Here is a 55,718-nt window from a genome sequence, read left to right on the forward strand (position 1 = left end):
AGAAACTATGTCGATCTGGTCGCGGGACAGCCTTTTCTTCCCGGTACAGGCCGCTTGACCCTCGGCGCCTATCGAAGCCGCTTCATCTATTTGCGGGAAAGATACTGAATACCACCACTGCAGGTAAGGGACTGTTTTACAAGCATAAAATTTATTGACATCAACAAGTTATTGACCTAACTTCGGGCAAATACTTACTTCCGTTCGCAAGATGCGTTTCTTTATAAAAAACAAAGAAATTGACGGTTGGATGGCAATCAATTTTCTGCGAGACGGCATTAGCGCGATCCATATAACGCGGTCCCCGTCCGCGCTGCCGGCAGTGCAGTTGATGGCATTCTATCCGGCTGAAAAGGAGGCAGTGCAACCTGCGCTCGAAAAACTCGCCAAGGAATTGCATACCCAGCGCTACCGCTGCACCAGCCTGCTTGGCGCCGGCGAGTATCAGCTGCTGTCGGTGGACGCGCCTGCGGTTCCGCAGGATGAATTGAAAACGGCCATCCGCTGGCGCCTGAAGGACATGCTGGACTTCCATGTCGACGACGCGACCATCGATGTGGTTGACGTGCCGGTCGAGAAAAATGCGCCGGCCCGCAACCATTCCATGTACGCCGTTGCGGCGCGCAACCAGCTGATCGAACAGCGCCAGGGCATGTTCGTCGATGCCAAGATCCCGTTGAAGGCGATCGATATTCCGGAAATGGCCCAACGTAACCTGTCGGCGTTATTGGAGCCGGAAGGCCGCGGCGTGGCAATGCTGTCATTCGACGATGATGGCGGCCTGCTGACGGTGACATTCTCGGGCGAACTGTATCTCGCGCGGCGTCTTGATGTGACGCTGGCGCAGTTGTCGCAGGAGGATGGCGAGCAGAGGCATGCGATCCATGACCGCATCACGCTTGAGTTGCAGCGCTCCCTCGACCATTTCGACCGCCAATACCATTTCATCCCGCTGGCCAAGCTCGTACTCGGCCCATTCCACATGCGTGCGGCCGGTTTGCAGGAGTACCTGGCGTCGAATCTGTATGTGCCAGTCGAGAAAATGGACCTGGAGTCGGTTCTCGACCTGTCGAAAGTGTCGGAACTCAGGTCGGCGGATGCGCAGCAGCGCTATTTCCTGACCTTGGGTGCCGCATTACGGCATGAGGAGAAGATGCTGTGAGCCAGCAGATCAATCTCTTCAACCCGATCTTCCTGAAGCAGAAGAAGTACTTTTCCGCTGTAACCATGGTGCAGGCGCTTGGCCTGATTCTGGTTGGCGCAATCGCGCTGACTTCCTATGTCAGCGTTCAACTGTTCACGCTGCAAGCAGAGGCGGAGAACACGAACAAGCAGTTGCGAACCGCGCAGGCGCAGCTGGCGAAGGTAACGGCGGAATATGCCCCGAAGCAGAAAAGCAAGGCCCTTGAAAGCGAGGTCAAGGAAGCGGAGGCGAAAGTCCTTGTACTGCAGCGTGTATTCGAGGTGCTGAAAAAAGGCGAGTTCGGCAATACCGACGGCTATGCCGAGTATTTTCGCGCGCTCGCGCGGCAGATCGATGAAGGCGTGTGGCTCACCGGCTTTTATGTGCATGGCGCCGGAACCGAACTTGGCCTGAAAGGGCGTGCGTTGCAACCGGACCTGGTGCCTGCCTATATCTCTCGCCTCAAGCGGGAGCCGGTGATGCAGGGGAAGTCGTTTGCGGCACTGGAGATGCAATCGGGGGAAAGTGCGTCTGCCGGCAAGGAAAAGCCGGGCGGCACCGCGGGCTCCGGCTATATCGAATTTAACCTGCGTTCTGCGGGCATCGACAAGGCGGATGCACAGCAAGCTGGAGCGATCAAGAAATGAAGCAGCATTGGCAAAAACTGGTATTGCGCATCGATGCACTGAGCCTGCGCGAGCGAGCCATTATTTTCGCCATGGCCGCGCTGGTCCTCGTCATGCTGGTCAACAGCGCCTTGCTTGACCCGCAGTTCAAAAAGCAGAACCAGCTGTCCCAGCGCATCAAGCAGGAACAATCGCAGATCGCCGGGATTCAAGCCGAGATCCAGCAAAAGGTAAAGTCGCACGAAGTCGATCCGGACATGGCCGATCGGGAAAGGCTGCGGCAATTGCAGGCGCAGGCTGAGCAATTGAACTCGGCGTTGCAAGACATGCAAAAAAGCCTTGTTCCTCCTGATAAAATGGCCGAGTTGCTTGAAAGTATATTAAAACGCAACAGCAATCTGCGTCTCGTATCGCTGAAATCGATGCCGGCAACGAGCATTACCGAAGCCCTTGCTCATCCAGGCATTGCCGCTTCCGACAAATCGGCCGCTGCGGCAGCAGGCAGCAATTCAAAGACGCTCGCCGACGCAATTTACCGGCATGGCATGGAAATAAAGATGCAGGGCGGATACCTGGATATGTTGAACTACATGGCCGCGCTCGAAGCGGTGCCATGGCAACTGTTGTGGGGAAGGGTCGAGTTGAGCGTGGATGAATTCCCGAAAGCAACTTTGACATTGACCTTGTACACCCTGAGCCTGGATAAACAATGGTTAAACCTGTGACTGCGCTGAAGACAGTTCGCATCACGTTGGCAGCATCGGTTGGAATTCTGTCGCTGGCGGCATTTGCGCAAGGTCTGAAGGATCCGACCCGCCCTCCGGTCATCGCTGCGGCACCGGCGCCGGGAGGCACGGCTGTTGACGCGGCGGCGACTGCGCCGGTCCTGCAGTCGGTAGTAATCGCACCTGGACGGGTGGTCGCAATAATCAGTGGGCAAACGGTTAAATTGAACGATCAATTCGGCAGTGCCCGGGTGATTAAAATCAGCGAAACTGAGGTAGTGTTGCGGGACGGCAAAGAATTGCGGACATTGAACCTGTTTCCAAACATCCATAAAAAAGCAAGCAATGACAAACCCGATGGAAAAGCGGGTAATCGCATGCAATAGAAGGCAAACAGTGAAAAAAATCATCTTATTGATCGTGATAACGGCATTGGCGGCGTGTAGCGCGCCGTCAGCCAATCGCGGTACATACGATCTTATTAATGCCGAACTGACAAGATCGGCCGAGCCGAAAGCGGAAGCCACGCCGCCGGAGGCTGTCGCGTCTGCCTTGCTGCCACCGCTTGCAATCGACATGCCCCAGGTCCGTAAGCCGGTCGAGGAAAGGTTCAGCCTCACATTCAACAACGTGCCGGCGAGCCAGTTTTTCAACGCGATCGTCTCCGGCACGCGCTACAACATGCTGGTGCATCCGGAGGTGTCCGGCACCATATCGGCGAATCTGAAGGACGTGACCCTGTTCGAAGCGCTGGACGCGATCCGCGAACTGTACGGCTATGACTACCAGGTCAACGGCAACAGCATCATGATCCGGCCGCTGACCTTGCAGACCAAAGTGTTCCAGGTGAATTACCTGACGGGCAACCGGCGCGGGAATTCAACGACAACCGTTACCTCGGGCAACGATATCAATTCGAATAACAATAATTCGAACAACAACGCAAATAACAACAATACCAATAACAACAATTCGAACGCGAATAACAATTCGTCCACAGGATCGAACAGCGGATCGCGGCAATCCGGGAGCAGCAGCGTCAATACCATTACTGCAACCGATTTCTGGTCCGAGCTTAGAGCTTCGCTGGAAGCGATTGTAGGAACCGGCAAGGAAGGACGCAGTGTCGTCATCAGCCCGCAGTCAGGTGTCGTGGTGATTCGTGCGATGCCGGACGAGTTGCGCAATGTGAGTGCCTATCTGAAGGCAACACAACTTTCGGTCGATCGGCAGGTGATTCTTGAAGCCAAGATCCTCGAAGTGCAGTTGAACGACAGCTATCAGTCGGGGATTAACTGGGCTGGCTTCAGGCTCGGCGGGAATACCCGTGTGTCGGCAGGGCTTCTTGCGCCCGGCACCAGCCTGGCTTCATCCTCCGCGGTGAACGCATTGACCGCGAACGGAGTCGCGTCGGCCGTCGGTTCGACCCTCAGCAACAGTGCTGCCGGGTCCTTGTTCGGTCTCGCGTTCCAGACCAGTAATTTTTCCGCGCTGATTTCCTTCCTCGAAACGCAGGGCACGGTACATGTGCTGTCCAGTCCGCGTATCGCGACCTTGAACAATCAAAAAGCGGTCCTTAAGGTGGGAACCGATGAATTCTTCGTCACCAATGTCAGTACGACGACGACCGCGGGTACGACTACGACGACCACGCCAAGCGTGACGCTGCAGTCGTTCTTCTCCGGTGTGGTGCTCGACGTGACGCCGCAAATCGATGAGCAGGGCAATATCATCCTGCACATACATCCCTCGGTTAGCCAGGTCAGTACCGTCAACAAGTCCATCAACCTTGGCGTCGGCGGTTCGCTGACGCTTCCGCTGGCTGCCAGCAGCACCTCGGAGACGGACAGCGTGGTGCGCGGCCAGGACGGACAGATTGTCGCGATTGGCGGTCTGATGCGGCAAGCAACTGTGGAAGACCGCTCAGGCCTGCCGGGGGCGTCCAACACGCCGATTTTCGGTAATACCAGCCGCACCGTGCAGAAGCGCGAACTTGTCATCCTGCTCAAGCCGACTATCGTCCACGGAAGCAGCAACTGGGCTCAGAACATCATGGAAAGCCAGCAGCGGATTCAGGGACTGGCGCCCAAGGGCACGTGGGAGTAGGGTTCGCGTATGTACAAGTCTCATTTCGGCCTGCGTGAGCTGCCCTTCGGGATCACCCCGGACACGACGTTTTTCTTTGCCTGCGCCAACTACCAGGAGGCGCTGAACACGCTGCTGATCGCGACGAAAAACGGCGAAGGATTCATCAAGATCACCGGCGAGGTCGGCGTCGGAAAGACGCTGTTGTGCCGCAAATTCATGGCCACGCTGGACAAGGGCTTCGTCACGGCCTACATCCCGAACCCCTTCCTGGAACCGCGCACACTGATGCTCGCGCTTGCGGACGAACTGGAAGTCCAGCAAAACAAGGACGTGGATCAGCACACGCTGCTGAAATCGATCACGCACCGGCTGCTGGTACTTGCCCGCGAAGGAAAACGGGTGGTGTTGTGCATCGACGAAGCGCAGGCGATGCCGCTGGAGACGCTGGAAGCGCTGCGCCTGCTGACCAACCTCGAGACCGAAAAGCGCAAGCTTCTGCAAATCGTCATGTTCGGGCAACCCGAGCTTGACCGGAAGCTGCAGCAGGAAGCGGTCCGCCAGCTCAACCAGCGCATCACTTTCCACTATCATCTCGGCCAGCTGACGAAGGATGATATGGAGTATTACCTGCACCATCGATTGACCGTCGCCGGTTACACCGGAAGCCGCATGTTCAACCGAGGCGCGGAAAAGGCATTGTACGCAGCAAGCAGGGGCGTGCCGCGATTGATCAACATCCTCGCGCACAAGGCGCTGATGCTTGCCTACGCCGAAGGCAAGTCGCAAATCACCGCGCGCCACATTCGAGCCGCCGCCCAAGACACCGGCGCCGCGCAGAAGCGGCGCTGGGCATGGGCTTGGGCCGGCGGCGCCGCACTTCTGGTCGCCGGTTCCGGCATGGCCTGGGCATTCCTGCGATGAGTCTGATCAACAAGGTCTTGCGCGAACTTGACGCCCGACGCGCGGATGCGCCGGGCACAGGGTCGTTCGCCCAGCCCGTGAGGGCGGTGCCGGCCCCGAGGCCGAAACGCACTGTCTGGTGGGGCGTCGCCGCAGTCGCGCTGATGGCGGGTGGCGCACTGGCATGGGAGCAGTTCCGGCCTGCGCATGCACCGGCGCCGGCACAGAAAACGGGCCAGCTGCCGCTGCGCATGGACGTGGACTTGAGCATGGAGCAGCCGGGCGCGCCACCGGTTTCGCCCGCGCAGCCGGTGCCGCCGGAGCCGGCCGCAGCCGCAGTGGACAGGCCTGCGGAAACTGCTGCGCCGGTCGTGGCGGTAAGCGCGCCTGCGGCGCCACCGCAGGCACTGGTGCCGCCGCCGGTACCTGCAGTGCCGGCGGATGCGGGTCAGAGCAAGCGCACCCCGAAGGCGGCTGTACCCAAGGAAGCGGTGCCCCCGGCCCCGGCACCGGAGGTGTCCCAAGCAGCACCGCCGGCGAAATCAACGGCACGCATGCCGAAGGCGTCCGTGCCCGCACCTGAAGGCAGGCCGTCCGAATCAAGGTCTTCCGAAGCACAACCTGCCATCACCAAGCAGGTCAGGGAAATGACGCCGCAGCAGCGCGCCGAGAATGAATACCGCAAGGCGGTGCTCGCGGTGCAGCAGGGCAAGGCGGCGGACGCGCTTCCGGCGCTCGAACTGACAATCCAGCTCGATCCGCAGCATGCGGCTGCGCGGCAAGTCCTGATCGGCATCATGCTTGAACAGAACCGGCGCGAGGACGCGCTGCGCATCGCGCGCGACGGCGTGCAGCTCGATCCCGGCCAGCACGGCCTGGCGATGATTCTTGCCCGCCTGGAGCTCGAAAAAGGCGAACTGCACTCGGCAATCCAGACGCTGGACCGCAGCCTGCCGTACGCTTCCGACCGGGCCGACTATCTGGCGTTCCTGGCGGCGGTGCTGCAGCGGGACGGGCAGCACAAGCGGGCGGTGGATCATTACCTGCAGGCGCTGCAAAAAACACCGCAGCAGGGCGCCTGGTGGATGGGCCTGGGAATTTCGCTCCAGGCAGACCGGCGCCTGGCAGAGGCACAGGAAGCGTTCAAGCGCGCCAAGGCCACCAATACCCTCTCACCCGAGCTGCTGTCATTCGTAGACGCACGGCTCAGCCAGCTTCAGCGCTGACCGGTTTTCCGCTTCGTCGGGTTCGCGCCGCCTACACTATCTTTTTGGCCGTCGCCCGGTCCAGCCACTTGTCATGATGTTGCGGTATGAACGTCTTGAGTCGTTCCATCAATTGCTGCGGCTCGCGCTCGTGGATCAGGATTGATGCCTGCTCCGCCTTCAGGAACCGTTCCGCGACGACATGCTGCAGGAACCCGATCAATCCGTCGTAAAAGCCGTTCACGTTGAGAAGCGCGATCGGCTTGTCATGAAACCCCAGCTGCGACCAGGTAAACACCTCGAACAGCTCTTCCAGCGTGCCGATCCCGCCCGGCATCGCGATAAACCCGTCCGACAGGTCGGCCATCATCGCCTTGCGCTCATGCATGTCCTTCACGATGTATTGGCGCGTCAGTCCGAGGTGCCCGACTTCCTTTTCCATCAGCGCTTTCGGGATCACCCCGGTCGCCTCGCCGCCGAGCCGCAGCACCTCATCGGCGATCACCCCCATCAGCCCGACGTTCCCGCCGCCGTACACCAGCGCGATATTGTTATCGACCATCACCTTGGCCAGCCCGCGCGCCGCATCGGCATAGACCGGCGATGCGCCCGGGGATGACCCGCAATACACACAGAGAGACTTCATTTCGACGCCCAACAAAAAAGCCGGATCATGCCCGGCTTGTAATGACAAAAGCTCCACGGCTGGAACCGGATGACGACAGCATACCCGATCCCGCTCCGTTTTTTGCTCAGTCTTCCAGCTCCGCCTTCGCCAGCTCCACGTCCAGGCGCTCGGTTGCGTCCATCGGTTCGCATGCGGCCGCTTCCTCGTAGAGCTTGACGGCTTCGTCCATTTTCTTCTTGCCTTCAAGCATGATCAAGCCGTTCGCATACTCGACGCGGGAAATCGCCGAATCAGGGTTGAGCTTGAGCGCGGCCTTGTACAGCTTCAGCCCTTCATCCTTCTTCGCGCCATAGGTCAGGCCGCCGATCATCGCGCCGACCTTGTCGATGACTTCGGCATGATAGGTTCCCAGGCCGACATGCGCGTCCGCATGCTTCGGCGCGAGCTTGACCGTGGTGTCCAGGCTTTGCTTGACCTTGTTGCCTATTCCCTGCGACAGCGCCTTCACGATGGAAATGCCCTGCGCATAACGGCCCAGCGCGTACGCATGCCAGTAATAGGCATTCGGGTTCTTCGGCTGCTCGCGCTGCTGTGCTTCGCAGCGCTCGGCGACTTCCTGGAACAGCGCCAGCTTTTTCTTTTCGGATTTCTCGAGGTAGGTCGCGTACATCGCGGTGGCCTTGTTCGCCACCGTATAGCCGTCCACCCCCGCCGCCAGGCCCAGCTTGGCCGCCTTTTCGAATTCGCCGGCATGGAATGCGATCCAGGCGTCGACGATGGCGGGATCTTTCGGGAAGGGTTCGGCGTCGCCCGCATGCAGGCGCGGCCAGGCCTTCTTCAGGCTGGTGGCGGTGTAGACGTAAGCGTCATCGGGATAGGGGAATTTGCTCCATGCCATTTTGTATTTTCCTTATTTGAGTTTTTTCAGGTATTCCTCGGCTAGTTTTTCGAACAGCAGATGCGTCTCGCCCCGCAGATAGGGGCCGATCAGCGAAAGTACCTGGTAGCAGCCGCGCGCCAGTGCTTCGGCCATCGCTTCCTGCTCCGTATATTTGCGCGGGTTGCGCACATATTCATAGGAAAGCCAGTAGGTCGCGACGACCACCATGTTGGTCGCCAGCGCGTCGATGTCGAGGTCGTTCGCTTCCAGCGCGCCGTCGCTGCGCAGGCCCTGGCAGAGCTGTTGCGCGACCTTGATCTTGTGCGCCAGGATCTGCTTGAAGTGCAGCTCCAGCTTGCGGTTGCGCGACAGCAGGTCGGACAGGTCACGGTAGAAGAAGCGGTAGCGCCAGACCAGTTCGAACATCAGGTGCAGGTACAGCCACACGTCCTCGATGTTCGGCCGGCGGTCGGCGGGCACCGCGAGCATGCGGCCGATCTCCGCCTCGAACTGGGCAAACAGCGAGTTGACGATGTCGTCCTTGTTGCGGAAGTGGTAGTACAGGTTGCCGGGCGAAATATTCATTTCTTCGGCAATCACCGTGGTGGTGATGTTCGGTTCGCCGAATTCGTTGAACAGTCGCAGCGACAGTTCAAGAATACGCTCCCGGGTACGCCGAGGGGCTTTGTGTTGCATGCTGGCTGCCTCCCATTTGTATTTTGGAATATTTATAGGGGCTACAAATGGCCGTGCGCGGGAAGGGCGTCCGGATCGGGTCGGCATGGAGCAATACACGCTGGCGGCCAGACCTCGTTCACGTACTCGGCTATTTGTGAGCCGGGGTCTAGCATAACACCGATAAATCGATCCAGTAATGCCGTGCATCAACTATCCCCCGGCGATCTTCAGGTGCCGTTCCAGGCTGTCGAGCGTCTCTTCCAGGCGCTGCAGGCCGAACCGGTCTTCCTTCCCGGGTACCGGATGCTTCACCAGCGTCAGGCTGCTGTCGCGCAGCACGGAAAGCTTCAGGCGCAAGCCGTGGCGCTCGAGCACCGGGCCGATTTCCTTGCGCCGCTGCCACAACATCATGCGTGTGTTCTGGTAGGCGTTCTCGCACATGCGGCGCCGGTTGTTGTAGCTGAACAGGTTGGTGAAGAACATGTCTGCGTCTTCGGTGCTCGGTTCGACCAGCAGGATGTCGGTGGAGGGGTAGCTGACCAGGTAGTTGGACATGCCGACCTCCACCCGGGAATGGATGATCGCCCGCAGCGATTGCGACAGGACGGCGAGCAGGCCGCCCTGGGCGAGCTTGCCGGGCGCATGCAGGGACCGCGCGTTGTAGGGCACGATCGGGTTCAGGCAGAGCAGCAGGTCGACTTCCTCATCCAGCGCGATCGATGCATGCAGGGTCTTGCGCAGCGCGCCGTCGACGAAATAGCGGCCGCCGATCTCGACCGGCGGGAACAGGCCGGGCACCGCCGCGCTTGCCTGGGCCGCCCGGGAGATGGGTACGTCGTCGTAACCCGGCAGGCCGAAGCGGACCGCTTCCCCGGAGTCGAGGTCGGTGGCGACGATGACCAGCTTCTGCTTCAGCTTGCGGAAATCGTTGGTCCGGCCCGCCGCGGCAAAGATCCGCTCCATGAACTCATGGATGCCGTCGCCGGAGAGAATACCGGTTGGCAGCACGCCTTTGAGCCGCTCCAGCGAGCCGGCGACGCTGGTCTTGCCGCGCCGCGTCACGTAATGGAACAGGCCCCCGATCAGGAGGATGGGAAAGGCCGCCGCCCGGACGCTGAACTCTTCCCAGGCCGGTCGCAGCAGCATTTCGGGCTTGAACAGGTTTTCCTCGGCCACGCCGGCGTCGCTTTCGACGAACAGCCGGCACATTTCATGCGGCGTGATGCCGTTGGCCAGTCCGGCGGCGAGGATGCCGCCGGCGCTGATGCCGACGTAGATCGCGGCCTCGTTCAGGTCCAGGCCCTCGATCGATTCTTCCAGTGCGGCCAGCGCGCCGATTTCATAGACGGCGCCGAGCGGGCCGCCGCCCGCGAGCGCGAGGCCGATACGCGAGGAGGGCTTCCTGGCGGGACGCCGGGCGGAAGGTCGGTTGGAAGCAGGGTCGGAAGTGCGCTTGGAAGTCATGGGCCTCGCTGGGCGGCGTGTCAGGCGGTCGTCCGGACGCCGGGCAGCGGCAGCTGCCCGGGGCCTCGAACAAAAAAGGGCTTGTGCGCCGCACAAGCCCCTCGGAGTGCGCGATCGGCGCGGCGTGACGCGGAATTACTTCGCGGCGGCCTTACGTGCCGTGGTCTTGACCGAGGTCTTTTTCACGGCCGGCTTCACGGCCGGCTTTGCGGCGGCCTTTTTTGCGGCCGGACGCGATGCGGTGCGCGACGCGGTTTTCTTGCCGGTCAGCGCTTCGACCGACTTGCTCAGCTCTTCGACGCGCTTGGTGAGGGTCTGGATATCCTCCTGGGTCGGCACGCCCAGGCTCTTGAGGGAGCGGGATACGCGGTCTTCGAACACCTGCTCCAGTTTGTCCCAGGAACCGGCGGCCTGCTTGCTCACGCTGTCGGCCATCTTGACGACCGTGCCGGTGACGTCGTTGACCTTGCCGTTGGCCAGGAACTGGGTGCGCTTCTGCAGCTCGGTGCCTTCCTTGACCAGCTTGGCGAATACCTTGCCGCCTTCTTCCTGTGCCTTCGCAAAAGCGCCCAGGCCCGCTTGCCAGATCTGCTGCGCCGACGTACGCACGGCTTCGGCCAGTTGCAGGTCGTCGGACTTGGCCAGTGCTTTCAGTTTTTTGACCATCTTCTTCTCCATTGTTGGTTAACTCGAGACGCCGGACCAGCCGACGCGCTTATTGATGATGGGAGTGTATGCGCCAAAAGTAGAGATGGCATTCTAAAGCCGTAGAGCGGCCGTTCTAAACGGGCTTTCGGCCCGGCCTGGCGCTTGCAAACCGGCACCGGGCCTGCAATGATCTGTGCTGTCGCATCAAGCTCGAATTTCAAAAATAAGGGGAGTCAGCATGCAATATTTCGTCACAGGGGCAACGGGTTTCATCGGGAAGCGCTTGGTCAAGAAGCTTCTGGCGCGCAAAGGCAGTATCGTCTATTTTCTGATCCGCGAAGGGAGCAAGGACAAGATCCCGGGCCTGATCGAGTACTGGGGCGCGCCCAAGTCGCGCGTCATTCCCGTCTACGGCGACCTGGCTGCCTCCCGGCTGGGCGTATCGAAGGAAGAAATCAAGGGGCTTTCCAAGAACATCGACCACTTCTTCCACCTCGCCGCGATCTATGACCTGAAGGCGGATCCGCAATCCCAGATGGAAGTGAACATCGAAGGCACGCGCAACGCGGTTGCCTTCGCCAATGCGGTCGGCGCCCGCTGCTTCCATCACGTCAGCTCCATCGCGGCGGCAGGCCTGTTCGAGGGCATCTTCCGCGAGGACATGTTCGAAGAGGCGGAGAACCTCGATCATCCGTACTTCGCGTCGAAGCACGAGTCGGAAAAGGTGGTGCGCAAGGAATGCAAGGGCGCATTCCGCGTCTACCGTCCCGGCATGGTGGTCGGCGATTCGAAGACCGGCGAAATGGACAAGATCGACGGCCCGTATTACTTCTTCAAGCTGATCCAGCGCATCCGCCAGATCCTGCCGCCGTGGATGCCCACCATCGGCATCGAAGGCGGACGCGTGAACATCGTCCCGGTCGATTACGTGGTCGATGCGATGGACTACATTGCGCATCAGCCCAAGCTGGACGGCAAATGCTTCCACCTGACCGACCCCGAGCCGATGCGCGTGGGCGACGTGCTCAATACCTTCTGCCGCGCGGCGCACGCGCCGACCATGAGCCTGCGCATCAATGCGGCGCTGCTGGGCTTCATTCCCAGGTCGATCACCAAGGGCATGATGGCGCTTACGCCGGTGCGCCGCGTGCGCTCGGCGGTCATGAAGGATCTCGGCCTGCCGGATGACCTGATGCAGTTCATCAACTATCCGACCCGCTTCGACAACCGCGAGACGGCGGCGGCGCTCAAGGGCAGCGGCATCGCCTGTCCGCGCTTGGAAGATTATGCGTTCCGGATCTGGGATTACTGGGAGCGCAACCTCGATCCCGACCTGTTCATCGACCGTACGCTGCGCGGCCAGGTGGCGGGCAAGGTGGTGCTGGTGACCGGCGGCTCCTCGGGCATCGGGCTCGCCGTCGCGCACAAGCTGGCCGAAGCCGGCGCGGTCACCATCATCTGCGGCCGCGACGAAGGGAAGCTGGCGGAAGCGAAGAAGGAAATCAACGACCGCGGCTTCGACGTCATTACCTATTCGGTGGACGTGTCCGACATGATGGATTGCGACCGCTTCGTACAGCTGCTGAACGAAAATCACGGCGGCGTCGACATCCTCGTCAACAATGCCGGCCGCTCGATCCGGCGCGGCATTGAATCCAGCTATGACCGCTTCCACGACTTCGAGCGCACGATGCAGCTGAACTATTTCGGCGCGTTGCGGCTGACCATGGGCCTGCTGCCGAAGATGGTCGAGAAGCGGAGCGGCCATGTGATCAACATTTCCTCGATCGGCGTGCTGACCAATGCGCCGCGTTTCTCGGCCTATGTCGCATCCAAGGCGGCGCTCGATGCATGGACCCGTTGCGCCGCATCCGAATTCGCGGATGTCAACGTCAAGTTCACTACCATCAACATGCCGCTGGTGCGCACCCCGATGATCGCGCCGACCCGCATCTACCAGAACGTGCCGACGCTGTCGCCGGACGATGCCGCCGAACTGATCGCGGAAGCGATCGTGCACAAGCCGGTGCGGATCGCGACCCGCCTGGGCATACTCGGCGAGGTCATGCACGCGCTGCTGCCGCGCGTCGCACAGGTGATCATGAACACCAGCTTCCGCATGTTCCCGGATTCCGACGCTGCCAAGGGCGGCGACCAGAAGAAGGGCACGCAGATGACCGCCGACCAGATCGCGCTGCAGCAGCTGCTGCGCGGCGTCCACTTCTGATCTGCGCTGTTGCAGGGTGCATGAACACCGCCCCGGTCCGCCGGGGCGTTTGCATTGGCGCTTACCTTTGCGGCAGCACCACCGTGTCGATTTCGTGAATCACGCCGTTGTCCGCCATCATGTCGCTCTGGACCACATTGGCATTGTCGACCGTGACCTTGCCGTTGTCGGATTTCAGGACCAGCTCGTCCCCCTGTATGGTTTTCACTTTGCCCGGCTTCACATCGGCGACCATCACCTTGCCGGGGATCACATGATGTGACAGTATTTCAGCGAGCCGGGCTTTGTCCTTCATCAGGCTATCCACCGTGCCGGGAGGTAACTGGTTGAACGCATAATCGCTTGGCGCGAACACGGTGTAAGGACCGGAATTTTTCAGCGTCTCGGCAATGCCGGCCGCTTTGGCGGCGGCAAGGAAGGTCTTGAAGGATCCAGAGGTAGAGGCAGTTTCGACCAGGTCGGCGGACCAGGCATTGGAAACCAGGAACGATAGTGCGACGGTCGATGCGAGGGTGGCACAGGATCGTTTCATGTAGGCTCCTTTTTCTGGCAATAGTGTCTGCAAGGAATGCGCGGGCGGCGCCGCGCTTTAAATAAGTTGACCTTGCTTCTGAAAAGTTCAAACCGTTTCTGGTGGCCGTACCATCTGGCAAATGCATCCAACATACAGATTCGATACAGGAAGGACCAGGGGCACATGGCAAATTTCCACAGCGAACTCGATCACCTCGTGCTCGTCGCCGCCACGCTGGAGAGCGGCGTGGCATTCTGCGAAAAAGCGCTTGGCGTGCGGATGACGAAAGGGGGCGAACACGCCCGCATGGGGACGCATAATTTCCTGCTCAATCTCGGCGACGCCATCTACCTGGAGGTGATCGCGATCAATCCGTCCGGCGCCGCGCCGGAAGGGGCGCGATGGTTCGGCATGGATCATCCCGAAGAGCGCTCCCGCGCCGCCGTTTCTCCGTATCTGGCGACTTTCGTGGCCAGGACCAGCGACATCGACGCTGCCTGCACGGCACTGCCTTCGCTCGGGGCGGCGCGTGAAATGCAGCGCGACAGCCTGCGGTGGCGGATCACGATTCCGGAGGAGAGCGCGCTGCTGGAGGGCGGGGCGCTGCCCACCGTGATTCAATGGCCGCAGGGAGTGCATCCGACGCAGGCGATGCCGGACTCGGGATGCAGGCTGGAGCAGCTCGAGGTCTGGCATCCGCGGCCCGAATCGGTCGGCGCGATGTGGGAACGGATCGGACTGCACGGCGGCGACCGCCTCGTCCTTCGCCGCGCCGGCGCCGATGCGGGCCCTTGCCTGCGCGCACGCATCGTGACGCCGGAAGGAACGCGGATAATAGGTTGAAAAGCGGCAGCATATCCGCTGCCGATTCCCGGTATTCTTGCTGGTATGGCCGCCGCCGCGGTCGGCCGCTTGCGCCTTGTTTCGGAGAACCACATGCTGATCAATTGCGTCGCCTACCAGGAGGGAAAGCGGCTCGCGGACGTCCCGGTTGAAAACATCGTCGACTTCCTCCATCTGCCGGAATGTTTTGTCTGGGTGGCGCTCAAGGACGCGGTGCCGGAAGAACTCAAGCAGATGCAGTCGGTATTCCAGCTGCATGAGCTCGCCGTCGAAGACGCGCTGCACGGCCACCAGCGCCCGAAGATCGAGGAATACGGCGATTCCCTGTTTGCGGTGGTGCATACCGTCGAACTGGCGGACGGCGAGCTGCTTTGGGGCGAGCTGCACATATTCGTCGAGGAAGACTATGTGCTGTCCGTACGAAACCGCAGCGAGCGCAGCCTGCTCGGCGTGCGCGCCCGCTGCGAGCGTGAGCCGCACTTGCTGCGGCATGGCTCGGCATTCGTGTTCTATGCATTGATGGACGCGGTGGTCGACCGTTACTTCCCGGTGCTGGAACAGCTCGAAACGGAACTGGAAACCGTCGAGGAACAGATTTTCACCAAGGGATCGGAGCGCGCCAACATCGAGCGGCTGTATCAGCTCAAGCGCAAGGTCACGCAGCTCAAGCATGCGGTCGCGCCGCTGATGGAAGCGGTAACCAAACTGTATGGCGGCAGGGTGCCGCGCATCTGCCAGAACACCGAGGAATATTTCCGCGACGTGTCCGACCACCTGTATCGCATCAATACTTCGATCGACAACATCCGCGACACCATCGCCACCGCAATCCAGGTGAACCTGTCGATGGTGACGATCGAAGAAAGCGAGGTCAACAAGCGTCTTGCCGCCTGGGCGGCGATCTTTGCGGTGGCCACCGCTTTCTTCGGCATCTGGGGCATGAACTTTGAATTCATGCCCGAGCTGAAATGGAAGTACGGCTATCCTGTTTCCATCGCGGTGGTCGCCGCGGTGTGCTCCTATCTCTACCGGCGGTTCAGGAAATCAGGCTGGCTTTAGCGCCGGCAGTGGCCGGCGTGGGTGTATCCATGCGGGCGGCGGAGGCCGCGCGGATCTCTCGAATCACGAGCGCCTGCACGGTCGGGTCGAATCCGAGCGCAACATGGCCGACGGCATTCAGCTCGATATTCCTGGCACCTTCGAGATGCGACGAAATCTGCGGCGAGATGATGTTGTCGTGATGCGAGTAAATGGAAACGAAGAGGCGGTAGAGCGCAGGATCCTCGCCCGCTTTCAGCTCGCGCAGCCAGTCGCTTGCAATGCCTTCCTGTTCCGTCGCCGTCCAGCGCATCTGGTGCGTATTCAGGCCGACCCCGAAATGCGCGAGCGCGGTGCCGTGGTGCGGCGTGCCGAGCGTGATCGCCTTCGCCAGCCGCGCCGGGCCGCGGGCGCGCAGGTAAGCGCGGGTCGCCAGTCCGCCCATGCTGTGCGCGACAATGACGATCTTGTCGTAGCCGGTTTCGCGGCACAGCCTTTCCACGGCTGCATCGATCATCGGCACATAGTCGTCGATGCCGCCGATCACCGGCTCCAGGTCGACCGCATGATGGATGATGTTTGCCTTCTGCAGCGCCTTGCTGAGGGGATGCCAGTAGCCGCTGTTGCAGCCGTAGCCGTGGATCAGCAGCACCGGCAATCCCTCCGGCCGCGCCGCGCCGCGCCGCGAAAAGAGGCGGAACGGCATGGTCCATGACGATGCCGTCATCGTCGCGCGGAACTCGCCGAAGAACAGCGTGGCCGCCTGCCACGCGCTGATGCGATGGTGCGCAGGAATGGCGCTGCGATAGCGCCAGGCAAGAAAAAAATTGTTGCAGGTAATCAGCAGCCGGAACAGGACGACGAACCCGATGCCGGTCAAGGCGGCAAGCAGCGTGTTGTCGATATCGAAAACACGCGCAGCGGCTACGGATGCCGCGAAGGCAATCAGCAGCTGAAACAGCAGCAGCAGTCTGGTGATCCGTGCGACCATGCATCAAAGGACATTCAGGGACGGCGCGGGCTTGCCGGTGAGATCCGCCGCCAGCCCACTTGCCAGCTTAGCCGTGATTCCATAGATCGACAACTGCGGATTGGCGCCGATGGAGGTCGGGAACAGTGAACCATCATGCACCGACAGGTTCCCAATGCCGTGATAGCGGCCGTGCGATCCCACCATGCCCAGCCGCGTATCGTCGGACATGGTGCAGCCGCCCATCACATGCGCGGATACGACCCGCGTCAGCAGGGGCTTGTAGGGGAGCTCCTGGATGGCTTTCCTTGCTTCTGCCCAACTGCTGTAACCGCCCGCCAACTCATGCACGGGGTGCACGGTTTTCGCGCCCGCCGCGAACTGGATCTCGGCCATGCTCAGCATCGCGCGCCGCACGCCGTCCCACACGAAGTCCGAGATCGGGTAATCGAGCAGCGGCGACCCGTCGTCGCGCAACTGGACGCTGCCGCCGGCGGATTGCTCGTGGAAGCCGTCGCGCAGCAGCGAGAGCAGCACATGCGAATTGGCGAATTTCTTCATCATCTCCGAATGCTGCGCGCCGAAGCCATTCATCGTGGACGCAAACAGCAGCGGATGCAGCGGCGGCGCTTCGAGCTTGTAGCCGATCGGGCCGTCGATGGGATCGGTCTCGAGGAAGTGGTCGGAATAGATCGTCTGCGGGGCGCCGGCGAACCCGTCCACCTTGTGGTCGAAGATCGATGCCGAGATCACGGTGGGATGCAGGAAGGTGCGCTTGCCGAGCAATCCGTGCGGGTCCGGCGCCTTGGAGCGCATCAGCAATGCCGGGGAATTGATCGCCCCGGCCGCCACCACATAGTGTTTCGCCCGCACCGCGATGGTCTTTCCCGACGGGGACAGTCCGGTCGCATCGAGCGCGACGCAGGAAAGGCCTTCGACCTTGTCGCCCTTGAACAGCAGCTTGTCGGCGCGGGTGCGCGTCAGCAGCGTCGCGCCGCGCGACAGCGCCGCCGGGATGGTCGTCACCAGCATCGACTGCTTCGCGTTTGTCGGGCAGCCCATGCCGCAATAGCCGAGGTTCCAGCAGTCCCTTACGTTGCGCAGGATCGCCGCCGCCGGGATGCCGAGCTTGGCCGCGCCGCGCTTGAGCAGGTCATTGTTCTCATTGGGCGGCGTCGTCCACACGCCGACGTTGAGCCGCCGTTCCATCATCGCGAACCAGGGCGCCAGCGCATCCGGCGCATAGTCCTTCAGGCCATATGCCTTCTGCCAGTAGGCCAGGGTGTTGTCGGGCGTGCGGAAGCTCGAGGTCCAGTTGACCGTGGTCGAGCCGCCGACCGCGCGGCCCTGCAGGATGTTGATCGCCTTGTCTTTCGTCTTGCGCGCGGCGGACTCCTGGTAGAGCGTCGGGTAGGCGTCCGCCTCGCGCATCTTGAAGTCTTTCGAGGACTTCAGCGGTCCTTCCTCGATAAGGACGACACGCAAGCCGGCCAGCGAGAGGATTTCGGCGGTGACCCCGCCGCCGGCGCCGGTGCCGATGATCGCGACGTCCGCGTCGAAATGGCGGTTCTCCTGCAGCGTCGACGCGTCGACGACTTTCCAGCCGGCGGCCAGGCCTGCCTGGATGGGATCGGGGATCGGGCTAGTGGATGCGTTTGTCATGGCAACTTTCAACTCAATTCCTTGATCGGGCCGGGATAGCCGATGGATGCCCAGGCCGATTCATCGGCATACCAGGGACCGGCGATCAGGTCATGCAGCCCCTGATAGGCAGCCTGGAAGAGGGCGACCCGGCTCACGCGCCAGCTCTGCAGGAAGGCGGCGACATCTTCCTGTTTCGCCTGCGGCCAGTCGTCGGGGACGCCGGCAAGGAAGCGCCGCGTCGGCGCCAGCGCGAGCAGGCCGAACAGGTCGCTGACCTCCTTCTGCGCCTGCAGCGTAAGTCCGGCGATCGCATCCTGCACGCGGATGATGGCCGCGCCGATATGGGCCGGGTCCGGAGTGATGCCGTCCTTGAGCATGACCGGGATGATCGCGGCCAGGATCGACCGGGCGGTATCGTCGAGGACGAAACGGCCTGGCGTTTGCGCAGTCATCCTGTACAGGCCGCCGCCCGCGGCAAGCACGACGGCACCGATCAGGCCGGCCTTCAGGAAGCCGCGTCTGGAAAGGGTAGTTGCCATGTCTCCACGTCTTGTATAGTTGTGTGTTTGTCCAGTGTACTCGATGGTCCGCGGCGGCGCAGGTGGCAAAGTAGAGTTCTAGTTCTAGATTGTTTTTAACCGCCCCGCTTTATCCGCGCTCGGGCAGAATTCTCGTATGGACGCATTGCGATTGAACGGACAGGGCCACAGCATGGACAAGCAGGAGATCGTCGCCGTGATCCGGCGCGAACTCGGATCGGTCATTACGCAGCGGCAGGCGGCAAAGAAAGATGCCGCGCTGAACGCGGCGCGCGTTGCGCTACGCACTTTCCAGTCGGAACGCATGGCCGAAACGCATGCCGACCTGTTGCGCGATCCGGGGACTCGTGCCGCGGCGCAGTTCTTCCTTACCGACCTGTACGGCGCGGACGACCTGTCGCAGCGGGACGCGAATCTGGAGCGTGTGATCCCGGCAATGGAGAGGATGCTGCCGGCGCCCGCGCTGGCGACGGTTGCCGGGGCGGTCTCCCTCGACGCACTCTCTGAAAGGCTGGATGCGGCGATGGCAAGGCGCCTGGGCGAAGATTTCACGGAAGCGGATTACATTGCCGCCTATCGCAAGGCGGGTTCGCGCGCCGAGCGTGAGCGGCAGATCGACCAGGTGGCGTCGCTCGGCATGTCGCTGTGCGAACTGGTGCGCGTGCCGCTGATCGGGGCTACCCTGTCGATGATGCGCGGCCCGGCCAGGCTCGCCAATCTCGGCGACCTCCAGAATTTCCTTGAGCGCGGATTCAAGGCGTTCAAGTCGATGAAACAGCCCGAGGACTTCGTCGCGACCGTGGTAAGCAGGGAGCGGGAGATCCTGCGGCGCCTGTATGCGGGCGCGGAAAATCCTTTCCTCTTGCGCGAAGATTCGCACTGAGCGATACCGGCGGCGGCCGGCTTCGTCGTGAGGTCAGTCGGCGGCCACCACGCGGGTGCCGGCGATACGGTCATGCAGGAACTGGCGTTCCGGGTCGAGGAATGCGGTCAGCGCCCACGCCAGGATATTGAGGCCGGGAATCAGCAGCAGTCCCCAGGTTTTCGCGCCAAGCAGGGAAGCGGCAACCAGGCCGGGCAGGAGCCATAGCCAGGCGAGCGCAAAACGCGTGATCGCGCGAGGCGTCCCGAGCGGCTTGCCGTCGCGCGTCACCAGTCTGACCCGCCATGTCTTCATTGCCAGGGTCTGTCCGCCATGCGTCCAGAACCAGACGAAGTACAAACCGAGCACTGCCAGCAGCCATGCCTGCCCGGCGTGGCGCAGCTGCAGCGCATGCCGCTGCTGGAGCAGCGTGGAAAAGAACCAGTCGGCGATGAAAAGGACGGCAAAGAGCAGCATGGCTTCATACACCATGGCGGCGAGGCGGCGCCTCAGGGATGGGGTCGCGAGGGGGTTCAAAATATCTTATTTCGTGTTCGGGGGCGGGACGACAGGCTGCAGCGCGGACTGATTGACCGCCTTCGGCGTGACCGATTGTTCGATCACGGGCTTGGGCGCGGCCTTGATCGGCGGTACCGTGGTTTTCGCCTGTTTCTTCTGCTCGGACGGCGGCGGCAGCGCGGTGACCTTCTTTTTCGCGGCGGCTTCCGCAGCCAGCTTCTCGGCCAGTTTCTTCTTTTCTTCTTCCGGCAGCTGCTGATACTGCTCCCACTGTGCGGATTTCTGGTCCGGGTTCAGCTTGCGCGCGCGGATGTAATTCTCGCGCGCCTGGCGCCGCTGCTCGGGCGTGAGCTTGACCCAGTCGCGCATGCGCTCCTGCACGCGCTGCTGTTCCTCCGGCTTCATCGTCGCGTAGCGGTTGCCGATCGCCAGCCACTTGTTCTTCCGGAACGCGTCGAGCGAGTCCCATTCTGCAGCCAGGGGCGCGAGCGCCTGCTGCTGCTCCGGGGTGAGGTCCGACCAGGCGGGCTTGACGACGGCAGCACTGCCGGCCGCCTGCGGCGCCGCATTCCCGGTATCGGCCTGCATGGCGCCCGCGGTCAACGAGAGCGCCAGAAAGAAGACCGCCCGCAAGGCGCGGGCGGTCCGTGATGTGCGCGAAGGCGTCATGTTCATTCGTCTCGTGATGCCAGGTAGGCATTGAACCCGTGGTCGAGGTAGGCCGACAGCGGCAGTTCATCTGCCAGCACCGCCGCATCCGTTTCGGCGGTGTCGTCGATGCGGCGCTGCTGCTCGAACTGGTAGATGCTGGTCAGGCCGACAATCAGGACGATAAGCGGGACCAGCAGCCCCATGCGCGCCAGCCAGGAGAACGGTTCGTTGAAGAAGCTTCCCGCTTCTCCGGCGACTGCATGGCGTGCCGCGAACACCCGCAGCCGGGATTCCTTTTTCCGGCGCGACAAGGCAAGTTTGCGTGCCGAAGCCAGCTTTTCCGTGGTGGACGCCGGCAACTTGTCGAGATTTTCGTTGAGTGCGTGCCTTACCTTGTACGCGAAATTCAATTCTCTGGTGCTCATAATGTGATTCCTCTGAGCCGCAGTGCCTGGGCCAATGCATGCGTTGCACGGGAACAGTGCGTTTTCACGCTGCCCTCTGAACAACCCATCGCCGCAGCCGTCTCGGCTACATCCATATCCTGCCAATAACGCATGAGGAAAGCCTCCCGTTGACGCGCCGGGAGCTTCTGGATCTCCTCTTCGATGACAGCCAGAACCTGGCTGCGTTCCACCTTGTCGGCGCTCGATTCGGCCGCCTGGCTGCCTTCTTCCGCCTCATAGGTTTCCAGCAGGTCGAAGCCGTCTGCATCCTCGACATCGTTTCCCATTCCGGAAAACAGCGTAACCCAGGTGCCGCGCACCTTCTCACGGCGGAAGTAGTCGTGGATCGTGTTCTGCAGGATGCGCTGGAACAGCATCGGCAGCTCTGACGCCGGCTTGTCGCCGTACTTTTCGGCCAGCTTGATCATTGCATCCTGGACAATATCCAGTGCGGCTTCGTCCTTGCGGACTGCGTAGACTGCCTGTTTGAAGGCGCGGCGCTCCACGTTTTCCAGGAATTCGGAAAGTTCTTTTTCAGTCGCCATGCAATGCTGCTATCGTCTTTTTTTGCTTTGGAAGAGAGTATGTGCGGCGAAAGCGGCGCTTTCCGGTACCGTTTTCAAACTGTGCGCATGCTAGCAAAAAAGGCCCCCGCTGTCCGCAAATTTTGCCGAAACCGCTTGATTCCTAAGGCTTTTGGCGCGAATTTGCTTGACCAAAATGGTGCGACGCATTAACTTATGAGTCCCTTCGCATCCCCGAAGGATTGTCTTTTCATGCGCGGCGCATAATGCCGCCTTCCGATCAGACGCGCTTCAATCTGAAAGCTGTTTGCTCTAACCCGCGCCACAAGCGCGAGAAATCCGTACCGGCACTTCAGGTACCCCGGCTGAACGAGTCGCGTTTAGCGTCGCTTTGAATCGCATCTACGGGTGCGCAACGAACCGGCGTGACCGCACAAAGAAGGGAAGCCCAGGCACTGTCGTTCCGAGCGGTTTCGAGAGGGGAGAGCATCCGATCAATTTCCAATGGACCTTGAAAGGAACCAAGCAATGAGCTTAGAACTTACAGGCGCGGAAATAGCCGTGCGCTGCCTGGCTGAAGAGGGTGTCGAGCATGTGTTCGGTTATCCCGGCGGCGCAGTGCTCTATATCTACGACGCGATCTTCAATCAAGACAAATTCCAGCATATCCTGGTGCGCCATGAACAGGCCGCCATCCACGCAGCCGACGCGTATTCGCGCAGCTCCAACAAGGTCGGCGTCGCCATCGTCACCTCTGGCCCCGGCGTCACCAATGCGGTGACCGGCCTGGCCACCGCCTACATGGACTCGATTCCGATGGTGGTGATCTCCGGCCAGGTGCCCACCCATGCAATCGGCCAGGATGCGTTCCAGGAATGCGACACGGTCGGCATTACCCGTCCGTGCGTCAAGCACAACTTCCTCGTCAAGGACGTCAAGGACGTCGCCGCGACGATGAAGAAGGCGTTCTACATCGCCACTACCGGCCGCCCGGGCCCGGTGCTGGTCGACATCCCGAAGGATGTGAGCGTCCAGAAATGCGTGTACGAGTATCCGAAGGAAATCGAGATGCGCTCGTACCGCCCGGTCGACAAGGGCCACGCCGGCCAGATCCGCAAGGCGGTGCAGCTCCTGCTGGCGGCGGAACGCCCGATGATATATACCGGCGGCGGCGTGATCCTCGCCAACGCCTCGCAGGAACTGAACAAGCTGGTCGACAAGCTCGGCTATCCCTGCACCAATACCCTGATGGGCCTTGGCGGCTACAGGTCATCGAGCGACAAGTTCGTCGGCATGCCGGGCATGCACGGCACCTACGAAGCCAACATGGCCATGCAGCACTGCGACGTGCTGATCGCCATCGGCGCGCGCTTCGATGACCGCGTGATCGGCAACCCGAAGCACTTTGCCAGCCATCCGCGCAAGATCATCCATATCGACATCGATCCGTCGTCGATCTCCAAGCGGGTCAAGGTCGACATTCCGATCGTCGGCAACGTCAAGGACGTGCTGGTTGAACTGCTGTCGCAGCTCGACGCCGCCGAAGCGAAGCCGAACACCCAGGCGCTGGCCGCCTGGTGGCGCCAGATCAATGAGTGGCGCGGCCGCGAGTGCCTCAAGTTCGCGACTTCCTCCGAGGTGATCAAGCCGCAGGAAGTGGTGCGCAAGCTGTGGGAAGTGACCAGGGGCGACGCCTTCATCACCTCCGACGTCGGACAGCACCAGATGTGGGCAGCGCAGTACTACAACTTCGACAAGCCGCGCCGCTGGATCAACTCCGGCGGCCTGGGCACGATGGGCGTCGGCCTGCCGTATGCGATGGGCGTGCAGATGGCCAACCCGGGCGCAACGGTGGCCTGCATCACCGGCGAAGCGTCGATCCAGATGAACATCCAGGAACTGGCGACTTGCAAGCAGTATCACCTGACCCCGAAGATCGTCCTGCTGAACAACCGCTTCCTCGGCATGGTGCGGCAGTGGCAGCAGCTCGACTACGGGTCGCGCTATTCCGAGTCCTACATGGATTCGCTCCCCGACTTCAACATGCTGGTCGAATCCTACGGCCACGTCGGCATGAAGATCGAGAAGCCGGGCGATGTGGAGGGCGCGCTGAAGGAAGCGTTCGGCATGAAGGACAGGCTGGTCTTCATGAACTTCATTACGGATCAAACCGAGAACGTCTGGCCGATGGTGAAAGCCGGCAAGGGCTTGACTGAAATGCTTCTGGGTTCGGAGGATCTGTAATGCGACACATCATCTCTGTTTTGCTTGAAAACGAAGCAGGCGCGCTGTCGCGTGTGGTCGGCCTGTTCTCGGCGCGCGGCTACAACATCGAAACCCTGACCGTGGCGCCTACCGAAGACCCGACGCTGTCGCGCATGACGATCGTGACCACCGGCTCGGACGACGTGATCGAACAGATCACCAAGCACCTGAACCGCCTGATCGAAGTCGTGAAGGTGGTCGACCTGACCGAAGGCTCGCACATCGAGCGCGAGCTGATGCTCATCAAGGTGCGCGCGGTCGGCAAGGAGCGCGAGGAAATGAAGCGCACCGCGGACATCTTCCGTGGCCGCGTGATCGACGTGACGGAAAAGACCTACACGATCGAACTGACCGGCAACAAGTCCAAGCTCGACGCCTTCATCGAATCGATCGACCGTACCGCGATCCTCGAAACCGTCCGTACCGGCGGCTCGGGCATCGGCCGCGGCGAGCGCATTCTCAAAGTTTAATACCAGTACCCACAACATCATAAGTTAGGAAGATCCATGAAAGTTTTCTACGACAAAGACTGTGACCTGTCCCTCATCAAAGGCAAGAACGTCACCATCATCGGCTACGGTTCCCAGGGCCACGCTCACGCCCAGAACCTGAACGATTCCGGCGTGAAGGTCACCGTTGGTCTGCGCAAGGGCGGTGCTTCGTGGGAGAAGGCAAAGAACGCCGGCCTGAATGTCGCGGAAGTCAATGAAGCGGTCAAGGCTGCCGACGTGATCATGATCCTGCTGCCGGACGAGAACATCGCGCAGGTCTACAACGAAAACGTCGCTCCGAACGCGAAGCAGGGTGCGGTACTGGCATTCGCCCACGGCTTCAACGTCCACTACGGCCAGGTCGTGCCGCGCGCCGACCTCGACGTGATCATGGTTGCGCCGAAGGCCCCGGGCCACACCGTGCGTGGCACCTACACCCAGGGCGGCGGCGTGCCGCATCTGGTTGCGGTGTACCAGGACAAGTCGGGCAGCGCCCGCGACATCGCGCTGTCGTACGCGATGGCCAACGGCGGCGGCCGTGCCGGCATTATCGAGACCAACTTCCGCGAAGAGACCGAGACCGACCTGTTCGGCGAGCAGGCCGTGCTGTGCGGCGGTACCGTCGAGCTGATCAAGGCCGGTTTCGAAACCCTGGTCGAAGCCGGCTATGCGCCGGAAATGGCTTACTTCGAGTGCCTGCACGAACTGAAGCTGATCGTCGACCTGATCTATGAAGGCGGCATCGCCAACATGAACTACTCGATCTCCAACAATGCGGAGTACGGCGAGTACGTCACCGGCCCGCGCGTTGTCACCGAAGACACCAAGAACGCGATGCGCCAGTGCCTGAAGGACATCCAGACCGGCGAATACGCCAAGAGCTTCATCCTGGAAAACAAGGCCGGCGCTCCGACGCTGCAATCGCGCCGCCGCCTGACGGCGGAGCACGAGATTGAACAGGTCGGCGAGAAGCTGCGCGCGATGATGCCTTGGATCAAAAAGAACAAGCTGGTCGACCAGTCCAAGAACTAAGCTTGGATCACCGGATGGCATCATGCGGGAAAGGCTTGCAAGCCTTCCCCGCGTTCGGTCGAAAAGCCGTGCGCAGGCACGGCTTTTTTTTCGACCTCGCGTGCCTTGGATCAAAAAGAACAAGCTGGTCGACCAGTCCAAGAACTAAGCTTGGATCACCGGATGGCATCATGCGGGAAAGGCTTGCAAGCCTTCCCCGCGTTCGGTCGAAAAGCCGGGCGCAGGCACGGCTTTTTCCTGGCTTTGGGACAGACAAGCAGACCTGTCGACCAGAGCAAGTGTCAGGAAGAAATACTTGGGTAATCGTTAAGCTTGCTTGAAGTGAGTAAAATGAACGGGGCGCTCCTTTCGCGGGCGTCCCGTTTTCTTTTGGAGAATTCATGTCGCGATTTCTGATTCGCCTGTTGCCTCTCGCCCTGTCTGCCTGGGTCGCGTGCCTGCATGCGCAAGTACCGGTGCAGACCGCCGGTGCCCTCGTCGTCGTGCCGGCCTATGGCGAAGTCAGGCAGCCCAACGACGAGGCGCGCGCGACCTTGATGATCGAGGAGCAGGACAAGGACAAGACCGCAGCCGCCTCGCGCGTGAATCAGAAGATGAGGCAGGGAACCGAAATTGTCAGAAAGGAGGATCCGCAGGCCGTCCTGAAAACGCGCGGCTATTACACCTATCCGGTGTATTCGGATGAACCGCAGCCACGCCAGGGCAGCCGTCCCCCGCAAATTATTGCGTGGCGCGTCGGCCAGTATCTTGATGTGGTCACGCCCAATCTTGAAGCCCTGCCGAGAACCGTGGCGTCGGCACAGCGCGTGCTGGCGCTCAACAGCCTGCGCTTCGGCTTGACTGAAGCCACGACGAGAAAGATCGACGAGCAGCGCATCGCAGTGGCGTACAGGAACCTGACCGACCGCATCGCCGCGATCGCCAAGGCGATGGGCCGCAGTCCGGCCGATGCCGTGATGGATACGGTGGACTTCGAGGCCTCAGGCGCGTATGCGCAGGAAGCCCATGCGTCGAAGGCGATGCGCGCCGCGCCGATGGCGATGCAGGAGTCGGTGGAGGTCCAGGAGCCGAGTTTCGAGCCGGGCGAAACGACGCTGGGCCTGCGCGTGGTCGCCAAGGTCCGTTTCAAGTAGTGGCGCCGCACTACGCTGGGCGACGGGGCAGTAAATGGCGCGCAGATACCTGGCGCTTGCAGGAAAAGCATGCTGAAGCGTTACATTTGCGGGCTGCTCGTCTAGAATAGCCACGCTTTTTGCTTTTCACCATCGAACGGAGCAAAGTTGAACAATTATCCACATCCCGTCATTGCCCGCGAAGGCTGGCCTGTTCTCGGGATTGCCGTTGTCTTCGCGCTGGCCGTCAGCGCGGTCGCCGGCGCGTGGTCGCTCCTGTTCTGGCTGATCGCTCTCGCCGTTCTTCAGGCTTTTCGTGATCCTGCGCGCCAGGCGCCGCAGAAGCCGAACACGGTGCTGTCGCCGGCCGACGGCCGCGTCGTCGTAGTGGAAAAGGCGCGCGATCCCTATGCCGGGCGCGACGCGCTCAAGATCAGCGTGTTCATGAGCATCTTCAACGTGCATTCCAACCGCGCCCCGGTGGACGGGCGCGTTCAGGCACTCCAGTATTTCCCCGGCAAGGCTGCCGAGACATCGTCCGAGAATGAGCGCAATGCGCTGGTGATCGCGGCCGACAATGGTCAGACGGTCACCTGCGTGCAGGTGGCGGGCATGCTCGCGCGCCGCATCCTCTGCTCGGTGAAGGCGGGCGACGTGCTAGAGCGCGGCCAGCGTTACGGCTTCGTACGCTTCGGGTCGCGCGTCGATGTCTACTTGCCGCTGCTCGCGATGCCAAAGGTCAGCGTGGGCGACAAAGTCTCCGCAACCGAAACAATTCTGGCCGAGTTGTGATCTTATCTGCATACCATTGAAACGGATTCGGAATGGCAACTTTCAACCGTCGCAAAGCGAAGACCAACGCCGGCGCATTCCCCAAGGCGGCACGCGCAAACAAGCGCACGCTGCATCATCCCCAGATCGAAGGGGAGGGACCGGTCGCGCCGCCGACGCTGCGGCGACGCGGGATCTACCTGCTTCCGAACGCCTTTACCACCGCGAACCTGTTCTGCGGCTTTTTCGCCATTGTGATGGCGATGAACCTGAAGTTCGACTACGCCGCAGTCGCGATCTTCGCCGCGATGCTGCTCGACAGCGTCGACGGGCGCGTCGCGCGCCTGACCAACACGCAGAGCGAGTTCGGCGCGCAGTATGACAGCCTGTCCGACATGCTGTCCTTCGGCGCCGCGCCGGCGCTCGTGGTCTACGAATGGTCGCTGCGCGGCATGGGGAAGCTGGGATGGCTTGCCGCCTTCGTCTATTGCGCCGGGGCGGCACTGCGGCTGGCGCGCTTCAATACGAATATCGGCGTGGTCGACAAGCGCTACTTCCAGGGCTTGCCCAGCCCGGCCGCGGCCGCGCTGGTGACGGGTTTCGTGTGGCTGATGCACGATCTCGGTTTCGCCGGACCGGACCTGAGCTGGTTTGCATGGACGATCACGCTCTATGCTGGTCTGACGATGGTCACCAATGTGCCGTTCTACAGCTTCAAGGAAATCAACTTCCGCAAGTCGGTGCCGTTCATTGCGATCTTTGTCATCGTTCTCATCTTCGTGCTGGTATCGAGCGACCCGCCGAAGGTCTTGTTCGGCATGTTCGTGCTGTACGGCCTCTCCGGCTACGCCGTGTTCTTCTGGCGCTTGTCGAAGGGCAAGCCCGTCAGCATCGTGCAGACCTCCGAGTCCGAGATGCACGAAGCGAAAGACTGAAATGCAGTCCCGGCGCTTGCCGAAAATGCGGCGCCGCGCCGCAATTGTGTGAGCGGGAGGTGGAAAAAAACGCCGGAATTCCGGTTTTTGCCTGCAGGTTGCACTTTTCCGGGATTCCGCTTATAGTTTTCCACATGTTCCGCGAAATCCACATTTCCGCATCCGTACTCTCCAGCAGCCTCCTGCAAGGCCTGCTGCTGCCGCTGTTCCTACTAGTGCGTTAACGCGCGCTAAATCCCATACCCCCACAATTTGTGCAGTGCCTGGCTCATGTCATCTCGACAAGGGCAGGCGAAGAACCATCAAGAACAAACCGAATTCGAATTTTCCTAAAGGAGAGCAGCATGGCAGACAAACTGATCATTTTCGATACCACCTTGCGTGACGGCGAACAGTCGCCCGGCGCGTCGATGACCAAGGATGAAAAAATCCGCATCGCCCGGCAACTGGAACGCCTGCGGGTTGACGTGATCGAAGCCGGTTTCGCTGCCGCCTCCCCCGGGGATTTCGAAGCGATCAGGGCGATCGCCGGTGTCATCAAGGATTCCACGGTCTGTTCGCTGTCGCGCGCCAACGATCGCGACATTTCCCGTGCCGCCGAGGCACTCGCGCCCGCCGCGCGCAAACGCATCCACACCTTCATCGCAACCTCGCCGCTGCACATGGAAAAGAAGCTGCGCATGACGCCTGACCAGGTGCTGGAGCAGGCCAGGCAGGCGGTGCGCTTCGCCCGCAATTTCACCGACGATGTCGAGTTCAGCCCGGAGGACGGCAGCCGTTCCGACATGGATTTCCTTTGCCGCGTGCTGGAAACCGTGATCGACGAAGGCGCCACCACCATCAACTTCGCCGACACCGTCGGCTATGGCGTGCCCGAGTTGTACGGCAACATGATCAAGACACTGCGCGAGCGCATTCCGAATGCTGACAAGGCGGTCTGGTCGGTGCACTGCCATAACGACCTCGGCATGGCGGTGGCGAACTCGCTGGCGGGGATCATGATCGGCGGCGCGCGGCAGGTCGAGTGCACCATCAACGGCCTGGGCGAGCGTGCCGGCAACACCTCTCTGGAAGAAGTCGTGATGGCGGTGAGGACTCGCAAGGATTACTTCAAGCTCGACGTCGGCGTCGACACTACCCAGATCGTGCCGGCATCGAAGCTGGTCTCCCAGATCACCGGCTTCGCCGTGCAGCCGAACAAGGCGGTGGTCGGCGCCAATGCGTTCGCCCATGCGTCGGGCATCCACCAGGATGGCGTGCTCAAGGCGCGCGATACCTACGAGATCATGCGGGCCGAAGAAGTCGGCTGGACCGCGAACAAGATCGTGCTTGGCAAGCTGTCCGGACGCAACGCGTTCAAGCAGCGTCTCGAGGAACTGGGCATCGAACTGGAGTCGGAGACGGAAGTGAATGCGGCGTTCGCGCGCTTCAAGGAGCTCGCCGACCGCAAGGCGGAAATCTTCGATGAAGACATCATCGCGCTGGTGTCGGACGAGCAGCACTCGCACGACAACGAGCACTACCGTTTTGTATCGCTGCGCCAGCATTCCGAGACCGGTGAAAAGCCGGCCGCGAAAGTGGTGTTTACGATGGGCGGCAAGGAACTTGCCTGCGAAGGGAAAGGCAATGGTCCGGTCGATGCCACGGTGAACGCGATCGAATCGGAAGCCAGGAGCGGTGCCGAGCTGCTGCTGTTTTCCGTCAACGCGATCACGACCGGCACGGAGTCGCAGGGCGAGGTCACGATGCGCCTGTCGAAATCCGGCCGCATCGTCAACGGTGTCGGCGCCGATCCGGATATCGTGGTGGCGTCTGCCAAGGCTTACCTGTCGGCATTGAACAAGCTGCACTCCAAGGTCGACAAGCTCAATCCGCAACTCTGACCCCGGTCGCTCCCGAAGAAAAAGCGCCTGCATCGCAGGCGCTTTTTCATTTGCGCTATCGGGGCGCCAGGCTGAACGGGAAACGCAGGTCAGGATCGAAACGCGGGTCGGGGCCGTTCATCATCTGGCGCACCACGCCGGACCGGTCGAAATGGACGTGCATGATCGAGTTCCAGACATCGGCTTCCTTGTACGGATAGGACCATACCTCGAGGTCGCGCAGCGGCAGGTAGGAGGTGTCGCTCGGGCTTCCAATGCTGCGCAGTACCGTTTCTTTCGTTGCTTCTCCAACCTTGATGGTGCCGAACTTCCGCGTAGTTAAGACTTGCTCAAACGAAACGACTTTCCCGTCCGGGCCGATGCGCGCCATATAGGTTCTCTGCCCCCAGGGACCGAGTGCATATTCCAGCAGCTGATCCTTGCCGTCCTGGTAACGGCGCGTCGGCTGCCCGCGCTTGGCGATCACGTCGGATTCCGCGTCCCCCACGTTCACCGGGGCCGGGAACAAGGTGGCGCAACCGGCAAGCGTGGCAAGCATTAATGAAATGGCAATCGCTGAGCGGGGTTTCATGGCAGGTTCTCCGGCATCGCGGGCAATAACGGCGGCTACCGAAGTCGGCGGCGTAAGTGTTTGAATAGCCGGGCCATTTCCGCTATACTGCGCGTCTTGGTCGATTTGACCAAGGTTTTTTGTCAATTGTTCACGGTGCTTGGGGTTGCGACTCCGTACACCGCATGTGAAAGGTATTCCATGTCCATCGAAAACATCAACAAGGCCGCAATCATTGCGGATAACGCCCGCGGTACGAACGATACCGGCTCCCCGGAAGTGCAGGTTGCACTGCTGACCGCCCGTATCAACGAACTCAACAATCACTTCAAGGCCCACGCCAAGGATCACCACTCCCGCCGCGGCCTGATCATGATGGTTAACCGCCGTAAGCGTCTGCTGTCCTACCTGAAGGGCAAGGACGCCACCCGTTACCGCGCCCTGATTGAAAAACTCGGCCTGCGCAAGTAATTCATTGCGCCTCGCCCGGTTATAGAAAAAATGCCTGCGTCAGTCTCTGATGCAGGCATTTTGCCATTTTGTGGTTTGTAATTCGAAGCGATTCCGCAGCAAGCAGTATAGACGGCATGCCATGCGTGGCGGCCGTTCGTGGTGAGGTGAACGACAGCGCCTGAAAATCTGTCGGCAAAAATAGAAAGGAAACACCGTGTTCAATAAAGTTACCAAGACCTTCCAGTACGGCCAGCATACCGTCACGCTGGAGACCGGCGAAATCGCCCGTCAGGCATCCGGTGCCGTGGTTGTCTCGATCGAAGACACCGTCGTGCTGGCAACCGTCGTTGCGAAGAAGGATGTCAAGCCGGGCCAGGACTTTTTCCCGCTGACCGTCGACTATGTCGAGAAGAGCTACGCGGCCGGCCGCATTCCCGGGGGCTTCTTCAAGCGCGAAGGCCGTCCGTCGGAAAAGGAGACGCTGACCTCGCGCCTGATCGACCGTCCGATCCGCCCGCTGTTCCCGGAAGGCTACATGAATGAAGTGCAGGTCATCATCCATGTCCTGTCCGTCAATCCCGAGATCGATCCGGACATCGCCTCCATGATCGGCGCTTCCGCCGCCATCTGCGTTGCCGGCATTCCCTTCAGCGGTCCGCTGGGCGCTGCCCGCGTCGGCTATGTCGACGGCCAGTACGTGCTGAACCCGACCAGTACCCAGATGGCCAGCTCGCAGCTCGACCTGGTGGTCGCCGGCACCGAGCAAGCCGTGCTGATGGTGGAATCCGAAGCCAACCAGCTCTCCGAAGAAGTGATGCTGGGCGCCGTGGTCTACGGCCACGAGCAGATGAAGGTCGTGATCGACGCGATCCACGAGCTGGTGCGCGACGGCGGCAAGCCGGAAGTCGAATGGGCGCCGGCGGCGAAGAACGAAGCGCTGATCGCGCGCGTGACGCAGCTGGCCGAAGCCAAGCTGCGCGAAGCCTACCAGACCAAGGACAAGCAGGCGCGTACCGCCAAGCTCAATACCGTGTCGGCCGAAGTGAACGCCGCGTTGGCGGCGGAAGCCGCAGCGGCCGGCGCCGCAGCTCCCGATTCCGTCGAAGTCGGCAACATCCTGTTCGACATGGAAGCGAAGATCGTTCGTTCCCAGATCCTCGAAGGCGAGCCGCGCATCGACGGTCGCGATACCCGTACCGTGCGCCCGATCACGATCCGCACCTCGGTGCTGCCGCGTACCCACGGTTCGGCGCTGTTTACCCGCGGCGAAACCCAGGCGCTGGTGGTTGCCACCCTCGGTACCGCACGCGACGAGCAAAAGATCGACGCGCTGATGGGCGAGTATTCCGATCGCTTCATGCTCCACTACAACATGCCGCCGTTCGCCACCGGCGAGACCGGCCGCGTCGGTTCGCCGAAGCGCCGCGAGATCGGCCACGGCCGCCTTGCCAAGCGCGCGCTGCAGGCGGCGCTGCCCGCACCGGAAGAGTTCAGCTATTCCGTGCGCCTGGTGTCCGAGATCACCGAGTCCAACGGCTCGTCCTCGATGGCGTCCGTCTGCGGCGGCTGCCTGGCGCTGATGGATGCCGGCGTGCCGATGAAGGCACATGTTGCCGGTATCGCAATGGGCCTGATCAAGGACGGCAACAAGTTCGCGGTGCTGACCGACATCCTCGGTGACGAGGACCATCTCGGCGACATGGACTTCAAGGTGGCGGGTACCGCCAACGGCGTGACGGCCCTGCAGATGGACATCAAGATCCAGGGCATCACCAAGGAGATCATGCAGGTCGCGCTGGCCCAGGCCAAGGAAGGCCGCATGCATATCCTGGCGAAGATGCAGGAAGCGATGCCGGTCGGCAAGACCGAGCTGTCCAACTTCGCGCCGCGCCTGATCACCATCCGCATCAACCCGGAGAAGATCCGCGACGTGATCGGCAAGGGCGGTGCGGTGATCCGTGCGCTGACCGAAGAAACCGGCACGCAGATCGACATCACCGACGAAGGCGTGGTAACCATCGCCTCGGTGGATGCGGCAGCCGGCCAGGAAGCCAAGCGCCGCATCGAAGAGCTGACGGCATCGGTCGAAGTGGGCAAGACCTACGACGGCACCGTGCTCAAGCTGCTCGACTTCGGTGCGATCGTCCAGGTCATGCCGGGCAAGGATGGCCTGCTGCACATCAGCCAGATCGCCAACGAGCGTGTGAATGCGGTGGCCGATTACCTGAAGGAAGGCCAGCAGGTTCGCGTCAAGGTTCTCGAGACCGATGACCGCGGCCGCCTGAAGCTGTCGATGAAGGCCGCAGCCGCGGAAGAAGGCGCCGCCGCGCAGCAGCAGCAATAAGCGCACCGTCGCAAGAAGCAACGAGCCGCCCCTGTGCAAGCAGGGGCGGCTTTTTTTGTTGCCAGCGTCGGTTCAGGAGAGGCGGCAGGTATTCGCGTGCGCCGGTGACGGCGCCGGCCGCGGTTTCAGCGGCGAGAAGGACTGGAACGCGTTCTTTCCCATGTCCTTCGCGCGGTACATCGCCTTGTCGGCATTCTTCAGCAGCATCTGCCCGTCGCTGCCGTCGTCCGGATAGATCGCGATGCCGATGCTTGCGCTCAGGCTGTGCTCCCGTCCGCCGATACAAACCGGCCTGGCGGCAGCTTCGACCAGTTTTTGCGCGACGTCCGCCGCGTAGCGGCCGTCGTCCAGTTCCTCGATCAGCACGTAGAACTCATCGCCGCCCATGCGCGCGATCTTGTCGGTATGCCGCAGGCAGTCGCGCAGGCGCCTCGCCATTTCACGCAGCACGAGATCGCCGGCATCATGGCCCAGCGTGTCGTTGATTTCCTTGAAGCGGTCGAGGTCGAGGAACAGCACCGCAAACTTGTTTGCGTGGCGGCGCGCGTTGCGCAGCGCCAGGTCCAGGTACTCCTTGAACAGGAAGCGGTTCGGCAGCGACGTGAGGCCGTCGTAGTGCGCGAGATAGCGGATTCTCTCTTCCGACACCCGGCTTTCGATCGCGATGCCGGCAAGATTGGTGCAGATGCCGAACAGCTGCAGGTCGGTCTTCGCCGGGGCTGCGCTTTCCTTGAAGTAGAGCGCGAAGGTGCCGAGCACTTTCCTGTTCTTCCCGATGATCGGCCAGGAGGTGCAGGCTTTCAGGCCGTGTTCGATCGCAAGTTCCCGCCACGAGGCCCAGAGCGGGTCGCTTGCGATGTCGGTGACAATGACCGGCTCCCCGCGAAACGCGGCCGTCCCGCAGGAGCATTGGCATGGGCCGATGCGCATGTCACGCGCCTGCTCGCGGAAGGACGCCGGCAGGCTCGGCGCTACCCGGTCGACCAGCGCGGTTCCGTCGCCATTGCAAAGCAGGATGGAACACAGGCCCCGGCCGGATTGCTTTTCGACGAACAGTGCGATTGCATGCAGGATTTCCGGCAGCGACGCGCCGGTTGCGACCATGTTAAGGATCTGGTTCTGCCCGAGCTGCAGCGCTTCCGCGCGCTTGCGTTCCGTGATGTCGCGCACCACCACCTGCACCGATGGCTTGCCGTTGTAGATCAGGTTGGTGGCCCCGATCTCTGCATCGAACGCAGTTCCGTCCGCGCGCAGCCATACCTGCTCCAGGAATGGCGTGGGCTGCGCTTCCTGCGGTGTCAGGCGCGCCCGCTCGTGATACAGCGGATGGTGGTCCGGATGGATGAAGTCGAACATGCTGCGGCCCATCAGGCCCGCAGGGTCGCGCACACCGAGCAGGCGGCTGGCGGCCTGGTTGAAGAGGGCGATTTTCCCGTTGCGGTACACAAAGGTTGCTTCCGGCGAAAGTTCGACGAGCTGGCGATAGCGCACCGCGCTGTCTTTCAGCATCGCCTGGCTGCGCTTGGAATGGGAAATGTCGCGGATGAAAGCGGTGAACATCCGCTCGCCCTGTACCTGCAGGGCAACCACTGCCAGTTCGACAGGAAAGCTGCTGCCGTCGGCGCGCATTGCGGTCAGCTCGATGCGCCGGTTCAGCAGCGTGCTTTCCCCGGTTGCCAGCACGCGCTCGACACCCTGGCGGTGCTGCTGTCGCCACTCGGGCGGGATGATGATGTCGGCCAGGTCGCAACCGAGAACGTCTTCGCTGCGGTATCCGAAGGTCTGTTCAGCTGCCTGGTTGAAGCTGATGATTTTCCCGCATCCATCGATTGAAACGATGCAATCGGGAGCGGCGGTCAGGATCGCGCTCTTGAACTGCTCGCTGCCGAGCAGCTGCGCATTCTTGTGTTCCGCCTGTTTCCTGTGTTCGATGTCGGAGAAAGTGCCCACCATGCGTCGCGCGCGGCCCGCGTCATCCCGTTCCACGATGCGGCCTGCGACATTGACCCAGCGCCAGCTGCAAAGCGCATCCTTCATGCGCAGCTCGACCTGGTAATACGCTTCGCTTCGGCTGTCCTGTCCCTTCAGCGCCTGGTGGAGCCGTCCGCGGAAAAGTGCGCGGTCTTCAGGGTGGATAACGGCCGGCAGGTCGCGCGACGTCCAGACCCGGGAGGTATCGAGCATCAACGCTTTCAGGTCGTCAGAAAACACGCCGCTGAAATGCAGGCGGTCTTCCGCGATGAACCAGTCGAATGCAACCTGGCGCGAGGCTTCGAGAGCGAGGCAAAGACGCTCGTTCAGCGCGGACAGGAGCGCTTCCGCTTCTCCGGCTGGCTTGTCAATCTGCGCGTCAATTCGGGATGGCATTTTGGCTTGCCTAAAGGTAACGGTGATTGCCTGTTGGAAATTATCGATACGGTTTGGTTCCCGCTTTTTTGTAACTTGGCAAGTAGTCCTGTAACAACTTCAAGCGGTAATCGATTACCGATTCTTCGTCCAAACCCTCTCCCTCATGTTGCGCTCCGTCAACATTATGCTTTCTGTGATTGCCGGGCCGGGCGGGGCAAGCGGCGCAGGCGGCTGACGTACAATGTCGATCTGTCCATACCGAGAAGCGCATCATGAAAGCGATCGAAATTACGAGACCCGGCCCTCCAGACGTGCTGCGTGTGTGCGAAAGGCCGCTGCCCGAAATCAAAGACGGCGAAGTGCTGATCAAGGTGCGCGCCGCCGGCGTGAATCGGCCGGATGTGCTGCAGCGGCTCGGGCACTACCCGGTGCCGCCGGGCGCATCGGATCTGCCCGGCCTGGAAGTCGCGGGTGAAATCGTCGGCGGTAACCTGGCGGGGAGCGACTTCAAGAACGGCGATCTGGTATGCGCGCTGGTCCAGGGCGGCGGCTATGCGGAATACTGCATCGCGCCGCTCAAGCAATGCCTGCCGGCGCCGGCGGGATTAAGCGCGGTCGAAGCGGCATCGCTGCCCGAAACCTTTTTCACGGTGTGGAGCAATGTATTCGACCGCGCCCGTCTTTCGGGCGACGAGACCTTTCTCGTGCAGGGGGGCAGTTCGGGAATCGGTGTGACCGCGATCCAGATGGCTGCGGCATTCGGTCATCGCGTGTTTGCGACCGCAGGCAGCGACGAGAAATGCCGCGCGTGCGAAGCGCTCGGCGCGGCGCGTGCGATCAATTACCGGACTGAGGACTTTGTCGAAGTGGTCAAGGCGGAAACCGGCGGCAAGGGCGTGGATGTGATCCTCGATATGGTGGCCGGCGCGTACGCGGCGCGCGAGATCGATTGCCTCGCCGATGACGGCCGGATCGCGGTGATCGCGCTGCTGGGCGGGGCCAAGGCGACGGTGGACCTGGGGCAGGTCCTGAGGCGGAGGTTGACCATTACCGGCTCCACTTTGCGGCCCCGGACGGTGGAGTTCAAGCACGCGATTGCGGAAAAGCTGAAGGCGCATGTCTGGCCTCTGCTCGAATCGGGGCGGATCAAGCCGGTGGTCTACCGCGTTTTTCCACTTGAAGAAGCGGTGCAGGCGCATATGTTGATGGAGTCCAGCGGGCACATTGGCAAAATCGTGCTGCAGGTCGGCTGACCTGTCGAAGCGCTGCAAAATCCGGAGAATTCGGGGAACCTCGCCGCATCTCTCCGGTCGTAGCAGGTCGCTCGGTTTGACCTGCCTTGTTGCGTCGCGCTAAAATCTAGGGTTATTGCAAATTCGGACCCTCTATGCGTCGCAAACTAATCGCCGGTAACTGGAAGATGAATGGCAGCCAGGCTGCCAATGCTGTTCTTTTGCAAGGTATCAAGGACGGCCTTGGCAACGCGGCATGCGCCGTGGCGGTGTGTGTTCCCGCGCCTTACTTCGCGCAATGCCAGTCGGCGCTTGCCGGCAGTGCGGTCGGGTGGGGCGCGCAGGACCTGTCGGTGCACGAGGCGGGCGCGTATACCGGCGAGGTATCGGCTGCGATGCTTCTGGACTTCGGTTGCGCCTATGCGATCGTCGGCCATTCGGAGCGCCGTACCTACCATGGCGAGAGCAATGAGCTGGTGGCGCAGAAGACGGTGAGGGCGCTCAAGTCGGGACTGACTCCGATCGTTTGCGTGGGCGAATCGCTGGCGGAGCGCGAATCGGGCAACACGGCGGCAGTGGTGGGCGCGCAAGTCGATGCGGTCCTTGCGGCGCTGTCCGGCGACGAGCTCGGCAACATCGTGATCGCGTACGAGCCGGTGTGGGCAATCGGCACCGGCAAGACCGCCACGCCGGAGATGGCGCAGGAAGTGCACGCAATGCTGCGCGCGCGGCTTGCGGCGAAGAACCCGGCAGCGGCGGAGCGTGTCCAAATCCTGTACGGCGGCAGCATGAAACCGGATAACGCAAAAGAGCTGCTCGCAATGCCGGACATCGACGGCGGCCTGATCGGCGGCGCCTCCCTCAAGGCGGCCGATTTTCTCGCCATTGTCGCGGCCGCGTAAGCCGCGATACGGGCAGTCGCACAGAATTCATTTTAGATTGGAAAGCATGCAATGAACGCAATGTTCACACTCATCGTCGTGGTTCAGGTGGTGTCCGCCCTGGCGATCATCGGGCTGGTCCTTCTCCAGCACGGCAAGGGCGCCGACATGGGCGCTGCCTTTGGTTCCGGCGCCTCTGGCAGCCTGTTCGGTGCCACCGGTTCGTCGAACTTCCTGTCGAAGTCGACCGCGGTCGCGGCCGCGATTTTCTTCAGTGCGACGCTGGCACTCGCATTTGTCGGCAACAAGCGCGCGCCGGTAAGCGGCGGCGTGATGGAAAACCTTCCTGCGGCACCTGCAGCTCCCGCGGCTCCGGCGGCAAATGCGCCGGCTCCGGCACAGGGTGGTGCGGCACCGGCGACGGGTGCGCCCGCGAATAACGCAGGGCAGGCGAACCAGATACCAAAATAATTGGAATTCGTCTTGATTTGGAGCAATTGTGCGTTGAACAAAAGCTCTAAAGCAGGGTAAAATACTAGTCTTTAAGCCGACGTGGTGAAATTGGTAGACACGCTATCTTGAGGGGGTAGTGGCGAAAGCTGTGCGAGTTCGAGTCTCGCCGTCGGCACCAATAAAATAAGGCCAGCGAGGGAGTTTCCTGAGCTGGCTTTTTATCGAGGAATCTTGGTTTGATTTGCAAATCATTCAACTAGGCCCCCCATCGTGAACCTCGAAAATTACTTCCCCGTACTCCTGTTTATTCTTGTCGGCATCGGCGTCGGCATCGTTCCGCAAGTCCTGGGTCGCGTGATGGCACCCCACAAGCCGGACGCTGAGAAACTCTCTCCGTACGAATGCGGCTTCGAGGCGTTTGAAGACGCGCGTATGAAGTTCGACGTGCGCTACTACCTTGTCGCCATCCTGTTTATCTTGTTCGATCTGGAAACCGCATTTTTCTTCCCGTGGGGTGTCGCGATGCGAGACCTCGGATGGCCGGGCTTCCTCACGATGATGGTGTTTATCGCCGAATTCGTCGTCGGGTTCTGGTACATCTGGAAGAAGGGCGCTCTGGATTGGGAGTAAGTCATGTCTATTGAAGGTGTGTTGAACGAGGGCTTCGTCACCACGACGGCCGACAAGCTGATCAATTGGACCCGCACCGGGTCGCTGTGGCCGATGACCTTCGGCCTGGCCTGCTGCGCGGTCGAGATGATGCATGCGGGCGCGTCGCGCTACGACCTCGACCGTTTCGGTGTTGTGTTCCGTCCGTCGCCGCGTCAGTCCGACGTGATGATCGTGGCCGGTACGCTGTGCAACAAGATGGCGCCGGCGCTGCGCAAGGTGTACGACCAGATGGCCGAGCCGCGCTGGGTGATCTCCATGGGCACCTGCGCCAACGGTGGCGGCTACTACCACTATTCCTACTCCGTGGTGCGCGGCTGCGACCGCATCGTGCCCGTGGATGTCTATGTTCCGGGCTGCCCGCCGACCGCTGAAGCGCTGCTGTACGGCATCATGCAGCTGCAAAACAAGATCAAGCGCACCAATACGATCGCACGCTAAGAGGGCGCTTAAGAAGATATGACGACGAAAATTGAAACCCTCGAAGCCGCCCTGCGCAACGCGCTGGGCGACCAGATCAAGAGCCTGAAGGTGGCGTTGGGTGAAGTGACGATCGTGGTCGGCGCTTCCGAGTATCTGTCGGCGATGCGTACGCTGCGCGACCACGCCGACCTGCGTTTCGAAGAATTGATCGACTTGTGCGGCGTGGACTATTCCACCTATGGCGACGGCGCCTGGGACGGCCCGCGTTTCGCGGCGGTTTCCCATCTGCTGTCGGTGACGCACAACTGGCGCGTACGCGTGCGCGTTTTTGCGCCCGATGATGAACTGCCGGTCATTCCGTCGGTCACAGACATCTGGTCTTCCGTCAATTGGTACGAGCGCGAAGCCTTCGACCTGTTCGGCATCCTCTTCGAAGGTCACAACGACCTGCGCCGCATCCTCACCGACTATGGCTTCATCGGCCATCCGTTCCGCAAGGACTTCCCGGTATCGGGCTACGTCGAAATGCGCTACGACCCCGAGCAGAAGCGCGTGATTTACCAACCCGTGACGATTGAGCCGCGCGAAATCACGCCGCGCGTCATTCGCGAAGAAAAGTACGGGATCAAATAATGGCTGACATCAAGAATTACACCCTGAACTTCGGTCCGCAGCACCCGGCTGCGCACGGCGTGCTGCGCCTGGTGCTGGAGCTGGATGGTGAAGTGATTCAGCGCGCCGACCCGCATATCGGCCTGCTGCACCGTGCAACCGAGAAGCTGGCGGAGCAGAAAACCTTCATTCAGTCGGTCCCGTACATGGATCGCCTCGACTACGTGTCGATGATGTGCAACGAGCACGGCTATGTGCTGGCGATCGAGAAGCTGCTCGGCCTCGAGGTGCCGCTGCGCGCCCAGTACATCCGCGTGATGTTCGACGAGATCACCCGCCTGCTGAACCACCTGCTGTGGATCGGCGCGCACGGCTTGGACGTCGGCGCGATGGCAGTGTTCCTGTACGCCTTCCGCGAGCGCGAAGACCTGATGGACATGTACGAAGCCGTGTCCGGCGCGCGCATGCACGCGGCCTATTACCGTCCGGGCGGCGTCTACCGCGACCTGCCGGACAGCATGCCGCAGTACAAGGCATCCGTGGTCCGCAACGAAAAGGCGATCAGGCAGCTCAATGAAAACCGCCAGGGTTCGCTGCTGGATTTCATCGAAGATTTCACCAACCGCTTCCCCGGTTATGTGGACGAGTACGAAACCCTGCTCACCGACAACCGCATCTGGAAGCAGCGCCTGGTCGGCATCGGCGTGGTGTCGCCGGAGCGCGCGAAGGCGATGGGCTTTACCGGCCCGATGCTGCGCGGTTCCGGCGTCGAGTGGGATCTGCGCAAGAACCAGCCGTACGAAGTGTACGACCTGCTCGACTTCGACATCCCGGTCGGCGTCAACGGCGACAGCTACGACCGTTACCTGTGCCGCATCGAGGAAATGCGCCAGTCCAACCGGATCATCAAGCAATGCGTCGAATGGCTGCGCAATAACCCGGGCCCGGTGATGACCGACAACCACAAGGTTGCGCCGCCGTCGCGCGTGAACATGAAATCCAACATGGAAGAGCTGATTCACCACTTCAAGCTCTTTTCCGAAGGCTTCCATGTGCCGGAAGGCGAAGCGTATGTCGGCATCGAGCATCCGAAGGGCGAGTTCGGCGTCTATCTGATCTCGGACGGCGCCAACAAGCCGTACCGCATGAAGATCCGCGCGCCCGGCTTTGCGCACCTGCAGGGACTGGATGAGATGGCAAAGGGCCACATGATTGCGGACGCCGTGACGATCATCGGCACGCAAGACATTGTGTTTGGTGAGATTGACCGATAACCCGCGCGACCCCACGTCGTGCACGAATGGCTGACGATATGCTGTTAAGTCAAGAAGCGTACAAGAAAATCGATCGCGAACTCGCGAAATTCCCCGCAGACCAGAGGCAGTCCGCCGTGATGGCGGCACTCGCCATTGCGCAGGATGAAACGGGCTGGCTGTCGCCGGAAGTGATGAAGGATGTGGCCGACTATATCGGCATGGCGCCGGTCGCCGTGCAGGAAGTGGCGACCTTCTACAACATGTACAACACCAAGCCGGTCGGCAAGCACAAGATTTCGGTGTGCACCAACCTGCCTTGCGCCTTGTCGGGCGGCGAGCGCGCCGCGCACTACCTGAAAGAAAAACTCGGCGTGGATTACAAGGAAACCACCGCGGACGGTCAGTTCACGCTGATCGAGGGCGAATGCATGGGCGCTTGCGGCGATGCACCGGTCATGCTGGTCAACAACAAGCGCATGTGCAGCCACATGTCGAAGGAAAAGATCGACGCGCTGGTGGAGGAACTGAAGAAATGACCTGCCTGCACGATCGTCACATCAACCCGCTGATTCTCGCTGGCCTCGACGGCAACAACTGGCACCTCGCGGACTACGTGAAGCGTGGCGGCTATGAAGCGTTGAAGCGCATCCTGTCCGAGAAGATCACGCCGGAGCAGGTGATCGCCGAACTGAAGACCTCTTCGCTGCGCGGCCGCGGCGGCGCGGGTTTCCCGACCGGACTGAAGTGGAGCTTCATGCCGCGCCAGTTCCCCGGCCAGAAATACCTCGTCTGCAATACCGACGAAGGCGAGCCGGGCACGTTCAAGGACCGCGACATCATCCGCTACAACCCGCATGCGCTGATCGAAGGCATGGCTATCGGCGCGTATGCGATGGGCATCACCGTCGGCTACAACTACATCCACGGCGAAATCTTCGCCGACTACGAACGCTTCGAGCAGGCGCTGGAAGAAGCGCGCGCCGCCGGTTACCTCGGCAACAATATCATGGGCAGCGAATTCAGCTTCCAGCTGCATGCTTTCCATGGTTACGGCGCCTACATCTGCGGCGAGGAAACCGCGCTGCTCGAATCGCTGGAAGGCAAGAAGGGCCAGCCGCGCTTCAAGCCGCCGTTCCCGGCAAGCTTTGGCCTGTACGGCAAGCCGACCACCATCAACAACACCGAAACCTTCGCCGCAGTGCCCTTCATCATGCGCATGGGCGGCGAGGCGTATGCGGCATTGGGCAAGCCGAACAACGGCGGCACCAAGATCTTCTCGATCTCGGGCGATGTCGCGCGTCCGGGCAACTACGAGGTGCCGCTGGGCACGCCGTTCGCCAAGCTGCTCGAGCTGGCCGGCGGCATGCGTGACGGCAAGAAGATCAAGGCTGTCATTCCCGGCGGCTCGTCGATGCCGGTGCTGACCGGCGAAGTGATGATGAATACCGACATGGACTATGACTCCATCGCGAAGGCGGGTTCGATGCTCGGTTCCGGCGCGGTCATCGTGATGGACGAGACCCGCTGCATGGTCAAGTCGCTGCTGCGCCTGTCCTACTTCTATTACGAAGAATCCTGCGGCCAGTGCACGCCGTGCCGCGAGGGCACCGGCTGGCTGTACCGCATGGTGCATCGTATCGAACACGGCAAGGGCCGCGCGGACGATCTCGACATGCTGAACTCGATCGCCGACAACATCCAGGGCCGCACCATTTGCGCGCTCGGCGATGCAGCGGCGATGCCGGTACGCGCCTTCGTGAAGAATTTCCGCGACGAGTTCGCATACCACATCGAAAACAAGCGCTGCCTCGTTCCCGCATACGTTTGACGGGGCGCCGCGGCGTCCGACAAGTTGACATGACAGGGCGCGACTTGCGCCCAATAAATACTTAGGCAAAAAAAGCCATGGTTGAAATCGAAATTGACGGCAAAAAGGTCGAAGTGCAGGAAGGCAGCATGGTGATGGACGCTGCCAACAAGCTCGGCACGTACATCCCGCATTTTTGCTATCACAAGAAACTGTCCATCGCGGCCAACTGCCGCATGTGCCTGGTCGACGTCGAGAAGGCGCCGAAGCCGCTGCCTGCGTGCGCGACTCCGGTGACCAACGGCATGATCGTGCGCACCGCCAGCGACAAGGCGATCAAGGCGCAAAAGAGCGTGATGGAATTCCTGCTCATCAATCATCCGCTCGACTGCCCGATCTGCGACCAGGCCGGCGAATGCCAGCTGCAGGATCTTGCTGTCGGTTACGGCCCGTCTGCTTCCCGCTATGAGGAAGAAAAGCGCGTCGTCGATCCGAAGGATGTCGGCCCGCTGATTTCGACGCGCGAGATGGCGCGCTGCATCCATTGCACCCGCTGCGTGCGCTTCGGCCAGGAAATCGCAGGCGTGATGGAGTTCGGCATGCTCAATCGCGGCGAACACTCCGAGATCACGACTTTCGTCGGCAAGACCGTCGAATCCGAACTGTCCGGCAACATGATCGACCTGTGCCCGGTCGGCGCGCTCACTTCCAAGCCGTTCCGCTACACCGCCCGCACCTGGGAACTGTCGCGCCGCCGCTCGGTGAGCCCGCATGACGGCCTCGGCGCCAACCTGATCGTCCAGGTCAAGGGCGGCAAGGTGATGCGCGTGCTGCCGCTGGAAAACGAGGAAGTCAACGAATGCTGGCTGTCCGACCGCGACCGCTTCTCCTATGAAGGCCTGAATAATCCGGAACGCCTGACCGTCCCGATGATCAAGCAGGACGGCAAGTGGATCGAGACCGACTGGCAGACCGCGCTGGAATACGTCGGCCACGGCCTGAACGACATCCGCAAGGATCACGGACCGGACGCGCTGGCTGCGCTGGCGGCACCGTACTCCACGCTGGAAGAGTTGTCGCTGCTGCAGAAGCTGATGCGTGGCCTGGGTTCCGACAATGTCGACTTCCGTCCGCGCCAGTCCGACTTCGCACTCGATGGCAAGGTAACCCCGTGGCTCGGCACCACGATCACCGAATTCGGCAACGCCGACCGCGTGTTCGTGATCGGCTCCTTCCTGCGCAAGGATCATCCGCTGCTGGCCGCACGCCTGCGTCAATCGGCCAAGCACGGCGCGAAGATCAGCGTCCTGCACGGCACCGACGACGACCTGCTGATGCCGCTCGTCGCCCGCATGATCAAGGCGCCGTCCGACTGGCTCGCGGCCCTGAGCGAAGTGGTGGTTGCGATCGCTGCCGGCAAGGGCATTGCCGCCCCGGCAGGATTTGATGGTATCGAAGCCGGTGAAGTCGCCAAGGGCATTGCCGCCAGCCTGCTGTCCGGCGAGAAGAAGGCGGTTGTCCTCGGCAACGCCGCGGCACAGCATCCTCAGGCGGCACTGCTGCACGTCGCCGCCCAGTGGATCGCACAGAACACCGGCGCCACCTTCGGCTACCTGACCGAGGCCGCGAATACCGTCGGCGGCTACATTGCCGACGCGCTGCCGGGCAAGGGCGCCAACGCGCAGCAGATGTTCGCGCAGCCGCGCAAGGGCTACGTGCTGCTGCACGTCGAGCCGGAGCTCGACTGCTACGATCCGCAAGCCGCGCGCGCCGCGCTCGAAAAGGCGGACATGGTCGTGGTGATGTCGCCGTACAAGCACGCGGCCGAATACGCGGACGTGCTGCTGCCGGTTTCGCCGTTCGCGGAAACGGCCGGCACCTTCGTCAACTGCGAAGGCCGCGCCCAAGGCTTCAATGGCAGCGTCAAGCCGCTCGGGGAAACCCGCCCGGCATGGAAGGTGCTGCGCGTGCTCGGCAACATGCTCGACCTGCAAGGCTTCAATTACGAAACATCGGAAGAGATCCGCGCTGAACTGCTGGGCACGGTCAAGGCCGAGGAAGCGGATCTGACGGCGCGCCTGAACAACTTCGTGAACGTTGCGCCGCTGGCGGAAAAGCCGGCTGCTTCCGGGCAGCTCGAGCGCATCGCCGACGTGCCGATCTACTCCAGCGACGCCATCGTGCGCCGCGCGGATTCGCTGCAGCGGACCCCGAACGCGAAGGCGCCGCAGGCTTCCATTTCGGCCATCCTGGCGGAACAGCTCGGCGTGGCCGATGGCGGCCAGATCAAGGTGACGCAAGGGCAGGGTAGCGCGGTCGTGACCGTCGCGGTCGATGCGAAGCTGCCGCAGAACGTCGTGCGTGTTTCCGCAGCGCATCCGTCTACCGCCGCGCTCGGCGGCATGTTCGGCGCAATCAGCGTGGAGAAAGTGCAATGATCGAGACCATCAACGCAACCGGGCAGAACCTGTTGGGCGGCGTCTGGCCGCTGGTCTGGACCCTGGTCAAGATCGTCGTGGTGGTGCTGCCGCTGATGGGCTGCGTCGCCTACCTCACGCTATGGGAACGCAAGATGATCGGCTGGATGCACATCCGCCTCGGCCCGAACCGCGTCGGCCCGGCCGGCCTGCTGCAGCCGATCGCCGATGCATTGAAGCTCCTGCTCAAGGAAATCGTCGTTCCGGCGAACGCCAACAAGGCGCTGTTCGTGATCGCACCGATCATGACCATCATGCCGGCGCTGGCTGCCTGGTCGGTGATTCCGTTCGGCCCGGAAACGGTGCTGGCGAACGTGAACGCCGGCCTGCTGTTCGTGATGGCGATCACCTCGATGGAAGTCTACGGCGTGATCATCGCCGGCTGGGCGTCCAACTCGAAGTATGCGTTCCTCGGCGCGATGCGCGCATCCGCGCAGATGGTGTCGTACGAAATCGCGATGGGCTTTGCGCTGGTGATCGTGCTGATGGTGTCGGGCAGCCTGAACTTCATCGATATCGTGAATGCGCAGAACAAGGGCTTCTTCGCCGACAAGGGCATCCCGTTCCTGTCCTGGAACTGGCTGCCGCTGCTGCCGATCTTCGTGATCTACGTGATCTCCGGCATCGCCGAAACCAACCGCCATCCGTTCGACGTGGTGGAAGGCGAATCGGAGATCGTGGCCGGCCACATGGTCGAGTACTCCGGCATGTCGTTCGCGATGTTCTTCCTTGCCGAATACGCGAACATGATCCTGATCTCGATCCTGGCGTCGCTGATGTTCCTCGGCGGCTGGGCCGCGCCGTTCGGGTTCCTCGACTTCATCCCGGGCTGGATCTGGCTGGGCATCAAGACCTTCTTCGTGGTTTCGCTGTTTATCTGGGCGCGCGCTTCGTTCCCGCGCTACCGCTATGACCAGATCATGCGTCTGGGCTGGAAGGTATTCATCCCGCTGACGCTGGCCTACCTGGTGATCGTGGCCGCCTGGATGCAGACCCCCTGGAATATTTGGAAGTAAGAATAGAGGCGCAACAACATGGAAGCCATTAAAGATTTCTTCGGCAGCCTGATGCTCCGAGAGCTGCTCAAGGGCCTGGCCCTGACCGGCCGCTATATGTTCGCCCGCAAGATCACGGTGCAGTTCCCGGAAGAGAAGACGCCGCTGTCGCCGCGTTTCCGCGGACTGCACGCGCTGCGCCGCTACCCGAACGGGGAAGAGCGCTGCATCGCATGCAAACTGTGCGAAGCGGTGTGCCCGGCAATGGCGATCACGATCGAATCGACGGAGCGCGAGGACGGCACGCGCCGCACCACGCGTTACGACATCGACCTGACCAAGTGCATCTTCTGCGGATTCTGCGAAGAGTCGTGCCCGGTCGACTCGATCGTCGAAACCAACATCCTGGAATACCACGGCGAAAAGCGCGGCGACCTCTACTACACGAAGGAGATGCTGCTCGCGATTGGCGACCGTTATGAAAAGGACATCGCCGCCGCTCGTGCCGCCGATGCCGCCTATCGTTGATTGATCTGGTCCGTGTACAGCTGACTCTCTTGGTCCATTATGGAATTTAAAACTGCATTGTTCTACGCATTCTCGGCGATCCTGGTGTTCGCCGCGACCCGCGTCATCACGGACCGGAACCCGGTGCAAGCCGCACTGTTCCTGGTGTTGTCCTTCTTTTCCGCGGGCGGCCTCTGGCTGCTTCTCAAAGCCGAGTTCCTGGCCATCGTGCTGGTGCTGGTGTATGTCGGCGCGGTCATGGTGCTCTTCCTGTTCGTCGTGATGATGCTCGACATCAACCTGGACAAGCTGCGGGAAGGGTTCTGGGGCTACTTCCCGCTGGCTGCGACCGTCGGCGTGGTGATCGTGCTGGAGATGGCAGCTGTCCTGCTGCAGGGCTTCTGGGCGTCGGATGCGCAGGTGCCGGCGGCCTCGGCCAACATCGGCAACACCAAGGAGCTCGGCAAGCTGATCTACACCGAATACATCTACGCCTTCGAAATCGCGGCCGTGGTGCTGCTGGTGGCGATCGTCGCGGCCGTCGCGCTGACGCTGCGCCGCCGCAAGGACACCAAGTACTTCGATCCGTCCGCCGCGGTCAAGGTCAAGGCCAGCGACCGCATGCGCATCGTCAGCATGAAGGCGGAATCGGCGCGCGCCAACGGCGGCGCACAGCCGGCGGCGCCGGCAGCGGAAAAACAATAAGGGGAAAGCAACGTGGCACTCTCGCTCGCACACTATCTGATCCTGGGCGCAATCCTGTTTGCGATCTCCGTGGTCGGCATTTTCCTGAACCGCAAGAACATCATCGTGCTGCTGATGGCAATCGAACTGATGCTGCTCGCGGTGAACATGAACTTCGTCGCCTTCTCGTATTACCTGGGCGACGCAGCCGGGCAGATTTTCGTTTTCTTCATCCTGACTGTGGCTGCCGCGGAGTCCGCGATCGGTCTTGCGATTCTGGTGGTGCTGTTCCGTAACCTGGACACCATCAATGTCGAAGATCTCGACGCTCTCAAAGGCTAACCACAAAAATAACGACAAGGTCCATCATGGCGGGGCAACTCAACCCTAACCTTCTCTTGGCTGTGCCGCTGGCACCACTCGCGGGCTCTTTGATCGCGGGTCTGTTCGGAACCAAGTTTTTCGGCAACAAGATCGGCCGCGCGGCGTCCCACACGGTGACGATCCTCGGCGTGCTGATCGCATTCCTCATTTCCGTCCAGACGCTGCTGGCGGTGATGGACGGCGCCACCTACAACGGCACCGTCTACAACTGGATGACGGTCATGGGCCTGAAGCTGGAAATCGGCTTCATGGTCGACAGCCTGACGGCGATGATGATGTGCGTGGTGACCTTCGTGTCGCTGATGGTGCACATCTACACGATCGGCTACATGGCGGAGGATGAGGGTTACAACCGCTTCTTCGCGTACATCTCGCTGTTCACCTTCTCGATGCTCATGCTGGTCATGAGCAACAACTTCCTGCAGCTGTTCTTCGGCTGGGAAGCGGTGGGCCTGGTGTCCTATCTGCTGATCGGTTTCTGGTACACCCGGCCGACCGCGATCTACGCGAACATGAAGGCTTTCCTGGTCAACCGTGTGGGCGACTTCGGCTTCATCCTCGGCATCGGCCTGCTGCTGGCCTACGCCGGTTCCATGAACTACACCGAAGTGTTCGCCAAGCGCGAGGAACTGGCGACGCTGACGCTGCCCGGCACCGGCTGGATGCTGCTGACCGTGGCCTGCATCTGCCTGTTCATCGGCGCGATGGGCAAGTCGGCACAGTTCCCGCTGCACGTCTGGCTGCCGGACTCGATGGAAGGCCCGACTCCGATTTCCGCGCTGATCCACGCCGCAACCATGGTGACCGCCGGCATCTTCATGGTGGCGCGCATGTCGCCGCTGTTCGAGCTGTCCGACACCGCGCTGTCCTTCGTGCTGGTGATCGGTGCGATCACGGCGCTGTTCATGGGCTTCCTCGGCATCATCCAGAACGACATCAAGCGCGTGGTCGCGTATTCGACGCTGTCGCAGCTCGGCTACATGACCGTCGCGCTGGGTGCATCCGCCTACTCCGTCGCGGTGTTCCACCTGATGACCCACGCCTTCTTCAAGGCGCTGCTGTTCCTTGGCGCCGGCGCGGTCATCATCGGCATGCACCACGACCAGGATATCCGCAACATGGGCGGCCTGCGCAAGTACATGCCGATCACCTGGATCACCTCGCTGCTCGGCTCGCTGGCGCTGATCGGCACGCCGTTCTTCTCCGGCTTCTACTCGAAGGACAGCATCATCGAAGCGGTGCACGCGTCCAATATCGCTGGCTCCGGCTTTGCCAACTTCGCGGTGCTGGCCGGCGTGTTCGTCACCGCCTTCTACTCCTTCCGCATGTACTTCCTGGTGTTCCACGGGGAAGAGCGTTTCGGCAAGGCGCATGACCACCACCACGGCCACGACGACCATCACGATGACCACCACCACGGTCTTGCCCCCGGCCAGAAGCCGCACGAGGCGCCCCTGGTGGTGACGCTGCCGCTGATTCTGCTGGCGATTCCTTCCGTGGTGATCGGTTTCATCGCAATCGGTCCGATGCTGCACGGCGACTTCTTCAAGAACGTGATCTTCGTCGGCGAGAACCACCAAGCGATGAAGGTACTGGGCGAGTCCTTCCACGGCGCCTGGGCGATGACCGTGCACGGATTCACCTCGCTGCCGTTCTGGCTCGCGTTGTGGGGTGTCGTTTCCGCGTACTACTGCTACATGATCGACCGTCGCGTGCCGGCCTGGTTCTACAACAAGTTCCGCGCCATCCACTCCATCCTCGAGAACAAGTACTTCATGGACAAGTTCAACGAAGTGGTGTTCGGCAAGGGCTCTGTGCTGCTCGGCCGCGGCCTGTCCGCCGGCGGCGACCGCGCGCTGATCGACGGCCTGATCGTCAACGGCAGCGCCAGGTTGGTGGGCTGGTTCTCGGGATTGATCCGCCATTTCCAGACCGGCTACATCTACCACTATGCGTTTGTAATGATCATTGGCGTGCTGGCTTTCCTGATTTATTTCATGCCGTTCCCGTCATTTGCCAAATAAGTTGGCGAAGTAGAGCAAACAACAATCATGATGCAGTCAACTTTTCCTCTTCTCAGCCTCGCGATCTGGTGTCCGATCGCCTTCGGCCTGTTCGTCCTGGCATTCGGCCGCGACGAAAATCCCGGACTTGTGCGATCGGTGTCGCTGATCGGCTCGATCGTCAGCTTCCTGGTGACGCTGCCACTGGTGCTGCAATTCGACAAGGCGGCGCATGGCATGCAATTCGTCGAGAAGGCTTCCTGGATCGAACGCTTCAACGTCAACTACTTCCTCGGCATTGACGGCATCTCGGTCTGGTTCGTGCTGCTGACCGCCTTCATCACGGTGATCGTGGTGATCGCCGGCTGGGAAGTGATCGAGAAGCGCGTCGCCCAGTACATGGGAGCCTTCCTGATTTTGTCCGGCCTGATGATCGGCGTGTTCTGCGCGATCGACGGCCTGCTGTTCTATGTCTTCTTCGAAGCGACGCTGATCCCGATGTTCATCATCATTGGCGTATGGGGCGGCCCGAACCGCGTGTATGCGGCGATCAAGTTCTTCCTGTACACGCTGCTCGGTTCGCTGCTGACCCTGGTTGCGATCATCTACCTGTACTTCAAGTCGGGCGGCAGCTTCGAAATCCTGGCATGGCACAAGCTGCCGCTGCCGCTGGATGTGCAGGTGCTGATCTTCCTCGCGTTCCTGATGGCGTTCGCGGTGAAAGTGCCGATGTGGCCGGTGCACACCTGGCTGCCGGACGCGCACGTGGAAGCGCCGACCGGCGGTTCCGTGGTGCTGGCCGCGATCATGCTGAAGCTCGGCGCCTACGGCTTCCTGCGGTTCTCGCTGCCGATCGCGCCCGACGCCAGCCACACGCTGTCCGGCTTCATCATCACGCTGTCGCTGATCGCCGTGATCTACATCGGCCTGGTGGCGCTGGTGCAGGCGGACATGAAGAAACTGGTCGCCTATTCATCGATTGCGCACATGGGCTTCGTCACCCTCGGCTTCTTCATGTTCAACGACATGGGGACCCAGGGCGGCATCGTGCAGATGATCTCCCACGGCTTCGTGTCGGGCGCAATGTTCCTCTGCATCGGCGTGCTGTATGACCGCATGCACTCGCGCCAGATCGCCGACTACGGCGGCGTGATCAATACCATGCCGAAGTTCGCCGCCTTCTTCGTGCTGTTCTCGCTGGCCAACTGCGGCCTGCCCGCGACCTCCGGTTTCGTCGGCGAATTCATGGTGATCCTCGGTTCGGTCCAGTACAACTTCTGGATCGGCATGCTGGCAGCCACCGCGCTGATCTTCGGCGCAGCGTACTCGCTGTGGCTGGTCAAGCGCGTGGTGTTTGGCAATGTCGGCAACGAGCATGTGGCGCAGCTGCAGGATCTGAATGGCCGCGAGTTCCTGATGCTCGGCATCCTGGCGATCGCCGTGATCGCGATGGGCGTATATCCGGCGCCGGTCACCGACCTGATGCAGACCTCGGTGGATGACCTGCTCAAGCACGTTGCGGTTTCGAAATTGAACTAAAAATCGATGCGCCCCGCAGCCATGCGGCGGGGCGCATGAATGCGCTTTGCGGGACTGGTGACACCATGCAGAGTGCGGCCCGTAAGGCTTAAGAGTGACGACAACATGAACCAGATTAATTTCGTACCGGTGTACCCGGAAATCTTCCTGCTGATCGCGACATCCGCGATCCTGCTGATCGACATGTTCCTCTCGGAGGCGAAGCGTGGCATTACGTTTGCGCTGACCATCGGGACGCTGCTGGTCTGCACCGCGCTCAGCGCAGCGGCCTTCAACGATCCGGTTGCCTACACGTTCAACAACATGTTCGTGTCGGATCCGATGTCGAACCTGCTGAAGATCTTCTCGTATGTCGCCGTGATCTTCACCCTGTTCTATTCGCGCCAGTACGCGACCGACCGCGGCATGCTCGGCGGCGTGGTCGGCGGCGAGTTCTATGTGCTCGCGCTGTTCTCGCTGCTCGGCCAAATGGTCATGATCTCCGGCAACAACTTCCTGATCATCTATCTCGGCCTGGAGCTGATGTCCCTGTCGCTCTATGCGCTGGTCGCGCTGCGCCGCGGCCATCCGGTCTCCACCGAGGCCGCGATGAAGTACTTCATCCTCGGCGCGCTCTCTTCCGGCTTCCTGCTGTATGGTATCTCGATGCTGTACGGCGCGACCGGCTCGCTGGACCTGACCGAAGTCGCCAAGGCTACCGCTTCCGGCACTGTGAACAAGCCGATCCTGGTGTTCGGCGTCGTGTTCGTCGTTGCCGGCCTGGCGTTCAAGCTCGGCGCCGCACCGTTCCACATGTGGGTTCCCGACGTGTACCAGGGGGCGCCGACCGCTGTCACGCTGCTCCTGGGCGGCGCGCCCAAGCTGGCGGCATTCGCGATTACCGTCCGCCTGCTGGTGGAAGGCCTGTTCCCGCTGGCGTTCGACTGGCAGCAGATGATCACGGTACTGGCGGTGCTGTCGATGGCGATCGGTAATATCACCGCGATCGTCCAGACCAACCTGAAACGCATGCTGGCCTATTCCACCATCGGCCAGATGGGCTTCATGCTGCTCGGCATGCTGTCCGGCGTGGTGGATGGCAATGTCGCGTCCGCGGGCAATGCGTACAGCTCGGCGATGTTCTACTCGATCGCTTACGTGGTGACCACGCTCGGTACGTTCGGCACCATCATGCTGCTGGCCCGTTCCGGTTTCGAGGCGGAAAACGTCGACGACTTCAAGGGCCTGAACCAGCGCAGCCCGTGGTTCGCTTTCGTGATGCTGATCCTGATGTTCTCGCTCACCGGCATTCCGCCGACCGTCGGCTTCTACGCCAAGCTCTCCGTGCTGCAGGCCGTACTCGGCACCGGCCAGGTCTGGCTGGCAGTGGTCGCCGTGCTGCTGTCGCTGATCGGCGCGTTCTACTACCTGCGCGTGGTCAAGGTCATGTACTTCGACGAGCCGGTCGACAACAGCGCGATCGCCGCCTCCGGCGATACCCGTGCAATGCTGGGCCTGAATGGCGTCGCCGTCCTCGCCCTCGGCATCCTGCCCGGTCCGCTGATGACGCTCTGCGCGACCGCGATGGTCAAGACGCTCGCAGCCTGATCGCCGCGGACGCAGCCTGGCAGTGGATGTTTCTCTCGCGAGCTGGTTCGTGATCCTGTTGGCGGCGGCTGCCGCCAACTTGCCGTTCCTGAACGAGCGTCTGTTTGGCGTCCTGTCCCTCGCCAGGCCCGCGAAATCGCCCTGGCTGCGCCTGCTGGAACTCGCCGTACTCTACTTCATCGTGCGCGGTGTGGCCTGGCTGATGGAAGCGCGCATCGGCAACGTCTTTCCGCAGCGCTGGGAGTTCTACGCAATCACCGCCTGCCTGTTCCTCGTCCTTGCCTTTCCCGGCTTCGTCTTCCGTTATCTGCGCAAACATCACGGTTGATGCGCCCGAAAGCGCATTTGCCTGCGCGCAGTAAAATAGCCGTTCCCCTTGTATTGGAGACGGTGCGTGGATCTACATCTGAAAGAAATCCAGGTCGACAGCGAGCTTGCCTATGAAGGACACTTCCTGAAAGTCCACCGCGACAAGGTGCGGCTGCCGGACGGGAAGGAGTCGTCGCGCGAGTACATCAAGCACCCGGGCGCGGTGGTCGTCCTGCCGGTATTCGACGACGGCACGGTGCTGCTGGAGCGGCAGTTCCGGTATCCGCTGCACGACGTGTTCATCGAGTTCCCGGCAGGGAAAATCGACCCGGGCGAAGACCCGCTCGAATGCGCCAAGCGCGAGCTGGAAGAGGAGACCGGATATACCGCGAAGGAGTGGCAGTTCGTCTGCACCATCCATAACGCCATCGCGTACTCGGACGAGCATCTCGACATCTTCCTCGCGCGCGGCCTGACGGCGGGCGCCAGCAAGCTGGATGAAGGCGAATTCCTCGAAACCTTTAGCGCGACGGTCCCGGAAATGCTGGAATGGGTTCGCGCCGGCAAGATCACCGACGTGAAGACCGTGATCGGGAGCTTCTGGCTGGAGAAGATCGCGGCGTCGCACTGGAAACTGTAAGTTCTCCGGTCAACAAAAAAGCCGCAGAGCGGCTTTTTTGTTCTTACATGCCCGAGTAGTTCGGGCCGCCCCCGCCTTCCGGCGTCACCCAGACGATGTTCTGGGTCGGGTCCTTGATGTCGCAGGTCTTGCAGTGCACGCAGTTCTGCGCATTGATCTGCAGGCGTTCCGTGCCGTCATCGTTCTTCACGAACTCGTACACGCCGGCCGGGCAGTAGCGGCTCTCGGGGCCGCCGAACGTCGTCAGGTTGGTCTTCACCGGTATCGACGTGTCTTTCAGCGTGAGGTGTGCCGGCTGGTTCTCTTCATGGTTGGTATTGCTGACGAAGACGCTGGAGAGGCGGTCGAAGGTCAGCTTGCCGTCCGGCTTCGGATAGGTGATCGGCTGGAACTCGCTCGCGGGGCGCAGGTATTCATGGTCGCGCTTGGTCGCGTGCAGGGTCCACGGCGGGGTCGATACGCCCAGCTTCGGCAGCAGCCATTGTTCCACGCCCGTCATCAGCTGGCCGACGGTCTTTCCCTTCTTGAACCAGAGCTTGAAGTTGCGCGACTGGTCGAGTTCTTCCTTGAGCCAGCTCTTCTCGAACGCTTCCGGGAACGCGGTCAGTTCGTCGCCCGCGCGTCCGCCAGCCAGTGCGCCGGCGATCGCGTCAGCGCACATCATGCCGGTCTTGATCGCGGCATGGCTGCCCTTGATGCGCGCGGCATTCAGGAAGCCTGCATCGCAGCCTATCAGCGCACCGCCCGGGAACACCAGCTTGGGCAGTGCCTGCGGCGTGCCGTTGTTGATTGCGCGCGCGCCGTAGCTCAGGCGCTTGCCGCCTTCGAGATGGGCGCGAATCGAAGGATGGGTCTTCCAGCGCTGCATCTCCTCGAACGGGCTCAGGTAGGGGTTCTGGTAGTCCAGGCCCATCACGAAGCCCAGCGTCACCTTGTTGTCCTCGAGGTGGTACAGGAAGCCGCCGCCGAAGGTATTGCCTTCCATCGGCCAGCCGGCGGTATGCACCACCAGGCCCGGCCTGGCCTTGGCCGGATCGATCTCCCACAATTCCTTGACGCCGATAGCGAAGCTTTGCGGATCGCGGCCGTCGGTAAGCTTGTACTTCGCGATCAGCTGCTTGCCCAGGTGGCCGCGCGCGCCCTCGGCGAAAATCGTGTACTTACCAAGCAGTTCCATCCCGAGCTGGAAGTTTTCAGTCGGCTGTCCGTCCTTGCCGACACCCATGTTGCCGGTCGCCACGCCCTTCACGCGCCCCTGCTCGTCGTACAGCAC

General features: G+C 61.5%; 55 protein-coding genes and 1 tRNA gene (1 of these 56 running past the window's edge). 40 read left to right on the forward strand and 16 right to left on the reverse strand.

The window, feature by feature from the left end; translation table 11 throughout:
* Positions 1–331 precede the first annotated feature (331 nt).
* The 7 genes from pilM to VEC01_RS12100 are packed head-to-tail and all read left to right on the forward strand — an operon-like array spanning position 332 to position 6,748.
* Positions 332–1,162: an agglutinin biogenesis protein MshI gene (gene pilM, locus VEC01_RS12070; RefSeq protein WP_324901096.1), complete on the forward strand. Its 831-nt coding sequence runs from the start codon at positions 332–334 to the stop codon at positions 1,160–1,162.
* Positions 1,159–1,830 (forward strand): PilN domain-containing protein, encoded by a 672-nt coding sequence (locus VEC01_RS12075; RefSeq protein WP_324901098.1) that lies wholly within the window; start codon positions 1,159–1,161, stop codon positions 1,828–1,830. The genes pilM and VEC01_RS12075 overlap by 4 nt, the downstream gene beginning before the upstream one ends.
* Positions 1,827–2,534, forward strand: coding sequence for an MSHA biogenesis protein MshJ (locus tag VEC01_RS12080; protein WP_324901100.1), 708 nt, complete (start codon positions 1,827–1,829; stop codon positions 2,532–2,534). The genes VEC01_RS12075 and VEC01_RS12080 overlap by 4 nt, the downstream gene beginning before the upstream one ends.
* Positions 2,519–2,920, forward strand: a complete 402-nt coding sequence (locus VEC01_RS12085) for an MSHA biogenesis protein MshK (protein WP_324901102.1) — start codon at positions 2,519–2,521, stop codon at positions 2,918–2,920. Before VEC01_RS12080 ends, VEC01_RS12085 begins: the two co-directional genes overlap by 16 nt.
* A gap of 10 nt (positions 2,921–2,930) precedes the next feature.
* On the forward strand, positions 2,931–4,640 hold the full coding sequence (locus VEC01_RS12090) for a secretin N-terminal domain-containing protein (protein ID WP_324901103.1): 1,710 nt from the start codon (positions 2,931–2,933) through the stop codon (positions 4,638–4,640).
* A gap of 9 nt (positions 4,641–4,649) precedes the next feature.
* Complete coding sequence (locus VEC01_RS12095; RefSeq protein ID WP_324901104.1) at positions 4,650–5,543, forward strand: ExeA family protein; 894 nt, start codon at positions 4,650–4,652, stop codon at positions 5,541–5,543.
* Positions 5,540–6,748, forward strand: a complete 1,209-nt coding sequence (locus VEC01_RS12100; RefSeq protein WP_324901105.1) for a tetratricopeptide repeat protein — start codon at positions 5,540–5,542, stop codon at positions 6,746–6,748. Before VEC01_RS12095 ends, VEC01_RS12100 begins: the two co-directional genes overlap by 4 nt.
* A gap of 31 nt (positions 6,749–6,779) precedes the next feature.
* Here VEC01_RS12100 and VEC01_RS12105 read toward each other — a convergent pair whose 3' ends face one another.
* From VEC01_RS12105 to VEC01_RS12125, 5 genes are all read right to left on the reverse strand, one after another.
* Positions 6,780–7,373 carry a TIGR00730 family Rossman fold protein gene (locus VEC01_RS12105; RefSeq protein ID WP_324901106.1) on the reverse strand — a complete coding sequence of 198 codons (594 nt, stop codon included), beginning with the start codon at positions 7,371–7,373 and terminating at the stop codon, positions 6,780–6,782.
* Positions 7,374–7,479: 106 nt separating this feature from the next.
* Positions 7,480–8,253 (reverse strand): hypothetical protein, encoded by a 774-nt coding sequence (locus VEC01_RS12110; protein ID WP_324901108.1) that lies wholly within the window; start codon positions 8,251–8,253, stop codon positions 7,480–7,482.
* Positions 8,254–8,265: 12 nt separating this feature from the next.
* Positions 8,266–8,931, reverse strand: a complete 666-nt coding sequence (locus VEC01_RS12115) for a TetR/AcrR family transcriptional regulator (protein WP_324901109.1) — start codon at positions 8,929–8,931, stop codon at positions 8,266–8,268.
* Between the two features lie 192 nt (positions 8,932–9,123).
* Positions 9,124–10,377, reverse strand: coding sequence for a patatin-like phospholipase family protein (locus VEC01_RS12120; RefSeq protein WP_324901110.1), 1,254 nt, complete (start codon positions 10,375–10,377; stop codon positions 9,124–9,126).
* 135 nt (positions 10,378–10,512) lie between these two features.
* On the reverse strand, positions 10,513–11,043 hold the full coding sequence (locus tag VEC01_RS12125) for a phasin family protein (protein ID WP_324901111.1): 531 nt from the start codon (positions 11,041–11,043) through the stop codon (positions 10,513–10,515).
* 220 nt (positions 11,044–11,263) lie between these two features.
* Here VEC01_RS12125 and VEC01_RS12130 point away from each other — a divergent pair, with 220 nt between their 5' ends.
* Positions 11,264–13,252 carry an SDR family oxidoreductase gene (locus tag VEC01_RS12130; protein WP_324901112.1) on the forward strand — a complete coding sequence of 663 codons (1,989 nt, stop codon included), beginning with the start codon at positions 11,264–11,266 and terminating at the stop codon, positions 13,250–13,252.
* 61 nt (positions 13,253–13,313) lie between these two features.
* On the opposite strand, the gene VEC01_RS12135 is transcribed toward VEC01_RS12130, so the two are convergent.
* Positions 13,314–13,784 carry a fasciclin domain-containing protein gene (locus VEC01_RS12135; RefSeq protein ID WP_324901113.1) on the reverse strand — a complete coding sequence of 157 codons (471 nt, stop codon included), beginning with the start codon at positions 13,782–13,784 and terminating at the stop codon, positions 13,314–13,316.
* Between the two features lie 165 nt (positions 13,785–13,949).
* On the opposite strand from VEC01_RS12135, the gene VEC01_RS12140 reads away from it, so the two are divergent.
* Both VEC01_RS12140 and VEC01_RS12145 read left to right on the forward strand, forming a co-directional pair.
* On the forward strand, positions 13,950–14,609 hold the full coding sequence (locus VEC01_RS12140) for a VOC family protein (RefSeq protein WP_324901115.1): 660 nt from the start codon (positions 13,950–13,952) through the stop codon (positions 14,607–14,609).
* Positions 14,610–14,702: 93 nt separating this feature from the next.
* Positions 14,703–15,668, forward strand: coding sequence for a magnesium and cobalt transport protein CorA (locus tag VEC01_RS12145; protein WP_324901117.1), 966 nt, complete (start codon positions 14,703–14,705; stop codon positions 15,666–15,668).
* On the opposite strand, the gene VEC01_RS12150 is transcribed toward VEC01_RS12145, so the two are convergent.
* From VEC01_RS12150 to VEC01_RS12160, 3 genes are read right to left on the reverse strand one after another with little or no spacing between them, the layout of a single operon-like run.
* Complete coding sequence (locus VEC01_RS12150) at positions 15,646–16,638, reverse strand: esterase/lipase family protein (RefSeq protein WP_324901118.1); 993 nt, start codon at positions 16,636–16,638, stop codon at positions 15,646–15,648. The two genes, VEC01_RS12145 and VEC01_RS12150, sit on opposite strands and share 23 nt — an antisense overlap.
* 3 nt (positions 16,639–16,641) lie before the next feature.
* A complete protein-coding gene (locus VEC01_RS12155; protein WP_324901119.1) occupies positions 16,642–18,279 on the reverse strand; it encodes a GMC family oxidoreductase in 1,638 nt (545 codons plus the stop codon).
* Positions 18,280–18,287: 8 nt separating this feature from the next.
* A complete protein-coding gene (locus VEC01_RS12160; RefSeq protein ID WP_324901120.1) occupies positions 18,288–18,800 on the reverse strand; it encodes a twin-arginine translocation signal domain-containing protein in 513 nt (170 codons plus the stop codon).
* A gap of 136 nt (positions 18,801–18,936) precedes the next feature.
* On the opposite strand from VEC01_RS12160, the gene VEC01_RS12165 reads away from it, so the two are divergent.
* Complete coding sequence (locus tag VEC01_RS12165) at positions 18,937–19,683, forward strand: FFLEELY motif protein (protein ID WP_324901122.1); 747 nt, start codon at positions 18,937–18,939, stop codon at positions 19,681–19,683.
* A 33-nt stretch (positions 19,684–19,716) separates the two neighbouring features.
* Here the strand turns inward: VEC01_RS12165 and VEC01_RS12170 are convergent, their stop codons facing one another.
* From VEC01_RS12170 to VEC01_RS12185, 4 genes are read right to left on the reverse strand one after another with little or no spacing between them, the layout of a single operon-like run.
* Entirely contained in the window at positions 19,717–20,199 is a 483-nt protein-coding gene (locus tag VEC01_RS12170; protein WP_324901123.1) for an RDD family protein, read from the reverse strand.
* 6 nt (positions 20,200–20,205) lie between these two features.
* The gene (locus VEC01_RS12175; RefSeq protein WP_324901125.1) at positions 20,206–20,856 is read right to left on the reverse strand and encodes a DUF3106 domain-containing protein; all 651 of its coding nucleotides are present in this window, start codon (positions 20,854–20,856) and stop codon (positions 20,206–20,208) included.
* Positions 20,853–21,257: a DUF3619 family protein gene (locus VEC01_RS12180; protein WP_324901126.1), complete on the reverse strand. Its 405-nt coding sequence runs from the start codon at positions 21,255–21,257 to the stop codon at positions 20,853–20,855. The genes VEC01_RS12175 and VEC01_RS12180 overlap by 4 nt, the downstream gene beginning before the upstream one ends.
* The gene (locus VEC01_RS12185; RefSeq protein ID WP_324901127.1) at positions 21,254–21,823 is read right to left on the reverse strand and encodes an RNA polymerase sigma factor; all 570 of its coding nucleotides are present in this window, start codon (positions 21,821–21,823) and stop codon (positions 21,254–21,256) included. The genes VEC01_RS12180 and VEC01_RS12185 overlap by 4 nt, the downstream gene beginning before the upstream one ends.
* Before the next feature lie 507 nt (positions 21,824–22,330).
* Between VEC01_RS12185 and VEC01_RS12190 the strand changes: the two genes are divergently transcribed.
* The 7 genes from VEC01_RS12190 to VEC01_RS12220 all read left to right on the forward strand — a co-directional run bounded on the left by VEC01_RS12190 (position 22,331) and on the right by VEC01_RS12220 (position 30,291).
* Complete coding sequence (locus VEC01_RS12190; RefSeq protein WP_324901129.1) at positions 22,331–24,046, forward strand: acetolactate synthase 3 catalytic subunit; 1,716 nt, start codon at positions 22,331–22,333, stop codon at positions 24,044–24,046.
* Entirely contained in the window at positions 24,046–24,537 is a 492-nt protein-coding gene (ilvN, locus tag VEC01_RS12195; RefSeq protein ID WP_324901130.1) for an acetolactate synthase small subunit, read from the forward strand. The genes VEC01_RS12190 and ilvN overlap by 1 nt, the downstream gene beginning before the upstream one ends.
* Positions 24,538–24,573: 36 nt before the next feature.
* Entirely contained in the window at positions 24,574–25,590 is a 1,017-nt protein-coding gene (gene ilvC, locus VEC01_RS12200; RefSeq protein WP_324901132.1) for a ketol-acid reductoisomerase, read from the forward strand.
* 380 nt (positions 25,591–25,970) lie between these two features.
* On the forward strand, positions 25,971–26,723 hold the full coding sequence (locus VEC01_RS12205) for an SIMPL domain-containing protein (RefSeq protein WP_324901134.1): 753 nt from the start codon (positions 25,971–25,973) through the stop codon (positions 26,721–26,723).
* A 147-nt stretch (positions 26,724–26,870) separates the two neighbouring features.
* On the forward strand, positions 26,871–27,494 hold the full coding sequence (locus VEC01_RS12210; RefSeq protein WP_324901135.1) for a phosphatidylserine decarboxylase: 624 nt from the start codon (positions 26,871–26,873) through the stop codon (positions 27,492–27,494).
* 32 nt (positions 27,495–27,526) lie between these two features.
* Positions 27,527–28,408 (forward strand): CDP-diacylglycerol--serine O-phosphatidyltransferase, encoded by an 882-nt coding sequence (gene pssA / locus VEC01_RS12215; RefSeq protein WP_324901136.1) that lies wholly within the window; start codon positions 27,527–27,529, stop codon positions 28,406–28,408.
* A 344-nt stretch (positions 28,409–28,752) separates the two neighbouring features.
* Positions 28,753–30,291: a 2-isopropylmalate synthase gene (locus tag VEC01_RS12220; protein ID WP_324901137.1), complete on the forward strand. Its 1,539-nt coding sequence runs from the start codon at positions 28,753–28,755 to the stop codon at positions 30,289–30,291.
* A 55-nt stretch (positions 30,292–30,346) separates the two neighbouring features.
* Here the strand turns inward: VEC01_RS12220 and VEC01_RS12225 are convergent, their stop codons facing one another.
* A complete protein-coding gene (locus VEC01_RS12225) occupies positions 30,347–30,862 on the reverse strand; it encodes a hypothetical protein (RefSeq protein WP_324901139.1) in 516 nt (171 codons plus the stop codon).
* Between the two features lie 180 nt (positions 30,863–31,042).
* Here VEC01_RS12225 and rpsO point away from each other — a divergent pair, with 180 nt between their 5' ends.
* The gene (gene rpsO, locus VEC01_RS12230; protein ID WP_324901140.1) at positions 31,043–31,312 is read left to right on the forward strand and encodes a 30S ribosomal protein S15; all 270 of its coding nucleotides are present in this window, start codon (positions 31,043–31,045) and stop codon (positions 31,310–31,312) included.
* A 196-nt stretch (positions 31,313–31,508) separates the two neighbouring features.
* A complete protein-coding gene (gene pnp / locus VEC01_RS12235; protein WP_324901142.1) occupies positions 31,509–33,638 on the forward strand; it encodes a polyribonucleotide nucleotidyltransferase in 2,130 nt (709 codons plus the stop codon).
* A 72-nt stretch (positions 33,639–33,710) separates the two neighbouring features.
* Here pnp and VEC01_RS12240 read toward each other — a convergent pair whose 3' ends face one another.
* Positions 33,711–36,005: a diguanylate cyclase domain-containing protein gene (locus VEC01_RS12240; protein WP_324901143.1), complete on the reverse strand. Its 2,295-nt coding sequence runs from the start codon at positions 36,003–36,005 to the stop codon at positions 33,711–33,713.
* Between the two features lie 254 nt (positions 36,006–36,259).
* Here VEC01_RS12240 and VEC01_RS12245 point away from each other — a divergent pair, with 254 nt between their 5' ends.
* The 20 genes from VEC01_RS12245 (at position 36,260) to VEC01_RS12340 (ending at position 54,445) form a co-directional block, all read left to right on the forward strand.
* Positions 36,260–37,240 carry an NAD(P)H-quinone oxidoreductase gene (locus VEC01_RS12245; protein WP_324901144.1) on the forward strand — a complete coding sequence of 327 codons (981 nt, stop codon included), beginning with the start codon at positions 36,260–36,262 and terminating at the stop codon, positions 37,238–37,240.
* A 134-nt stretch (positions 37,241–37,374) separates the two neighbouring features.
* Positions 37,375–38,121: a triose-phosphate isomerase gene (gene tpiA / locus VEC01_RS12250; protein WP_324901146.1), complete on the forward strand. Its 747-nt coding sequence runs from the start codon at positions 37,375–37,377 to the stop codon at positions 38,119–38,121.
* A gap of 51 nt (positions 38,122–38,172) precedes the next feature.
* The gene (gene secG / locus VEC01_RS12255; RefSeq protein ID WP_324901147.1) at positions 38,173–38,571 is read left to right on the forward strand and encodes a preprotein translocase subunit SecG; all 399 of its coding nucleotides are present in this window, start codon (positions 38,173–38,175) and stop codon (positions 38,569–38,571) included.
* A 75-nt stretch (positions 38,572–38,646) separates the two neighbouring features.
* Positions 38,647–38,731, forward strand: a tRNA-Leu gene (locus VEC01_RS12260).
* A gap of 92 nt (positions 38,732–38,823) precedes the next feature.
* Complete coding sequence (locus VEC01_RS12265) at positions 38,824–39,183, forward strand: NADH-quinone oxidoreductase subunit A (protein WP_324901149.1); 360 nt, start codon at positions 38,824–38,826, stop codon at positions 39,181–39,183.
* 3 nt (positions 39,184–39,186) lie between these two features.
* The gene (locus tag VEC01_RS12270) at positions 39,187–39,663 is read left to right on the forward strand and encodes a NuoB/complex I 20 kDa subunit family protein (protein ID WP_088710367.1); all 477 of its coding nucleotides are present in this window, start codon (positions 39,187–39,189) and stop codon (positions 39,661–39,663) included.
* Between the two features lie 18 nt (positions 39,664–39,681).
* Positions 39,682–40,278: an NADH-quinone oxidoreductase subunit C gene (locus VEC01_RS12275; RefSeq protein ID WP_324901150.1), complete on the forward strand. Its 597-nt coding sequence runs from the start codon at positions 39,682–39,684 to the stop codon at positions 40,276–40,278.
* Complete coding sequence (locus VEC01_RS12280; RefSeq protein ID WP_324901151.1) at positions 40,278–41,531, forward strand: NADH-quinone oxidoreductase subunit D; 1,254 nt, start codon at positions 40,278–40,280, stop codon at positions 41,529–41,531. The genes VEC01_RS12275 and VEC01_RS12280 overlap by 1 nt, the downstream gene beginning before the upstream one ends.
* A 26-nt stretch (positions 41,532–41,557) precedes the next feature.
* Entirely contained in the window at positions 41,558–42,049 is a 492-nt protein-coding gene (gene nuoE, locus VEC01_RS12285; protein ID WP_324901153.1) for an NADH-quinone oxidoreductase subunit NuoE, read from the forward strand.
* A complete protein-coding gene (gene nuoF / locus VEC01_RS12290; RefSeq protein WP_324901155.1) occupies positions 42,046–43,341 on the forward strand; it encodes an NADH-quinone oxidoreductase subunit NuoF in 1,296 nt (431 codons plus the stop codon). The genes nuoE and nuoF overlap by 4 nt, the downstream gene beginning before the upstream one ends.
* A 77-nt stretch (positions 43,342–43,418) precedes the next feature.
* Positions 43,419–45,758, forward strand: coding sequence for an NADH-quinone oxidoreductase subunit NuoG (gene nuoG / locus VEC01_RS12295; protein ID WP_324901156.1), 2,340 nt, complete (start codon positions 43,419–43,421; stop codon positions 45,756–45,758).
* A complete protein-coding gene (gene nuoH, locus VEC01_RS12300) occupies positions 45,755–46,813 on the forward strand; it encodes an NADH-quinone oxidoreductase subunit NuoH (RefSeq protein ID WP_324901158.1) in 1,059 nt (352 codons plus the stop codon). The genes nuoG and nuoH overlap by 4 nt, the downstream gene beginning before the upstream one ends.
* Before the next feature lie 18 nt (positions 46,814–46,831).
* On the forward strand, positions 46,832–47,320 hold the full coding sequence (nuoI, locus tag VEC01_RS12305) for an NADH-quinone oxidoreductase subunit NuoI (RefSeq protein ID WP_324901159.1): 489 nt from the start codon (positions 46,832–46,834) through the stop codon (positions 47,318–47,320).
* Between the two features lie 39 nt (positions 47,321–47,359).
* The gene (locus VEC01_RS12310) at positions 47,360–48,004 is read left to right on the forward strand and encodes an NADH-quinone oxidoreductase subunit J (protein ID WP_324901160.1); all 645 of its coding nucleotides are present in this window, start codon (positions 47,360–47,362) and stop codon (positions 48,002–48,004) included.
* Between the two features lie 12 nt (positions 48,005–48,016).
* Positions 48,017–48,325, forward strand: a complete 309-nt coding sequence (gene nuoK / locus VEC01_RS12315; RefSeq protein WP_324901161.1) for an NADH-quinone oxidoreductase subunit NuoK — start codon at positions 48,017–48,019, stop codon at positions 48,323–48,325.
* Between the two features lie 26 nt (positions 48,326–48,351).
* Complete coding sequence (nuoL, locus tag VEC01_RS12320; protein ID WP_324901162.1) at positions 48,352–50,391, forward strand: NADH-quinone oxidoreductase subunit L; 2,040 nt, start codon at positions 48,352–48,354, stop codon at positions 50,389–50,391.
* A 27-nt stretch (positions 50,392–50,418) separates the two neighbouring features.
* A complete protein-coding gene (locus VEC01_RS12325) occupies positions 50,419–51,909 on the forward strand; it encodes an NADH-quinone oxidoreductase subunit M (protein ID WP_324901163.1) in 1,491 nt (496 codons plus the stop codon).
* Between the two features lie 105 nt (positions 51,910–52,014).
* Complete coding sequence (gene nuoN, locus VEC01_RS12330; protein WP_324901164.1) at positions 52,015–53,496, forward strand: NADH-quinone oxidoreductase subunit NuoN; 1,482 nt, start codon at positions 52,015–52,017, stop codon at positions 53,494–53,496.
* Between the two features lie 22 nt (positions 53,497–53,518).
* Positions 53,519–53,824 carry a DUF2818 family protein gene (locus VEC01_RS12335; protein WP_324901165.1) on the forward strand — a complete coding sequence of 102 codons (306 nt, stop codon included), beginning with the start codon at positions 53,519–53,521 and terminating at the stop codon, positions 53,822–53,824.
* A 66-nt stretch (positions 53,825–53,890) separates the two neighbouring features.
* A complete protein-coding gene (locus tag VEC01_RS12340) occupies positions 53,891–54,445 on the forward strand; it encodes an NUDIX hydrolase (protein ID WP_324901166.1) in 555 nt (184 codons plus the stop codon).
* A gap of 43 nt (positions 54,446–54,488) precedes the next feature.
* Here VEC01_RS12340 and VEC01_RS12345 read toward each other — a convergent pair whose 3' ends face one another.
* Positions 54,489–55,718: the 3' portion of an electron transfer flavoprotein-ubiquinone oxidoreductase gene (locus VEC01_RS12345; protein WP_324901167.1), read on the reverse strand. The gene runs 459 nt beyond the window's last position; only the last 1,230 of its 1,689 coding nucleotides appear in the window; its start codon lies beyond the right edge, outside the window; its stop codon occupies positions 54,489–54,491.

The sequence above is a fragment of the Noviherbaspirillum sp. genome, assembly GCF_035627455.1.
Classification (GTDB): domain Bacteria; phylum Pseudomonadota; class Gammaproteobacteria; order Burkholderiales; family Burkholderiaceae_D; genus Noviherbaspirillum.

What these genes read in the sequence shown, in the direction of transcription:
- pilM (WP_324901096.1), top strand. Translation starts at nt 332, where the DNA reads ATGGCATTCTATCCGGCTGAAAAGGAGGCAGTGCAACCTGCGCTCGAA.
- VEC01_RS12080 (WP_324901100.1), top strand. Translation starts at nt 1,827, where the DNA reads ATGAAGCAGCATTGGCAAAAACTGGTATTGCGCATCGATGCACTGAGC.
- VEC01_RS12085 (WP_324901102.1), top strand. Translation starts at nt 2,519, where the DNA reads ATGGTTAAACCTGTGACTGCGCTGAAGACAGTTCGCATCACGTTGGCA.
- VEC01_RS12095 (WP_324901104.1), top strand. Translation starts at nt 4,650, where the DNA reads ATGTACAAGTCTCATTTCGGCCTGCGTGAGCTGCCCTTCGGGATCACC.
- VEC01_RS12100 (WP_324901105.1), top strand. Translation starts at nt 5,540, where the DNA reads ATGAGTCTGATCAACAAGGTCTTGCGCGAACTTGACGCCCGACGCGCG.
- VEC01_RS12105 (WP_324901106.1), bottom strand. Translation starts at nt 7,373, where the DNA reads ATGAAGTCTCTCTGTGTGTATTGCGGGTCATCCCCGGGCGCATCGCCG.
- VEC01_RS12110 (WP_324901108.1), bottom strand. Translation starts at nt 8,253, where the DNA reads ATGGCATGGAGCAAATTCCCCTATCCCGATGACGCTTACGTCTACACC.
- VEC01_RS12115 (WP_324901109.1), bottom strand. Translation starts at nt 8,931, where the DNA reads ATGCAACACAAAGCCCCTCGGCGTACCCGGGAGCGTATTCTTGAACTG.
- VEC01_RS12120 (WP_324901110.1), bottom strand. Translation starts at nt 10,377, where the DNA reads ATGACTTCCAAGCGCACTTCCGACCCTGCTTCCAACCGACCTTCCGCC.
- VEC01_RS12125 (WP_324901111.1), bottom strand. Translation starts at nt 11,043, where the DNA reads ATGGTCAAAAAACTGAAAGCACTGGCCAAGTCCGACGACCTGCAACTG.
- VEC01_RS12130 (WP_324901112.1), top strand. Translation starts at nt 11,264, where the DNA reads ATGCAATATTTCGTCACAGGGGCAACGGGTTTCATCGGGAAGCGCTTG.
- VEC01_RS12135 (WP_324901113.1), bottom strand. Translation starts at nt 13,784, where the DNA reads ATGAAACGATCCTGTGCCACCCTCGCATCGACCGTCGCACTATCGTTC.
- VEC01_RS12140 (WP_324901115.1), top strand. Translation starts at nt 13,950, where the DNA reads ATGGCAAATTTCCACAGCGAACTCGATCACCTCGTGCTCGTCGCCGCC.
- VEC01_RS12145 (WP_324901117.1), top strand. Translation starts at nt 14,703, where the DNA reads ATGCTGATCAATTGCGTCGCCTACCAGGAGGGAAAGCGGCTCGCGGAC.
- VEC01_RS12150 (WP_324901118.1), bottom strand. Translation starts at nt 16,638, where the DNA reads ATGGTCGCACGGATCACCAGACTGCTGCTGCTGTTTCAGCTGCTGATT.
- VEC01_RS12155 (WP_324901119.1), bottom strand. Translation starts at nt 18,279, where the DNA reads ATGACAAACGCATCCACTAGCCCGATCCCCGATCCCATCCAGGCAGGC.
- VEC01_RS12160 (WP_324901120.1), bottom strand. Translation starts at nt 18,800, where the DNA reads ATGGCAACTACCCTTTCCAGACGCGGCTTCCTGAAGGCCGGCCTGATC.
- VEC01_RS12165 (WP_324901122.1), top strand. Translation starts at nt 18,937, where the DNA reads ATGGACGCATTGCGATTGAACGGACAGGGCCACAGCATGGACAAGCAG.
- VEC01_RS12175 (WP_324901125.1), bottom strand. Translation starts at nt 20,856, where the DNA reads ATGAACATGACGCCTTCGCGCACATCACGGACCGCCCGCGCCTTGCGG.
- VEC01_RS12180 (WP_324901126.1), bottom strand. Translation starts at nt 21,257, where the DNA reads ATGAGCACCAGAGAATTGAATTTCGCGTACAAGGTAAGGCACGCACTC.
- VEC01_RS12185 (WP_324901127.1), bottom strand. Translation starts at nt 21,823, where the DNA reads ATGGCGACTGAAAAAGAACTTTCCGAATTCCTGGAAAACGTGGAGCGC.
- VEC01_RS12190 (WP_324901129.1), top strand. Translation starts at nt 22,331, where the DNA reads ATGAGCTTAGAACTTACAGGCGCGGAAATAGCCGTGCGCTGCCTGGCT.
- ilvN (WP_324901130.1), top strand. Translation starts at nt 24,046, where the DNA reads ATGCGACACATCATCTCTGTTTTGCTTGAAAACGAAGCAGGCGCGCTG.
- ilvC (WP_324901132.1), top strand. Translation starts at nt 24,574, where the DNA reads ATGAAAGTTTTCTACGACAAAGACTGTGACCTGTCCCTCATCAAAGGC.
- VEC01_RS12205 (WP_324901134.1), top strand. Translation starts at nt 25,971, where the DNA reads ATGTCGCGATTTCTGATTCGCCTGTTGCCTCTCGCCCTGTCTGCCTGG.
- pssA (WP_324901136.1), top strand. Translation starts at nt 27,527, where the DNA reads ATGGCAACTTTCAACCGTCGCAAAGCGAAGACCAACGCCGGCGCATTC.
- VEC01_RS12220 (WP_324901137.1), top strand. Translation starts at nt 28,753, where the DNA reads ATGGCAGACAAACTGATCATTTTCGATACCACCTTGCGTGACGGCGAA.
- VEC01_RS12225 (WP_324901139.1), bottom strand. Translation starts at nt 30,862, where the DNA reads ATGAAACCCCGCTCAGCGATTGCCATTTCATTAATGCTTGCCACGCTT.
- rpsO (WP_324901140.1), top strand. Translation starts at nt 31,043, where the DNA reads ATGTCCATCGAAAACATCAACAAGGCCGCAATCATTGCGGATAACGCC.
- VEC01_RS12240 (WP_324901143.1), bottom strand. Translation starts at nt 36,005, where the DNA reads ATGCCATCCCGAATTGACGCGCAGATTGACAAGCCAGCCGGAGAAGCG.
- VEC01_RS12245 (WP_324901144.1), top strand. Translation starts at nt 36,260, where the DNA reads ATGAAAGCGATCGAAATTACGAGACCCGGCCCTCCAGACGTGCTGCGT.
- tpiA (WP_324901146.1), top strand. Translation starts at nt 37,375, where the DNA reads ATGCGTCGCAAACTAATCGCCGGTAACTGGAAGATGAATGGCAGCCAG.
- secG (WP_324901147.1), top strand. Translation starts at nt 38,173, where the DNA reads ATGAACGCAATGTTCACACTCATCGTCGTGGTTCAGGTGGTGTCCGCC.
- VEC01_RS12270 (WP_088710367.1), top strand. Translation starts at nt 39,187, where the DNA reads ATGTCTATTGAAGGTGTGTTGAACGAGGGCTTCGTCACCACGACGGCC.
- VEC01_RS12275 (WP_324901150.1), top strand. Translation starts at nt 39,682, where the DNA reads ATGACGACGAAAATTGAAACCCTCGAAGCCGCCCTGCGCAACGCGCTG.
- VEC01_RS12280 (WP_324901151.1), top strand. Translation starts at nt 40,278, where the DNA reads ATGGCTGACATCAAGAATTACACCCTGAACTTCGGTCCGCAGCACCCG.
- nuoE (WP_324901153.1), top strand. Translation starts at nt 41,558, where the DNA reads ATGGCTGACGATATGCTGTTAAGTCAAGAAGCGTACAAGAAAATCGAT.
- nuoF (WP_324901155.1), top strand. Translation starts at nt 42,046, where the DNA reads ATGACCTGCCTGCACGATCGTCACATCAACCCGCTGATTCTCGCTGGC.
- nuoG (WP_324901156.1), top strand. Translation starts at nt 43,419, where the DNA reads ATGGTTGAAATCGAAATTGACGGCAAAAAGGTCGAAGTGCAGGAAGGC.
- nuoH (WP_324901158.1), top strand. Translation starts at nt 45,755, where the DNA reads ATGATCGAGACCATCAACGCAACCGGGCAGAACCTGTTGGGCGGCGTC.
- nuoI (WP_324901159.1), top strand. Translation starts at nt 46,832, where the DNA reads ATGGAAGCCATTAAAGATTTCTTCGGCAGCCTGATGCTCCGAGAGCTG.
- VEC01_RS12310 (WP_324901160.1), top strand. Translation starts at nt 47,360, where the DNA reads ATGGAATTTAAAACTGCATTGTTCTACGCATTCTCGGCGATCCTGGTG.
- nuoL (WP_324901162.1), top strand. Translation starts at nt 48,352, where the DNA reads ATGGCGGGGCAACTCAACCCTAACCTTCTCTTGGCTGTGCCGCTGGCA.
- VEC01_RS12325 (WP_324901163.1), top strand. Translation starts at nt 50,419, where the DNA reads ATGATGCAGTCAACTTTTCCTCTTCTCAGCCTCGCGATCTGGTGTCCG.
- nuoN (WP_324901164.1), top strand. Translation starts at nt 52,015, where the DNA reads ATGAACCAGATTAATTTCGTACCGGTGTACCCGGAAATCTTCCTGCTG.